The following is a 54,596-nucleotide window of genomic DNA, read 5'->3' as shown; positions in this document are numbered from 1 at the left end:
CACGATCGTCACCGCCCTCGCCATCGGCCTGGTGGTCGGCGAAGCACTCACGCAGGGGCACGGCGACACGTAGACGAGGCGGCGCCATGACCCACCCACTGGCAGCCTTCACCGCGCAGGACTACGCAGCCCGCACGGGCCGGGCCACCCGCAGCACGGCCGACGCCGGTCTCGCCGGTGCGCAGCGCCCCGATGAACCGCGCCTCTGCGCACCTGGCCCTCCCCAACGACGTGCAGTCTTTCACCCCGGTCAGGATGTGGCCTCACCCAAGAACGTCCCCGGCCACCTGTCCCTGGCGCCGCAGCCGTTCACCGTCCTGCCCCCCGGCGAGCGACTGCGGGCCGCAGCGGCGGTACTCAACGCCTGCGAGCGGGTCGCCATCTGCGCGGGTGCGGGTGCGGGTGCGAGTGCGGGTGCGAGTGCGGGAGCGCGCGGCGCCGGCGAGGCGCTGGAGCAGGTGGCCGAGGTGCTCGGTGCGCCGATCGTCAAGGCGGCCCTGGGCAAGGACTGCGTGCCGGACGACAGCCCCTACACCACCGGCGGCATGGGTCTGATCGGCACTCGTGCCTCGCACGAGGCGTTCGAGACCTGCGACGGGTTCCTCATTGTGGCTCCTCCACTCCGTTTCACGAGTTCTGGCCCAAGCCGGACCAGGCCGCGGGGTGCAGATCGACCTCAACGCTGACCGCATCGGCATGCGCTACCCCGTGGAGGTCGGCTTGGTCGGCCACGCCCAAGCCGACCTGGAACGTCTGCTTCCCCTGTTGGAGCGCAAGAGCGACCGCTCGTTCCTGGAGCGCGCCCAGGCCACCTACCGGCGGTGGTGGGAGCTGATCGGTGAGCAGGCCGCCGGCTCGGGCACCCGATGCGGCCCCAGGCGGTGACCTGGGAACTGTCCAAGGCACTGCCCGACGGCGCGGACTCGACCAACCACGCTCGACATCCCGTACACCCCGCACACCAGCTCCGACCAGCGCGGATGGGGTTATCGGCAAGTGCAGGGCCAGGTGTCAGGCTCGCGTCTGACTTGTTGTCTCTGCCATGGGTCGGGGAAACTTCGGCATGCTCAAGAGCCGCTGGGATGTTCCTCAACCGCCACTCGCGGCACTCCTGGGCACCTCCAAGGCGCTGATCGGGGCGTCCGTCGCCCGCGAGGCCACCTGAGTCCTCCAGGCCCTTGACCGCACCATCCCCACTGGCGCCATCACCGTGACCACGGCCGACCAACTCGCCGCCATCGCCGGCCACGCGCTGAGCCGATGAACCCGTACCCGGAACCGAGGAGTTATTTTCAACAGTTCCCTGGCCCGTCAGGCGGATGCCTGTCCGCTGATTTCCGCCAGCAGCTCCAGCGACCTCAGCCAGGCCTTCCTGTCGATGACCGAGGATACGATGATCAGCTCGTCCGCCTGGGTGAGCTCGGTGAAGCGGCCCAGGTAATCCTTGACCTCGGCGGGGTTGCCGACGGCGGTGTACTGGAGCATTTGCAGAACCTGCTGTCCGGCGGTGGTCTCGAGGATCATGTCCGCCTCCTCCGGCGTGAACGTCCGGCCGCCTCGGCCGAGCATCTGGGTCACGCGGTGGCGCTTCGTGGCGTGGAAATGCTCCTGGGCGTCTTCCGTCGTGTCCGCCGCGATGACGTTGACGCCGGCGATGACGTACGGCTTGTCCAGTTGCGCCGACGGCTGGAATTCGCGTCGGTAGAGGGCGACAGCGTCCCGCAGCGCGTTCGGGGCGAAGTGGGAGGCGAAGGAGTACGGAAGCCCGAGCGCGGCGGCGAGCTTCGCGCCGAACAGGGACGAACCGAGAATGTACAGCGGCACGTTGGTGCCCTTGCCCGGTGTGGCGTCGACACCTGGGATGCGGGACTCGCCTGCCAAGTAGCCCTGCAGCTCCAGCACGTCCTGCGGGAAGGTGTCCGCCGACCCGGGGTCGCGGCGCAGCGCACGCATCGTCTGCTGGTCGCTGCCCGGTGCCCGGCCCAGGCCCAGGTCGATGCGGCCGGGATGCAGCGTCGCCAGGGTTCCGAACTGTTCGGCGATCGGCAGCGGTGCGTGATTGGGCAGCATGATGCCGCCGGCGCCGAGGCGGATGGTCCGCGTATGCGCGGCGATGTGCGCGATGAGCACGCTGGTCGCCGAGGACGCGATGGTCGGCATGTTGTGGTGTTCCGCATACCAGATCCGCCGGTAGCCCCACTCCTCGGCGTGCTGGGCCATGGTCACGCTGGCCTGGAAGCTGTCGGCGGCGGTTTCGCCCTCGCCGATCTGCGCCAGGTCGAGGATGGAGAGTGGGACGGTCACGGGTAGCAGACCTCTCGGAGAGACAGACACCGGTACGTGGAGCGGGCACGCCGAATGCCGACCGTGCCCGTATCCGGGAACACTGACGAAGCCCGGGATATTTCGGCGCCACTGTCCACCGGCCCGTGGGAGGCATCGAGCGGCAAGTCGGTCGCTACCGCGGGGACGGTGGCGGGAAGGGGACGGTCACATCCGGGCTGCGCTCGAAGGGGACGGACAGGATGACGACGTCCTCGCCCTGGGCGGCGTCCTCCGCGGTCGCCGCGCGCGCCCCGAATTCCAGCGCGGCGGCGTCGCCGGTCTCAGGGCCCCGGGAGTTCGCCCCATGCACGTCGTGTCCACCGGCGCCGAATGCGCGCGCCGGCGTCGCCCCGATCACCCTGCGCCGATGATGCCAAGTTGCATGTTTTGTCCTTCCGCGGTTCACCGGTCTCCAGCGGAGGCGGTGCGGCGAGGCGTGCGTGGGGGCAGGGCCGCGAGCGCACTCCGCAGGTCCTCGAGGTGGGCGGCAGTCCGTTGCCGGAGGAAGCGGACGGCGCTCTACTCCATCGTGGGGAGCGCATCGCCCTCGTACCAGGGGCACCGGCACCCGGTCGAGGTCATCTCCCCCTGCGTGTGGCTGTACTTCCGCTTCCCGCTCAGCTTCCGCGAGGCCGAGGAGCTGATGCCTGAGTACGGGGTCGTCGTCTCCTGCGAGACCGTCCGCCGCTGGTGCGCCACGTTCGGGCAGGCCTACGCCGGCGCGCTGCGTCGCCGCCGGCCCCGGCCCGGGGACACGTGGCACCTGGACGAGGTCTTCATCAAGATCAACGGAGAACGGAAGCACCGGTGGCGGGCCGTCGGCGCCGACGGCACCGTCCCGGACATCCTGGTACAGAACCGCCGGGACACCGCCGCGGCCCGACGCTTCTTCCACAGGCTGCTGAAGAAGACCCGTACCGTGCCGCGGGTGATGGTCACCGACCAGCTGCGCTCCTATCGAGCGGCCCACCGAGAGGTCATGTCCTCCATGGAACACCGTTCCCACCAGGGTCTGAACCACCGGGCGGAGAACTCCCCTCAGCCGACGAGGCAGCGGGAACGCGCGATGAAGGGCTTCCGCACAGTCGGCAGAACCCAGAGATCCCTGTCCGCGTTCAGCCAGATCTCACCGCACTTCCGGCCACGCCGCCACCGGATGACCGCCCCCGGCTACCGCACCGAGATGCGTCACCGCTTCGCCATCCGGGACCAGATCACCAGCGCTGCCGGCCGGCCCCACCACGGCCTGAACCCAGGCCCGTACCACGGGCCCCACCATGCCACGGCGCACCGTCAGGCACCTGCAAACCCAACAACGTGACAGCACCTTCAAGGCGCCGGCCGTCTCACCGGACACCCCCCGCCGGCCTGCACCATCCTTGCCCTCGGCGACGGCCCGGCACTGCGCATCCTGCGGGTGCTCGACACCAGCTGCGCCCGAGGACACACCACGATCTTCTCCGTGACGGGCCCGCGCGTGGTCGGGCAGTTCGTCGGCTCCGGCAACCTGAACGAGCTGTTCCCGACCGTCTCCCTGGTGCTGGCCGGCCGTGCAGGCGGTATCCGCCACGGGCTGCTCGCCGGGCTCGAACTGCTCCCGATGCGGCACGAGGCAGTCGGCCCGATCAACGTCCGGCGCCGGGCGTCCTATCTGTTCCTGCGCTACCGACTGCCCGGCCGGCACCCCTCGTCCGGCGATCGGCGCCCGGGACACACCGGGGTTGCACGGTGAACCAAGCCGCGTGCGCCGTGATACTCAACGGCATCAACGGGTAGTCGGCCATCATGCCTGAGCAATTTCAGATCGAGCCGATGGGCGATCACGACTATCTGGTGCGCGCCCGGTACAGCGGCGGCGTGATCGAGTCGCGGTTCCAGGCGAGCCCGGCCGTCGTCGGCGAACTCGATGCGGCAGAGGCCGACGAGCAGCAGGTGATCGAGGAGACCGCCCTCTATCTTGCCGAGCGGCAGCCGGTCATGGACCTGCCTCCGCTGGTCGACCTCGACGATGTCGCCGCCGCCTACGGTGATCACTACATCAAGGAAATGAGCCAGCGCCTGACGGGCTCATGAGGCGCCGGCCATCATCCTGATCCCGCCGGATCGGGCACCGCGTCCGGCACGGTCGCGGATCCCACCGGCACACGACGCTGAAGAAAGCGATCGACACCTCCACAACGGGGACTCACTTCTTCGGGAGGCTTCCTGTACAGCAAAGCCACCATCGCCGGTCACCCCGTCCACCCCACCATGCTGGTCGGCTTCCCGGTCGCTTGTTACACCGGAACCCTTGTGGGCTTCGCCGTGTATGCGGCCACCGGGCACCAGTTCCGGCTCAACCCGGCGATCGCGCTGAACGTCGTGGGCGTCGGCAGCGCGCTGCTCGCGGCGCTTCCCGGCTTCGTCGACTGAGCCTTCGGTATTCCGCGCGGCTCAGCTGCCAAGACCGTCGGTCTGGCCCACGCCGGCCTCAATGTCACCGCGCTCGTGCTGTTCGCCGTCAGCCTGGGGATGTACGTCACCCACTGGAATGGCCCGGCCACCGGGGCCCCCTCGATCTCGCGCTCACCTCGGCCGGTGTCGCCTGCACCGTCGCCGCCGGCTTCCTCGGCTGGGTGCTGGTGCCGGACTACCACGTCGGCATCCGTCTCACCCCGACGCAGGAACGCGACGAACTCGCGGTGCAGAACGTGCATCGCATCGGTGCCCACGGGAGCCATGCGGCCTGAGCTCCGGCCCGGCTCCCGCAGCCGTGGAGGTGGAACGAAAAATGCCACCGGATACGACTTCCCGGGGCAGGGCTCCGTAGGTGGTGCTGGGCCCCGATCTTGTGATCCTCGGCGTCGACGACACGTACTGCCATGCCACCCGACGTCCTCGGGAGGACCTGTGGTCGGGCAGTGCCTTCCCACGCCCGGAATCAGAAACAGGCAATGTCAGGGTGGCGTGCCGGCCTGCGGGGGCTGCCGCTCCAGTGGCAGCCCGGTGATCACGGTGCTCCGGTGCAGCACGTCGTGCAGCATGCCGGGGGGCGGAGTCCGGGGGGACATGTCGCGCCGGCTGGGGTGGTATCCGCCGACCAGGTGCACCTGCCGATCACCGGCTGCGTCGGTGAGGAGGGTTTCGGCACCGTGCCCGAAGGCCGGGCGGGGCACCGGTGGAGATCCGCCCGGTGCGGTTTCCGTCGTGCGCGGTCGGGGCCCGACCGACGATCATCGGCGGTGCGTCCGCCGGGCTGAAACCGGGCACGGGACGCGCACAGTACTTCCCGTCCCGAAACGCCCTGCGCTTGACCCTGGTGACCTCCTCCTGCCAGGCCAACAGGCGCGGGCACGCCCGGCAGGGGGGCCATCACCGTGTCCAGTTCGCCCGGGGAACTCACCCGGGGAGCCGTTTGCGCGGGAAAATCGGGTGACTCGGGCAGGGACGTCTGCTGGGCACATCGTGTTCCTCGTCAATACGCCGTACGGAACGCCGCCGCTCTGTACCGGGGCGCCGGTTGCGCCGGCTGACCCGGCAGGATCCCGACGGGTCAGCATGAGCTGTCCTCGATAAAATGGGCGAGTCGGGATCATCCGCTTCACAGCAGGACACGGGGCTGCCCGCTCCGCCCAGGGCCGGGGCGGCCGACCGATCCGGAAGGGCAACCACGATGGCCAAACAGATCACCTATTGCAGGGTTTACGAGGAGACGGCGCCGAAGGACGGCAAGCGCGTGCTGGTCGACCGGGTCTGGCCACGGGGCATGCGCAAAGAGGACGCGCATCTGGACGAGTGGCTGCGTGATGTCGCCCCCTCCAGCGAACTGCGCAAGTGGTACGGCCACGAGCCCAGCCGCTTCACCGAGTTCCGACGCCGCTACTTGGCAGAGCTGCGCGACGCCGGGCACCGCGAGGCGGCCGGGCAGCTGCGTGACCTGGCGGCGCACGACAAGCTCACGCTGCTGACCGCTACCAAGGATGTCGACCACAGCCAGGCCGCAGTCCTCGCGGAGTGGCTGGCCAAGAGCCGGTGACCAGCACGTGAGACGCCGGTGGCGGTCACCGCCGTTCACGCTGACTCGCCCTTGTCCAGGTCGTGATCGGGTACGGGTCGGCCGTCTCCGCCGCACTGTGCCGGGCATCGTGCGCTGCTCACTTCGGCGGCAGAGACTGAAGAGGGATGGCAATGCGAACGAACATCATCCGGCACGAGAGCATGATGGTGAGCTACGACGTGATCAACGGCTGGAGTGTTGTCGAGGTCGACGGTGAGGTGGACGTCCGCACCGCCCCCATGATCCGGGAAGGAGTGCTCAAGCTCCTCGATGAGGGACACCGCCACTTCGTCCTGGACCTGGGCTTTGTCACCTTCATGGATTCGATGGGGCTGGGCATGATCGTGGCGATCACCAAACGCATCCGTGAACACGAGGGTTCGTTGCGTATCGCGTCCGTCTCCGGCCGGATGCTGAGAATCTTCGATCTGAGCGGCATGCGCGAGAGCTACGAGATCTACCCCTCAGCAGCGGAAGCGACGCAATTCGCTCCGACGCCCGGCAGCCTCGCGCACTGGCCGCATCCCTTCTCCGGCTGAGGAAAGCCGCTTCGCCGAGCTGGGTGTCCAAAGTCCGGCATCCTGTGACGGGTTCACGGATGCGTATGGGGTGCAGTCTCCTGCATGGCGTGCAGGGCGAGGGTGGAGTGGGCGTAGGCACCGCCGGCGCGCATCTCGACCGCGACCCAGATCGCTTCCATGATCTCCTGTGGGCTGGCGCCCTTGCGCTGAGCGAGACGGGTGTGCCCCTGGATGCAGTACGGACACTGGGTCACGTGGGCAACTGCGACGGCGATCAACTGCTTGGTCTTCTCCGGCAGCGCGCCTTCCACGAAGACGGCGCGGCTGAAGTTGTCGAACGCCTCGTTGATGGCCGGAGCGAGTGCGGCGCGGCGCTGGCCGATCTCAGGGGTGGCCGGATGGTAGACGGCTTCACTCATGGTGTTGTCTCCGCTTGTTCGGGTCAGGGTCTCGGGCGGGCGCGTCCCGTCGGTCGGGCGAGCGGGCAGAGTTGCTGTGCGTGCTGCCGAGGGGCAACTGCGCTGCCTGGTCCGGCTGTAGAGCGAGGTCACCGCCGTCCTCCTGCACGACGATGTGCATCGGCTGTTCGAGCAGTGCCTTGAGGTCGGTGAGAAAGACGGCGCCGATGGGCCCGTCGAGGGCCCGGTGGTCGATGGACAGGGTCAGGGCCATCACCGTGTCGACGGTGAGTTCGCCGTCGCGGACGACTGGTTCATCCTCTCGGCGGCTGTGCGGGGCAGCCCCGCGCCAGGTCGGGTGGTGGAGGTGCTCACGGGGGCTGGCTGACGCCCAGGACGGACAGGGCTTCGCGGACCATCTGGTGGGTGAAGCCCACTCGTTGTCGTACCAGCTCATGATCTTGACGAGGGTGCCGTCCACCACCCGGGTCATCGCGGCGTCGATGACCGAGGCTCTGGGGTCGCCGATGATGTCGGTGGAGACCAGCGGCTGCTCGGAGACGGCCAGTACATCGCGGTGGCGGTCGGTGTCGGCCTCCTGACGGAAGATGTCGTTGACCTCCTCGGCGGTGGTGGACCGGGTGGTGACGGCCACGATGTCCGGGATCGGGCCGACCGGCACCGGAACCCGGATCGCCACCCCGTCGAAGCGCCCGGCCAGTGCGGGAGGCGCCCGCGGGGCGGCCTGTGCCGCCCCGGTGGATGCGGGAACCATGTTGACGCCGGCGGCGCGGCCGCGCCTCACGTCCCGGCTGGGACCGTCGACCAGCTGCTGGGTGGAGGTGTAGGCGTGGACGGTGGACATGATCGCCCGTTCGATCCCGATCCGGTGGTCCAGTACCTCGACCACCGGGGTGATGCAGTTGGTGGTGCAGCTCGCGCAGGAGACGACCTGCAGGCCGTCCGGGGTCTGGTTCACGCCGTGCACCACGGTGGCCACCGTCTCGGTCCGGGCCGGCGCGGACAGGATGACGAAACGCGCCCCGCCTGAAGGTGGCGCCGCAGCTCCTCCTCGCGGCGGAAGGCTCCGGTGCACTCCAGGACCAGGTCGATGCCCAGTTCCTTCCACGGCAGCCGGGCCGGATCGCGTTTGGCGTACACCGGCACCGGGTGTCCGTCGGTGTCCAGACCGCCGTCGGTCGCCGTGACCGTGTTGCCGTAGCGGCCGTAGACGCTGTCGTGTGCCAGCAGATAGGCGAGGTTGTCCACCTCGATGAGGTCGTTGACGGCCGCCACTTCCAAGCCGTCCACATAGTGGAGGATCTTCAGCGTGGCACGGCCGATACGGCCGAGCCCGTTGATGGCGACCTTCGGCATCCCAGACGTCCTTCCGGTGTTCGCTGGTGCTCTCTGCCCGTCGTATCACCGCTTGAGTGCCCCGGCTGGCGGGCCTACGCCATCCGCGTGCGGGTATCCGCACGACTCGTCCTTCGTACGGCATGGGGAAACCGTGCTTGACCGGATCGGCAGCCCCAGCACCGGTGAAGGGAGGCCAGGTCATGGGGGGAGCAGGCGCCTCGGCGGGCATCCGACCTCCCGGACGGGCCACGGTCGCCGCGTGGACGCTGCGCAAGGAGCGCTGGTGGGCCTTTCCGTCGGTCACCTTCACCGTCCTGGCCCTCTTCGTGGCCTACGCGACCCATGCGGCGCCGGCGAACCGCGACTACTACGCCGCCCCCTATCTGTCACCGTTCTACTCACCGTGCCTGTCCACCCACTGTGGGGCAGTGCCCGTTTCCACCTCCGTGCGCCGGCCCGTACTTTGACGGCATGAGCCGCACGCCGCAGCCGCTCGCGGACATCGAGGGCGCCCGCGTCCTCGTCCTGCTGGGCGACTCCGTCACCACCGGCCACACCTCATCCGCAGTCGCCGTCAAACGCGACTCCCCGGCCGGCCGGTACCTTGCCGAACACGGCGTCGCGCCGAAGGAGCTCAACTCCAACGGTTTCAGGCGCGGCAACCACGAGGTGATGATTCGCGGCACATTCGCCGACATCCGGCTGCGCAACCTGCTCGCGCCCGGCACCGAGGGCGGCGTCACCCGCCACCTGCCCGACGGAGAGCAGACCACCATCTTCGACGCCCCGTGCGCTACGCCGACGAGCAGGTCCGACTGCTGGTGATCGCGGGGAAGGAATACGGCTCTGACCCCTCGCGCGACTGGGCTGCCAAGGGCACCGCCCTGCTGGGCGTGAAGGCAGTGCTCGCCGAGTCCTACGAGCGCATCCACCGCTCCGACCTCATCGGCCTGGGCGTCCTGCCCCTGCAGTCCGCCCCGGAGACAGCCGCGAATCTCTCGGCCTGACCGGCGAGGAGACCTACACCATCCGCGGCCTGGCAGGCAGCGAGGCCGATGGCCTGCCGCGCGAGGTCACCGTCACCGCCGACGGCCCCGTCGGCACCCATCCGGTTCACCGCGCGGGTACGCCTCGACACCCCCACCGAAGCCGACTACTACGGCCACGGCGACATCCCGCCCTACGCCCTGCGCACCCTGCTGCCCTCCTGACCGCCTCCCGTCAGTCCAGTGCCCCGCCGAGCCGGCACGCCAGGAGGCAGGGTTCAGGTCTCTCAGCGTGCCGGGCCGTCCGAGGGCGTGCGCAGGGCGAGCACGGCGACATCGTCGTCGAACACCTGCCGGCTCCGGCTGATCAGAGCGTCGCACAATTCCTCCAGCGGGGCCGTGGCCAGGCGGGCGGCCTGCTCGGCCAGGTCGTCCAGTCCGATGTCGATGTCCTGGTCGTGGCGCTCGACCAGCCCGTCGGTGAACAGCAGCAGGGTGCTGCAGGGCGGAAGGGGGTGTTTGTGGCTGAACCGGGGGACGGACGCCTCGATGCCCACCGGAATCCCGTGACGGGCGGGTGCCAGGTAGCGTGTGCCGCCGTCCGCGCCGACCAGCAGCGGCGGCAGATGCCCGGCATTGCTCCAGCCGAACGTGTACTGCCCTCCCTCTCCACCACTGCGCTCGATGCGACCGAACACCAGGGTGGCCGTGGGCAGGTCGGCGAACATCGTCAGTGCGCGGTCCAGCCGGGACACGACCTGGTCGGGCGGCCCGCACCGGTCGAGGGCGATCGCCCGCAGCATGTTACGGATCTGCCCCATCAGCGGAGCGGCCTCCACGTTGTGGCCGGTCACGTCGCCCACCACCACACAGGTGGCGCCATCGGGCAGAACCATGGCGTCGTACCAGTCCCCACCCAGCCTGGGCAGCTCGGAGGCGGGCTCATAACGGGCGGCGGCCTGAAGTGGCGCCAGGTCGGGAAGGACCGGCAGCATACGGCGCTGGAAGTGCTCGGCGGCGCGTTTGAGGTGCTCGTACAGGCGGGCGTTTTCCAGGCTGACGCCCGCGGCACTGGCCAACGCCGTCAGCAGGCCCTCGTCGTCGTCATCGAAAGGCGTACCGTCCATCTTGTCGGCGATGTAGAGGTCACCGTAGACCGTGTCGCGCACCATGAGCGGAACGCCCAGCAGCGTCCGCATGACCGGGTGCCCGGGCGGAAAACCGGCCGAACGAGGGTGCGTGGACACATCCGCCACCCGCAACGACTCCCGGTCGTCCACCATGGTGTGCAGCAGGCCATGCCCCTGCGGCAGGCCCATGACAGCGCACGCCTTCGGATCATCGATGCCCACGGTGATCAGGTCGATGACCTTGCCGCTCTCGTCGAGCACACCCAGTGCCCCGTAGCGCGCGGCAACGAGGTCGGTGGCCGCTTCCACGATGCGGTGCAGCACGGTGCGCGTCTCCATGTCGGTGCTGACCGCCCCGACCGCGTCCAGCAGATGCCGCAGCCGGTGCCGGTCCAGAGCACGCTGCGGCGGCCGCGCGACCGCGCCGCCCCTGGCCCGGCCCCGCCCCCATCGCTGCGATGGATTGTGCGCCATGGTGCTTCCTCCCGGCGCCGTTGGACGCCGTCATCATGCCGCCCTGGCTTGTCACACTACGCGCCCACCTGACCGGAAGCAGGCCGCAGCGGTGCGTCAGCTACTCACGACCGAGAAGGCCGCCGCGTCCGGCGCCCCCGCCCCGCCATGCCGACCACCCGTGGAGCAGGGGCAGGGCACGATGACGACGGGGCAGTGCGCGTGGCGGGCCATCCACGCCGGTACGGACCCGACGAGGTGGTGCAGCCGGTGCTCTGGAGCGTCGAGCACCAGTGCGTCGGACACTGTCACGTTGACTGACCGGGTGGGGTGATCTTCTGGTTGATCGGGCTGGGAGGGGTCGTCCGTGGGCAGCGCGCCGTCGTACGGGGGGCATCGGTACCCGGTCGAGGTGATCTCGCACTGCGTGTGGCTGTACTTCCGCTTCCCGCTCGGCTTCCGTGAGGCGGAGGAGCTGATGCCCGAGCGCGGTGTGGTCGTTTCCTATGGGACGGTGCGGCGCTGGTGCGCCACGTTCGGCCAGGCTTACGCGAACGGACTGTGCCGCCGCCGGCCCCGGCCCGGGACAAATGGCACCTGGACGAGGTCTTCGTCAGGCTCAACAGGGAGCTGAAGTACCTGTGTCGGGCCGTCGACCAGGACGGCAACGTTCTCGACATTCTCGTGCAGAACCGGCGGGACACCGCCGCGGCCCGGCGGTTCTTCCGCGAACTGCTCAAGAAGACCTGCTCGGTGCCGCGGGTGGTTGTCACGGACAGGCTGCGCTCCTACGGCGCGGCCCACCGTGAGGTCATGCCCTCTGTCGAGCACCGGCAGTCGAAGCACCTCAATAACCGGGCGGAGAACTCTCGCCGGCCCACTCGCCGGCGTGAACGCGCGATGAAGGGCTTCCGCTCGGTCGGCGGGGCGTGGCGGTTCCTGTCCGCGTTCAGCGGTATCGCACCCCCACTTCCGGCCCCGCCGCCACCTGATGAGCGCGCACGGTTACCGAGCCGAGAGGGCCATCCGCTTCGCGATCCGGGGCCAGATCACCGGCGCCGACCGGCCCACCACGGCCTGAACACAGGACCGGACCGCAAGCCCACCACGCCCCCGGCACACCGTCAGACACCGACCCACCCGACAACGTGACAGCACCTTCAGCCGAGGAGCCCGCGGGGCACTCAAGATCACCTCCAGCTCCTCGGCCGTGAAGACCGCGTCGCACGCCGCACCGGACCTGCCATCGCGGTCACCCACCAGGAACCGCAAAGACTCCCTGCGCCTGCCCGGGGCGGCACCGAAAGTCACCGCCCGCCCGCTCCCGGGCCGGGTGGGCGGTGACTTTCGGTGCGGTGCGGGCGCCTCGGGCCGTGCTCGAGGAACACCGGTGCGTACCGCCTCGGGCCGAGCGCGGTGCCGGGGTGGAGGAAGTCCGCAACCTGCTCGGCGAACGTCACAGCGGTGCAGGCGGGGTTCTCGCAACGGAAGCGGCGGACGCACAACTCGATCACGACGCCGAGACCGCCGACCGCGGCGTCGTGCAGCTGCCGCACATACCGGCCATGCACCCGCCCAGAGCTCCGACCACATCTGCAGGTCGCGGTCGCTGTCCGCACCCGCGTCCCCAACACGATCCCGCCCGGCCGCCGGTCAACCTCCTCGATCTGCAACGCGGACAGATACGGGAACAGCCCCAGGAGCACATCACGAGAGCACGCGATGCATGATTGCGAACAGGCGGAGCAACGTGCCCGGCCGTCCGGATCACAAGATCGTCGCCAGAACCCGGATCTTCACGTGGATCGCGTCGATGAAGACCACTGGATAGACGGCGTCGAGCGGCCGGTTCTGCCACTCGGCCATGCCCTCGAGGACCTTGTCGGTGATCGTGGAGATCGTCTGGCGGGATATGTCGGCGCCATAGGCCTCCGCAAGGTGAGCCTGGACCTCACCGGTCGTCAGGCCCTTCGCAGCGAGCGAGATGACCATCTCGTCCACGCCGGTCAGGCGCTTCTGCCGCTTCTTGACGATCCTCGGCTCGAAGCTGCCTTCCCGGTCGCGGGGAACGGCTATCTCGACCGGGCCGATGTCGGTGAGCACGCTCTTGGCACGGGTGCCGTTGCATGAGTTGCCGCCGTTCTTCCCGGCCGGATCGTGCTTGTCATAGCCGGGATGGTCGGTGATCTCGCCCTCGGGAGCGGACTCCAGGAGCCGCTTGGTCAGCTGCTGGAGCAGTCCTCCCTCGCCGGTCAGCTGAAGGCCCTCGGCCCGAGCCCGGCCCACCAGCCCGTCAATCAACTGGCCGTCCACAGACTTTGCCGGCGCCGCCTCAGACGGCTCGACGGGCTCGGCCTCGGTCATGTTGTTGCTGGTCATCGATGCATCTTCCATGATCGGGAGTTACACCGAACGTTTTGCAGTCCCTCACCGGAGCTGCGCGAGACCTCGGCATTCACCAGTCCACGCTGGTGATCCAGATTAACCACATCGAAAGGGATCTCGGACAACCCTTGCTCGAACGAGCTGAACGCGGCATGGTCATGAAACTGACCCGATTCGGGAAGCGCGTCATCACGGCGGCTCGGAAGATCCCGGCTGGAGGGGCGCAAGGCCACGAGATGATCGCGTCATGACTGAGATCGTTCTGATGTCCGACCCGAAGGTCACAGCCGTGCCTGTTCAGGAATGCGGTGAACGGCTCGTGGATCTGCGACGAGATGGTCACCTGCTGGTCGACAAGCGGAAGTGGCAGGACTCCGCCGGCGCCTTCGCCTACCTGCGGGAAGGAGTGCTCGACCGTCTCCTCAAAGCACAGGCACAGCTACCTCAAGGGATGCGGCTGCTGTTCGTCGAGGGGTATCGTCCACCGTCCCTTCAGCGCCACTACTTCGACAAATACGCAGCCCAACTGCGTGCTGAACATCCGGAGTGGGCCGCTGAGCAGGTTCGCTCGGCAGCCAGCCGCTACGTGTCCCCTCCCGAGATCGCACCGCACAGCGCCGGGGCAGCTGTTGACCTGACGCTTGCCGATGACGACGGGTGCGAACTCGACATGGGTACGCGTATGAACGCGACTCCGGAGGAGAGTGCGGGCGCCTGTTACACGAAGGCCGACAACATCAGCGACAAGGCTCGTTCCCACCGGGGCATCCTGAGTACCGCCCTCACCGCTGCCGGCCTGGTCAACTACCCCACAGAGTGGTGGCACTGGTCATACGGAGACCGCTACTGGGCCTTGGAAACAGGAGCGGCAGTCGCCCACTACGGACCCAAGGAACTCGACCAACCGCAGACTTCGCACCCGCAGAGTTAGTTCGGCACCGGGTGTCGGTCGGCACCCGAGGGAATGGCATGTTTCCTGAGACGAACACGGCATGACATGGCGTGAGACAGCCTGAAGAGCCGCAGGTCAGAGCGATGCTCTATGACATGGATCGCGAGATCCTACACGTCCCCTGACCACCCTGGACGCCGCCGTGCGGCCCGTTCCACCCGGCCCCGGGTAACTACCCCGGCCCGGCCGGGAACGCCGCACAGCGACCCCCGCAGCCGATCATGAACGGAGACCCCCGATGGGCATCGTCGGTGACGGCCTTGAGCGGGCCGTGCAGCAGGCGTTCGCCCGCCCCCTCCCCAAGTCGGCCGGCGCGCAGATGCGCTACCTGGTCAAGCAGCTCAACGGCACCCGCGCGGTGGCCTTCTGGTCGATCCTCCGCCGCCTGGGCCCCGGGCCGGCGTGACGGGCACGCGGCGGGTCAGCCGGCCCGCCGCGTGCGGCGGCGGACAGGCGGTCGGCGTGACCCGCTACTCGTCCTCGGACAGCGTGATGGCGCCCACGGGGCAGGCGCGGGCGGCTTCCCGGACCAGCGGGTCGCCGGCGCCGTCCTCCCGGCCGGGCAGCAGGGCGCTGAAGCCGTCGTCGTCCTGGGTGAACACTCCCGGCGCGGTCAGGGCGCACTGTCCGGCGCCGATACAGCGGTCCTTGTCGATCTCGATGTGCATGACGGCAGCCTCTTACCAGCTGACGGGGAGTTCCAGCATCCCCTGGATGGTGTTGCCGGGTTTGAAGGGGATCTCCTCCGGCGGGGCGGCGAGCCGGAGCCCGGGCAGTCGTTCGAGGAGCGTGCGCAGGGCGATCTCCAGCTCGGTGCGGGCGAGGTTCTGGCCGAGGCACTGGTGGATGCCGAAGCCGAAGGCGACGTGGTGACGGGTCGAGCGGTGGAAGTCGAGCGTGTCGGGCGCCGGATAGACGTCCTCGTCGCGGTTGATGACGGAGGTGGAGAAGACCACGCCGTCCCCGGCCCTGATCGTGGTCCCGGCGATCTCGATGTCCTCGGTGGCCAGCCGCAGCAGCCCGTCCGCGATGGACAGCATCCGCATGAGTTCCTCGATCGCGTCCGGCAGCAGCGAGGGGGCGGCGCGCAGTTCGGCCAGCCGGTCGGGGTGCAGCAAGAGCGTGTAGGTGCCGAGGGAGATCATGTTGGCCGTGGTCTCGTGGCCCGCGACCAGGAGGATCATCGCCAGCGCGGTCAGCTCCTCGCGGTCCAGCTCGCCCTCGCGCAGCCGCTGCTGGACGAGTTCGTCCAGCAGGCCCTCGCCGGGCTGCCGCTGCTTGTGGTCGATCAGTTTCTCCAGGTACGCCGCCAGCCGGTCCCGGGCGTCCTGCGTCTCCTCGGCCGTCGGTCCCCGCAGCAGCCGCCTCGACTGCTCCTCGAAGAACTCGTGGTCGGCGTAGGGCACGCCGAGCAGGGTGCAGATCACCATGGACGGGACCGGCAGCGCGAAGGCGCGCACCAGGTCGACGGGCGGCCCCTGCGCGATCATCGCGTCCAGCAGTTCGTCGACGATCTCCTGGATGCGCGGCCTCAGCTCGGTGGCGCGCTTGAGGGTGAAGCTCGGGATCATCATCCGCCGCTGGGTGCGGTGCTTGGGGTCGTCGACGCCCAGGAGTGCCGGCCTGCGGTCGCGGACCGCGGCGAAGCGGGGCGTGGTGACGGGGAAGCCCGAGCGGGTGCGGTCCGTGGACAGCCGGGGGTCCACCAGCAGGTCGCGGGCGACGGCGTGGCCGGTCACGAGCCAGGCCGGGCGGCCGTCGTAGAGCTGGATGCGGGCCAGTGGCCGGGCGGCGCGCAGCGGGTCGTACCCGGTGGGCGGGTGATAGGGGCAGGTCCGGTCCTGGGGGAAGGAGACGGGCTCGGACAGTTCGGTCAGGTCTGTCATGGAAGGCCTCGCAGACGAAGGGTGCGTCGTGCCGATCTTCTTTAGATGCCCGGGGGCACCTAGGGCACGACATGAAGTTCGGCCAGATCGGGGACCTGCTGGATCTGGCTGGGAACCACCCATTCCGTATCGTAATTCGGTTGCCGCCCGAACGGCGCGGGATACAGGATCCGGCCGTGTCCACGACCGATGTGTTCTCGTCGCTGCCGTCCGCCGCCGACCTCTCCGCACGGTCCCAGCAGCAGCCCGGCCGTCCCCGGAGGCCCGGTCCGCCGCGGTCGTGAGCGCCGCGCTCGTCGCGGGCCTGCTCGCGGGCTACGGCATCGCCGTGCCCGTCGGCGCCGTCGCGGTCCACCTCGTCACCCTGACCGCCCGAACGTCCCTGCGGACCGGTGACCATCCCCTCATAGCCAGAGGCCGTGACTGCATTCGAGAACACCTCGGTGCTTGCTTCGGGACCATGGTCGTGCTCTGCACGACGAGGGGGCCCGGGCGCTGCCGAAGTCCAAGGTCGATCTGTACGCGGCGATCCGCCGGGATGCCAGGACAGGCCTGTCGACGTGCGCGCTCATGCGGAAGTACGGCGTCGGCTACGAGACCGTGCAGAGAGCTCTCGCATCGGCGTTGCCGGGACCGCGGAAGAAGATGAGGCCGCGGGCGGCGCGCCTGGACCCCTACGAGCCGGTGATCGACACCATCCTGAAGGCGGACCTGACCGCGCCACGGAAGCAGCCGCACACGGTCAAGCTGATCTACGAGCGGCTGCTGGACGAGCACGACGCGGTCGACATCTCCTACCCGATGGTCGGCGCCCACGTCGCCGCCCGCCGTGAGGAGATCCGCCTGCAAGCGGGCAGAGGCGTGGTCGACGCGTTCGTCCCGCAGACCCACCGGCCCGGAGCCGAGGCCGAGGTCGACTTCGGAGACGTCACCGTCAAGCTCGCCGGCGAGCTGGTGACCTGCTCTTTGTTCGCATTCCGGCTGGCGTGCTATCGCAGCCGGCCTGCGCAAGCACTCCCGCGATGCCACCCGGCCGAGCTGCACCCGCTTGCGTGCCCGGAGTGCCGTGAGCACCCGCTCCCACACGCCGTCCTTCTGGCCGGCGCCACCAGGAGTGATGAACCGTCTGCCACGGCGGTCAGCCATGCGGCAAGAGTCTCCGGGTGGTGTGGCCTTCCGATGTCGGGACGGGCTACGTGCGGCGCGGTGCGTCAGGAGGTGGCACCGGTCAGGGCGAGGAATTCGCTGCGGGAGCGGGCGTCGGACCGGAGCAGGCCGAGCAGGGTGGACGTCATGGTGGTGGAGCCGGTGGCCTGGACGCCGCGCAGGGTCATGCAGGCGTGCTCGGCCTCGATCACCACGCCGACCCCCTTGGGTTCCAGGTGGGTCTGCAGCCAGTCGGCGACCTGCTTGGTCAGGCGTTCTTGGACCTGCGGGCGGCAGGCGAAGTACTCGACGACACGGGCCAGCTTGGACAACCCCAGGATGCGGGCCCCGGGCAGGTTGAACCGCCCCGGGACACTGTGCCTGTATTGATCACGAGCGTTGTTGACACTGGCCGGGTTTGATCATGGCGAAGACCTCCGGTGTGGTGGAGATGTCGAGTCTTCACCGCACGGAGGTCGGGCCTTTCCAAGGCCGGCTCGCCACCACCGACCGCATCACCATCGAGGCACTGTCCTGGCCCGGTCAGGACCCGCTTCACCCCCCACCCAGTACCGGCACGCGCTCAGGCCTCTGTCCGCCGCCCAGCCCTCCCCGGGAGAACGCCCATGAACCCCACCTACGACTTCGCCGGCCGGGTCGCCTTCGTCACCGGAGCCTCCTCCGGCATGGGCCTGGCCACCGCCCGCGCCTTCGCCGCCTCCGGCGCCGCTGTCGCCCTCACCGACATCGACGAAGCCGCCCTGACGTCCGCCGCCGAGCAGCTCACTGGTGAAGGCCACCACGTCATCGCCATCATCTGCGATGTCACCGACGAGGACCAGGTCGCCGCCGCGGTCGACCGCACAGTGGACACTTTCGGCCGCCTCGACATGGCCTACAACAACGCCGGCATCCAGATCCCGCCCGCGGACGCCGCCGACGAACCCGCCGAGGTCTTCGACCGTGTCCACGCCGTCAACCTGCGGGGCATCTGGGCCGGCATGAAACACGAACTGCGTCACATGCGCACCCAAGGCAGCGGCGCCATCGTCAACTGCTCCTCCCTGGGCGGCCTCGTTGGTATCCCCGGCCGCGCCTCCTACCACGCCTCCAAACACGGTGTGATCGGCCTGACCGGCAGTGCCGCCCTCGAGTACGCCCCGCGCGGCATCCGCATCAACGCCATCTGCCCCGGCACCATCGACACCCCCATGGTCAGCGACATGATCGCCAAGGGAGAACTCGACCGCGCCGAAGCCGAAGCAGGCCAGCCCATCAACCGCCTCGGCACCGCCGACGAAATCGCTCAGGCCGTGCTGTGGCTGTGCAGCCCCGGCGCCAGCTTCGTCATCGGCGTCGCCCTCCCCGTCGACGGCGGCTACGTCGCCCAGTGACCACCCCACGTCCAGGCTGTCGGCATCGGTGAGGGTGTCGGCCAGTTTGGCGAGCACTCGGGCGTCCTCGGGCCGGCTGGACGAGTCTTTCCGAACACGTTCAGTGATCGTAGGCGGTCAGTGAGCGGCTGACCGCCTGCCCGGTCTGGAAGTTGTGCCAGACCACGGTGGCCGGCACAAGGACGCGCTGCACGACGCGCACGGCCACGCCCTCGCAGGTGCGACCGCCGTGTTGTTCCAGGTCGAGCTGGCCCTTGAGAGTGTCGTTCACCGACTCGATCAACTGGCGGACCTTCTTGAGCATCGGCTCTCCGGGGCGGGCGGCCTCGCGTTTCATCGACGGCCACAGGAGCGTGATGCCCTGCTCGGACGGAGACCGCTCAAAGGCCCTGGACGCGAAACCCTTGTCCGTGTTCAGCAGCAGGCCGGGCCGTTCCCGCACGAGCTGGGTGTCGACCTCCAGCATCGCCGCCAGGACCTCACGCTCATCGAGCTTCGGGCCGGCCAGGGCCCACAGGATCGGCATGCCCGAGGGGGCGCACGCCAGGAACAGCCGCAGCCCCCAGTAGAACCGTGAATGTGACGAGCAGTAGCCGCAGCCGGCCCACCCCGCCACTTCGCACCGCTTCACCGTGGGCCGTGACATCCCGCAGGGCACTGGCGTGGAGTCGCAGATCCACACGGTGTCGTGCCAGAAGTCGGTGTCCTTGGCGAGGACCCGGATCAGGCGTTTGACCTGCGGCAGCGCGGCCCGTAGGAGCTCGTTGTAGCCGGCGTCCTGTGGGACGTACGGGCACATGACGCGGTAGTGGGCGCGTACGGGCCGCGGCCGGCGGGCCTCGCTGTGAAAGCCGGGCAGGGCCTGTATGACGGCCAGGCACAGCAACTCGGAGTGACTCAGCCTCGGTGGCCTGCCCGGCAGCCGGGCGATCCCGGCCCAGTCATCGTCGATCTTCACCTACAGTGCGGTCACGAGGGTGGTCAAGTTCGTCGTCACAAACGGATCTTGAGCACCCTCGCTTCATGCACGCAGGCATTCGGAAAGACTCGTCCAGCCGAAGCACGGGCCCGAGCCGAGGCCCCGCTGCCCGGGAACTCCTGTGCCATGGACCCCGCGTGCCTCCGCGACTTCGGGGTAGTCGGATCATGTCCGGTACTTGACTGCAACTTTTAAACGCAAGCCCGCTTGACGGGCGGTGAAATCTCGCAGTAGCAGAGGTATTGACTTCGATATTTGAAGACGTGATCTCTGCAGCGTTGCTTTTACCTTCAGGTTTCACCTGGAAGGGCTGACCCCACCCCGGCAGCGTTGCCGGTGGCCCGAGGAGTTACACGTGACCAACACAGAGCAGGCCCCCAGGCCAGGAGCCGGTACGGCTCATCCCGAACATCTCGGGCACGTCATCTTCATCGCGGCGTCGGCCGCCATGGGCGGTTTCCTCTTCGGTTACGACAGCTCCGTGGTCAACGGCGTCGTCGAGGCCATCCGGAGCCGCTATGGCATCGGATCTGCGGAGCTGGCCCAGGTCATCGCCATCGCCCTGATCGGCTGCGCCGTCGGCGCCGCGACCGCGGGCCGCATGGCCGACCGCATCGGCCGCATCCGGTGCATGCAGATCGCCGCGACCCTGTTCGCCGTCAGCGCCATCGGCTCCGCCCTGCCCTTCGCCCTGTGGGACCTCGCCTTCTGGCGCATCGTCGGCGGCTTCGCCATCGGCATGGCCTCGGTCATCGGGCCGGCCTACATCGCCGAGGTCGCCCCGCCCGCCTACCGCGGCCGCCTCGGCTCCTTCCAGCAGGCCGCGATCGTCATCGGCATCGCCACCTCCCAGCTGGTCAACTGGGGTCTGCTCCACGCCGCCGGCGGCGACCAGCGCGGCGAACTGCTGGGCCTGGAGGCCTGGCAGGTCATGCTCGGGGTCATGGTCGTCCCCGCCATGCTCTACGGACTGCTCTCCTTCGTCATTCCCGAGTCCCCGCGCTTCCTGCTCTCCGTCGGCCGCCGCGAGCGCGCCCGCGAGATTCTCGCCGAGGTCGAGGGCAAGGACATCGACCTCGACGCCCGCGTGGCCGAGATCGAGCACGCCATGAAGCGCGAGCACAAGTCCACCTTCAAGGACCTGCTCGGCAGCAGCTTCCTCTTCAAGCGGATCGTCTGGATCGGCATCGGCCTGTCCGCATTCCAGCAGTTCGTCGGCATCAACGTCGCGTTCTACTACTCCGCGACGCTGTGGCAGTCGGTCGGCATCAACCCGACGGACTCGTTCCTCTACTCCTTCACCACGTCGATCATCAACATCGTCGGCACCGTGATCGCGATGATCTTCGTGGACCGCATCGGCCGCAAGCCGCTCGCGCTCATCGGCTCCTCCGGCATGGTCGTCGGCCTGGCCCTGGAGGCCTGGGCGTTCTCGCACCCGTTGGTCGACGGCAAGCTGCCGGCCACCCAGGGCCTGGTTGCCCTGGTCGCCGCCCACCTCTTCGTCCTCTTCTTCGCCCTGTCCTGGGGTGTGGTCGTCTGGGTGCTGCTCGGCGAGATGTTCCCGAACAAGATCCGCGCCGCCGCCCTGGGCGTGGCCGCCTCCGCCCAGTGGATCGCCAACTGGGCCATCACCGCGAGCTTCCCGTCGCTGGCCGACTGGAACCTCTCCGGCACCTACCTGATCTACACGTTCTTCGCGGCGCTCTCCATCCCGTTCGTCCTGAAGTTCGTCAAGGAGACGAAGGGCAAGGCCCTGGAGGAGATGGGGTAACTCCCGGCACAGTCCCGAGGAGAAGGGCCCAAGTCCCCGCCGCCCCTCTCCTCGTCCCGTCCGCCGCCCCGCTCGGTCACTGCCCGAGCGGGGCGGCGGTTTTCGTACGCCACCGCATCCCGTACGGCACCGGATGAGAACACCGCCGCCGATCCCCAGGGCTCGCAGAGCGGCTTCCTCGATGATCCGCAGCCGGAGCTGGATCTGCTCCCGGTGCTCCTCGGCCGTCCGCGGGTGCTTGGTGCCGAAGGCGATCAGATCGAGATGGGCACGCAGCAGGGCGATCTCACGCAGGAAGCCCGGCACCTGGTCCGCCTCGACCTCCAGATTTCTGTCGGCCGGCACGGGGAGGAAGCAGGCACCCAGCGAACGCACCAGCACCGATCCCACACCGTCGTACGCCAGGACTCGAACCCGGCGGACTGATGGAAGTCCTCCGGCACGTCGAGTATCCGCATGTCGCCGTCCGGTTCCCGAGCGGACACTTCCGCCAACAGGCTCATGGGAACAGGGGATCAGTACCGGGGCCGGGCGGGCCGGGCGTTTTCGCTGACGGAGTTCCACCCGCGGTGGAGGGGGAGCGGTCGAGACGCGTCAGACGCCCAGGGGCTCGGGCTGCTCGACGGGCTCCGCGGCGGCCGCCGCTGCTGGCAGGCCTCGTCCTCGAAGCGGATCCAGCCGCCGGCGGCCGCCCTTGTCCTTTTACCTCCGGCCAGGTGCTCTCCTTTCAGGCGGTGATCGCTGCCTCGTCGCGCTCGGCCGCCCGGCGGGCGGGCATCTGCGGGGTGAAGCCGAGTCGACGCATCAGCCGGGTCGCCCCGGAGATGCTGTAGGAGATGGGGAAGGTGCGGCCGATCAGCGTGGCGACCCGGGCGCCGGTCCACACCTGATCCTCCACCCAGCCGTGCGCGGCCGGCCCCTGGTCAGCCTGCTGCGGGAACGCAACGCGTATCTGGAACAGGCCCGTACGCTGACCGCCGCGGCGGCCCGGCCGGCGGAACGGAACCGGATCGCGGGAGAGACGCACGATCTCCTGGGCCACCGGCTGAGCCTGATCTCGGTGCACGCCGGGGCGTTTGAACTCGCTGCCGCGCGGCAGGCACCCGCCCTCGTCGGACACGTCGAGCTGCTGCGCACTGATCGTTGAGCTGGTTTTCCGCAGCACCGCACAAGCGGACGGGAGTGGTACAAGCTGGACCGGGGCGGCATGGGTGCGTCCTCACCTCCTACGACTGACTTCGTAGCACCGCCGGTCAGGGATCGGGGCCCACAGAACGCTGACGCGTCGGCGGGCGACGGCCGCGACGGCAGGCACGCCTGCGGACACGCCTGCGGGCGTACCCGTGCTGTCGGTCCGGGACCGGCGGGCGGCCGCGGTGGTGGTCGCCGGCTGCGCGGCGGCCGGTGCCGCGCAGCGGACCGCGCACGACTGGGCCGCCGTGCGGGGGCCGAGAGCCGGGTTCTGGGATCTGGTGCCGACGCTGTGCTTCGGCGCGGGCGCGGGCCTGGTGGTGGGACTGCCGGTGTACGCCGCGGCGGTTAGGGCTCGGTGGCGGGCCCGGACTCCGGGGCCCGCCGTACGAGACGGTCCTGACCGCTTCTACCCGCGTCTCCCGCACCACGGCATGCAAGCCGGTCCGTATCGGCTCCGTTGGCCCGGGACAGGGCCAGCGCTGCCAGAGCCTCGGGAGCACCCGACTGGCCCCGGATGCCGGGGAAGGCGTTGATGTCCACGATCAGTGGGGCGCCGTGGCCGCGGTCGATGATGTCCACGCCGTAGACGTCGAGGGAGAACACCTCTCCGACGCGGTGCACCAGGGCCGGCCATCCGGGCGGCAGGTCGTCGAGGCGGAGCGCTCGTGTGGGGCCGCGTCCCTCGGGGGAGAGTTCGGAGCGACGCAGGCCGGCGAAGAGCCGGTCGCCGATCGCCCAGAGCTTGTAGTCCCAGCCGTCGTTGGGGGCGAAATCCTGGACCACGACCGGCTCGTCCGGATGGGCGGCGGCCAAGTCCCGCAGGTGCGAAGGGCTGTCGACGCGGGCCACCACATCGTGCCGCCGGCTGTGGCGGCTCTTGACCACCGCGGGTCCGGACAGGGCCGGCCCGGACGCCAGCCGGGCGAGGGTGGTGAAGGTGCGCGTGGCCGCGAAGGGGAGGTCAGCACTCAGGGCCAGTGCGGCCATGGACGTACGGTCCTGGCACAGCGCGGTCGCAGTGGCCGAGTTGATCACGCAGGCGCGACGTTGCTCCAGGACCCGGGCGAGTGCGAGGGCATGTGGCGTACGTGCCTTCAGTAGGTAGACGTCAGCGAGCGGTTCGGAAACGGGCAGCGGCGTACGCGGATCCAGCACATCCACGTGGTGGTCGGGCGCGAGCAGGGCCGTAGTGAGGCTCAGTAGCGGGTGACCGGGCTCAGACGTGATCAGGCCGATTCTCATGCCGTCTTGCCTGCCGTCACGGGGACCGGAACGGTGCCGAGCGGCGGCTGCGCAGCCGCGGTCGCCTCGCCAGCGCCGGCCGCCAGAGCGAGGACGGCTCTTGCCAGGCGTACCGGCGCGTCGGGGACCTGACGGAAGCTGGGAAAGTCGTTCACGTCGACGACCACAGGGCCGTTCGGCCCCAGGACCACGTCCACACCGTACAGATCGAGGCCGTAGACCACGCCGACCTGACCAGCAATCGCGGCGATCTCGGCCGACAGCGGAACGCGGCGCTCCCGTACAGCGTGGTCAGGGTGGAGCGGGGAACGGCGCTCGGTGGCGTACAGCTCGTCGCCGATGCTGTACACCTTGATGTCAACGCCGGAGTTGGGCACGTACGGTTGGGCAATGAGCATGCCCTCCCCCGCCAGGTCGGGGAGCATCTCGGCGAGCCGGCGCGGGGAGGACACCAGGTGCACGGCCCGGCCCGAGCTGCCGTCAGCGGGCTTGACCACGATCGGATACTCCGACTCGGGTATCTCCACGAGCAGTTCGGGCAGCGCGGCCGCGTAGGTCGCAGGCAGGGGCAGCCCGCGACGGAGGCCGATGGCGGCGGCCAGCGCCTTGTCCCTTACGCCTCGTATCGCCCGGGCGTTATTGATCGTCGTCAGGCCGGCCGAGGCCGCCGCTTCGAGAAGGGTGAGGCCCGGGCCGCCGGAGACCGTCTTGAGCACCCATGCGTCATGGACGCTCGTCTGTACGGCCTCTGTCAGGCGCAACAGGGAGCCGCCGGGGCGCAACACGTCCACTTGGTGTCCCCAGGAGGCGAGTTGGCGGATCACTTCGACGGGCATACCGTCGTGGCGATACTGCTCCTCCACCAAAAAACAGAGTTTCATCGTTCTTCCCCGTCACCGCCGGGCGCCCGTCTTGCGGCCTGTCGTCCGGCATACCGTAATGCCTTGTGGCGTTACAGGATGTCATGACCGGGCGGCCGGAAAGTCGTCTGCTGTCACGGGGCCGGCGGGCCGCGCCGCGGCCGCTCGGCCAGTCGCGCCAGGGACAGGGGGCGGGCAGCGCGCCGGCTCCGAGCCCCGGCCCGCCCGCATCCGCCATCGCACTGCCCCCGGAGACGTCGAGCGGGTCAATTCGAACGCGTGTGCAGTCACTGCCCGTTGCGAGGGCGCTGCACCACGTCCAGGACCGGACGCGACATCAACGAGCTCGTCGTGGCTGATCCTGGTGGAGCGGCGGTTCGCCGAGCTGACGCAGAAGAAGCTCAGGCGCGGTGTCCACCGCTGCGTCCAGGCCCCCGAACTGCGACATGCGCGGCCGGCTCACCGACTTCAACGGGCATCCCAGACCCTTCGCCTGGACGAAGACCGCCGACTAGGCCGTGTCTCCCAACTTCGGCGGGCATGAGGGACTTCGCCAGTGCTCGTAGACTCATGGCATGGCATTCATGAGCACCCCGCACTGCTGCTTCCTCTGATCGGAAGACGTTGAGGGCGATGCCGGACGGCGTCGCCCTCCCTGGTGTGCCTGCTGCGTGAACCACATTCCCGACGCTGCCCGTTCCTTCCTGAGGCAGTGACGCTCTGAGCGCGCGTGCAGGCACGGCCTTCTTCCCTTCACCCTTGCCAGGAGTGCCTCGTGCCCGTGTCGCTTCCCCCTGCCCTCGCGCTGTCCCTCGACCTGCTGCGCTGCCCAACCTGCCGCACGCACCGCCTGCACCCCGACCGCAGCGCACTGCGCTGCCCGGCGGGTCACACCTTCGACATCGCCCGCCACGGCTACGCCGGCCTGTTGACGGGCACCCGTGCCACCAGCGGCGACGACGCGGCCATGGCCCAGGCCCGAGACCGCTTCCTGTCCACCGGCACCTACGCGCCCATCGGCGAAGCCGTCGCCCGCCTGGCGGCCGACGCCGCACCTGAGCAGGCCACGGTGGTGGACGTCGGATGCGGCACGGGCTACTACCTGGCCGGCGTGCTCGACCAGATGCCCGGCGCCCGTGGCCTGGGGCTGGACACGTCGGTGCGCGCGCTGCGCTCGGCGGCTCGTGCCCATGCACGAGCCGCCGCGGCGGCCTGGGACGTCTTCCGCCCCTTTCCACTGGCCGGCGGCGTAGCCGATGTCGTGTTGGACGTGTTCGCCCCGCGCAACCCGACGGAGTTCCACCGAGTGCTCCGCCCGACCGGCCGGCTGGTCGTGGTCCGTCCTACCGGACAGCACCTGGCCGAGCTGCGTGACCGGATGCACGCGATGGTCACAATCGATCCGGCCAAGGAACAACGCCTGCACCGGGCGCTGGATCCCTTCTTCGAAGCCGTCCTCACCGAACAGGTCCAGTACACCGTGCCTTTGACCCAGCAGGAGGCTCTCGACCTGGTGGGGATGACGCCGAGTGCACGCCACGTGAGCCGTGCAGACCTGGCTGATGACGGCCTCCTGCCCGACCGGGTCACCGTCTCCGTGCTGGCCACCGCCTACCGGCCTCGGTGACCACGAGCGGGCGCATGCGCCCGCTGACCGAAGCGCAGTGGGCGCGCCCGGCGTCCTGCCTTCCCCGCAACACGGGGAAGGCAGGACGTCCGTTCGCCGACCACCGTCGCATCATCGAGGGGATCATCTACCGGTATCGCACCGGGATCCCGTGGACAGAGCCGCCGCGCGAGACGTTCGGGCCCTGGCAGACGGTGTGGAAACGGCACCGCAGATGGGCGGCTGACGGCACCTGGGACACGGTTCTGGCGCAGCTGACCGCTCAGGCGGACTCGATCGGCGGGACCGGCTGGACTGTCTCGGTCGACTCGACGATCAACCGGGCCCATCAGCACGCTACGAACACGGCCCGGCCGGAGAAGGACGCCGGCGCTGCCACCTGCCGCAGCGAGAGTGAAGCTACCGCGACCGAGGGTGAGCCGGTGGGCCATGGGATAGGCCGATCCCGCGGGGGCCTGACAACCAAGATCCATCACGCCGTGGACGGCAACGGCCGCCGGCCGTCGTAGTCACTCCGGGCCAGGTCCATGACGGACAGGTCCTGCGCCTCGTGCTGGGCGACATCCGGGTTCCGCGATACGCGACTCGGCCGGGGCAGGCCGCGCACCACCCCGGACGCGCTGCTCGCAGACAAGGCGTACTCCTCCAAGCAGATCCGCGCAGACCTCGTGGCCCGGGGCATCCGCACGGTGATCCCCGAACGCGCCGACCAGCAGGCCAACCGCAAGAAAAAGGGCCGTAGCGGCGGACGCCCCCGCACTCTGGATACGGAGTGTGCCGGGGTGAGGGTGCTGCCCGACCGGCGCTGACAGGGCCATCGTGGGAAAGGGGCCACGGTGGGCGAAACCGTACGGTTCGAGGAGCCGGGACCTCCGTGCGCAGTCGGCGTGAGATCGTCCACGGCTCTGCCGCTGCGGGCCGGGGCGGAGGGTGCACGGGTGGTGACGATATGCTCATGCGGTGGGCCGGAATCCCGTCGCGTCGTCGTCCGGGCTGCCGGAAGAGCGGAGAAGGAACCGGTCCGGTCGAGTGTGGGGCCAGGGGGAGGCGATGGGATGCGGCAGGCCGGTGTGCTCGATGTCGGGTGCCACAGTGCTCTACTGACGGTGGTGCGCCGGCGCCCGGGGGCGGTGCTGGAGCCGGTGTTCTCCCGCAAGGTGCGGTTGAGACTGCACGAGACCCTCGACCGCAAGGGGCGGCTGGACAAGGCCGGCATGCGGAGCGTCGAGCGGGCGGTGGCCGAGGCCGTCGCCGCCGACCCGCGTCCGCGCGGACCGGAAGTGTTCGCGTTCGCGACCTCCGTCATCCGGGACGCGCCCAACCGCGACGAGATCATCGCGCGGGTGGCACGCACCACCGGCACCCGCCTGCGCGTGCTGAGCGGGGTTGAGGAGGCGCGGCTGGCCTACGTGGCCGCCCGCCAGTGGGCAGGCCCGGCGGCCGGGCGGCTGCTGGTCCTTGACATCGGCGGCGGCACCGTGGAGATCGCCTCCGGCACCGGAGACCAGCCCCACACCGTCCACTCGCTGCCCCTGGGTGCTCGCAGGATCACCCGGGACTGGCTTCCCGGCGGCACCGCGCCGTCCCAACGCCGCCTGGCCGAGATCCGGCGGCACCTTCACCGGTCCCTGGAAGCCGTGCCCGGTCTGCCGCAGGCCGAACCGGACGGGCGGGTGCTGGCCTGTTCCAAGACCTTCGAACAGCTCGCCCGGCTCGCCGCCGCCCAGGGCAAGACACCGCGAGCCGGACGGCGGCTGGCGCTACCCCACCTGCGCACGTCGGTCTCCCTGCTGGCCGACGCGGGGCTGTCCCGCCGTGCCAAGCTGCCGGGCATCTCCCGGCACCGCGCCGAACAGTCCCTGGCCGGAGCCCTGATCGCACAGGCCCTCATGGAAGCCTGCGGGGCCAAGAACGTCGAGATCTGCCCGTGGTCCACCCGGGAAGGGCTATTGCTCGAACACCTCGGCCCACCACACGACACAGCCGACCGTTCCCGCCTGGTCGGCTGAGTCCAAGGGACGTCGAAAGCGTCGACATCCGCACCATGATGGTGGCCGCCGTGAACGGGCATGAGTCAAAGGGGATCCAGTTCCTCGCTCGCGAGCCCCCGACGACCTGAGCGCGGCTCAGATCCACCGGTGTTGACGATGTCTCCGATGAGGGCGGCGACGGCGGAGGGCATTACTTGTCGGTGTGCGGTTGCTTGAGGATGTGGCGGGGTGGGCTGGGCTTGGTTTCCGCCTCTGGTTCGGGCCTCGGTGGGCATGGCGGTAGTGCCGGTGATCTCGTTCCAGGTTCCGAAGCGATGGCGCATCTCGGCACGGTAGCCGGTGGCGGTCATCCGGTGGCGGCGTGACCGGAAGTGCGGTGAGATCTGGCTGAACGCGGACAGGGATCTCTGGGTTCTGCCGACTGTGCGGAAGCCCTTCATCGCGCGTTCGCGCTGCCTCGTCGGCTGATGGGAGCTCTCCGCCCAGTGGTTCGGGAGCCTTGTGACAGCGGTGCTCGACCGAGGGCATCACCGCGCGGTGGGAACGGAGCTCGTCCGTGACGATCACCCGCGGCACGGCCCCGATTCCGTTGTGGAGCCGACGGGAGTAGCGCCGGGCCGCGGCCTGGTGGCGCCGGTTCCGGACCAGGACGTCCAGCACGGTGCCGTCCTGGCCGGCCGCGCGCCGGAGTTCCTTCCGCTCGCCGTTGATCGTGCTGAAGACCTCGCCCAGGTGCCACCTGCCGCCGGGGCGGGGACGCCGGCGGCGCAGCGCGCCTACGTGGGACTGCCCGGACTTCAGGCACCACCGACGGATCGTCTCGTAGGACACGATGACACCGCGCTCGGGCAGCGGCCCACCGGCCTCGCGGAAGCTGAGCGGGAACCGGAAGTACCGCCCCACGCAGGGGGAGATGATCTCCACCGGGTACCGGTGCCCCTGGTACGACGGCGGCACGGACGACACGAGTGAACCCCCTCTCCGGCACGATCAACTCCAAGATCATCCCAGGCCGGTCAGTCAACGTGACAGTGCCCACTGATGCCCGCAACAGGGTTTGCGTGTAGGGGAGTTGCCTTGTGTTGGGTACGGTGGGCCTCTGGTGAGGCAAAGTGAGGGGAGCGAGTTGGGATGAGCGAGCGTTCGACAGGTGGAATGGTGCCGATCAACTCTTCGGTGGCGCATCCTGCGCGGGTGTACAACGCTTGGCTGGGCGGCAAGGACCACTACCCCGCTGACCAGGAGGCGGCCGAACTGGCCGCTGCGGCCAACCCGCAGGTCGTTCCGGCAGTCCGGGCCAACCGGGCCTTCCTGGGACGGGCGGTGCGGCACTTGGCCGGGAAAGCAAGGGTACGGCAGTTCCTCGACATCGGCACCGGGATTCCGGCGGCGGACAACACGCACGAGGTGGCGCAGCGGGTCGATCCCGGCGCCCGGGTGGTCTACGTCGACAACGACCCCATTGTCCTGGCTCATGCCCGCGCGCTGCTGGTCAGCACCGAGGAAGGAACGACTGACTATCTGGAGGCAGACCTGCGTGACGTGGACGGCATCCTGACGGCCGCTCGGGAGACGCTGGATCTGTCGCAACCCGTGGGCTTGATGCTCGTGGCGGTTCTGCAGTACATTCCGGGCGCCGACGACCCCCATGGGATCGCCCGACGGATCCTCGACGAGCTCGCCCCCGGCAGTCACATCGTCCTCTCCCACCCGGCTGCGGACATCGGAGCCGAAGAGGTCGCTGAGTCGATGCGCAGGTACAACGATCGGGCCGCCGAGCACGCGGGAGCCACGCCCCGTACACACGCCGAGGTCACCCAGTTCTTCGACGGTGCGGATCTCCTGGACCCCGGCGTCGTCCAACTGCCCGAGTGGCATCCCGACTCTGCGGGTAGCCTGTCTCCTGGCGCGCTGCCGATGTGGTGCGGGGTCGGCCGCAAGCTTTGACGGACGCGGACCCGTGCGCGGCGCAAGCCGCGCAGGTCCTTTCCTGACGTTGCGCTTGCCGATAACCTCATCCGCTCTGGTCGGAGCTGGTGTGCGGGGTGTACGGGATGTCGAGCGCGGTCGGTCGAGTCTGCGGTGTCGCGCGGCTGTCGATCAACGCGGCATGATGACCAACCGTGCTGCTGCGCCTGGCCTTGCGCTTGCCGAATACCTCATCCGTGCTGGTCAGGCCGCATGCTGGTACGCGTGGAGGGTAACGCCAAGTCGCGCCCGCCGTCGGCCGTCGCATGTCCAGACGGGCGATCCGGTCCGGCTCCTCGATCGGAGCGGGCAGCGGGTGGAGGGGGCGGGCGTTCGCCAGGCCCCGGGGCGGCCTGTGCTCGTTGCAGAACGTCTCGAACTCACGCAGGGCGTACCGGAGCTGGCGTTGGTTCCAGATCAATGTGCGGTCCAGCAGCTCTCGCCGGCAGGTCTGCACCCACCGCTCCATGACCGAGTTCATTCTCGGTATCCGGACGCCGCTGAGCACCACCTCGATACCTGCGTCCTGGAGGACCGCGTCGAACAGCCGCGGGAACTCCCCGTCCCGATCCCTGATCAGACAGCGCGCCCAACAGCCGGCGTCCTCGAAATCCATGACAAGATTTTTCGCCGCCTGGACCTGGACCACCCAGGAGGCGGTCGGATGCGCGGTCACGCCCAGGAGCCGGATCCGGCGGTCCGCGTGCCCGATCGCGGCGAACACCTACAAGCGGGCCCCGGACAGGGTGACGGTTTCGAAGAAGTCGCACGCCAGGAGCGCGTCGGCCTGGGAGCGCAGGAAGCCCGCCCAGGTGCTCGAGGCCCGCTCGGGCGCCGGCTCGTCGCCGGCCTCCGTCAAGACTTCCCGGACCGTGGATGCCGCCACCTTCGCCCCGAGCACGAGCAGTTCACCGTGCGGGCGCCGGTGGCCCCAACTTGGCCTTTCCCTGGCCGGGCGCGGTACGAGTGCTCGGATCGAGCGCACGGTGCGGGGCCGGCCTCCGCGCTTCGGCCTGGACCGGGCGGCGTGCCGGCCGGCGAGGAGATCGCGGTGCCGGCGCAGCACCGTGTCCGGCCGCACCGGCAGCCGCAGCCGGCGCAGCACTTCCCTCGGCAGACCGTGGAGCAGCGACGCCGGGGACGCCCGGTCGCTCGCGTGCATCCGGACCCGCTGCCCGTCCAGCTGCCGCTCCAAGACGGCGATCCGGTGGCGCGGGGCCAGGATCTCGATGTCCTCCTCACGGCCGCTCGGTGGCAGCAGCCGCAGCATCGCGAACGCGTTCGTCACGCCCAGGTACGCCGGTCTCAGCAGCACGACCGATCACCATGCCGCGCCCACCGCCGCCGCGCGATAGCGGCGGCTCGATCGGCCGCGGCCGGCACCCCGAAACCCGCCCCCACCCTGTATGGATGAGGTATTCGGCAAGGGCAACGTCCATGCTCTCCTGGGCCCGGTCGGCCGCAAGAACGGCCGGTAACCGGCCGAATACGCCGGCCACCGCACCCCCCGACGGCCTGTAGCGGCTGCTGAACGGGACCACCTGGGATGCCGACGACGTCCGCGACGACCTGCAGACATACGTTGTCGAGAAGCTCGGCGAGAACGACGGGGGTGCTCATCCTCGGCGACACCGGCTTCGTCAAGAAAGGCACCACCTCCGCGAGCGTGTAGTGCCGGTATTCCGGCACCGCCGGCCGCACCGAGAATCCCCCAGAGGGAGTGCCCTCAGCCAGATCGGCGTCTTCGCCGCCTACGCCACCACCTGCGGCCGGGCCCTGGTGGACCGCGAGCTGTATCTGCCCAAGTCCTGGACGGACGACCGCCGGCGCTGCCGCGCCGCGAAGATCCCCGATGAGTGGGCCTTCGCCACCAAGGGAGAACTGGCCAAGGCGATGGTCGTGCGCGCACTTGCCTCTTTCGGTTCTGCGCCTGCGACCTGTGCTGGAAGTGGCTGACCTGCGGCGACGTCGTACCGAGCAGGCGCCGAGGTCGGCACTGCCGGGGCGTGGACCCGCGTGTTGTTCGGAGGCGCGTCCTAACCACACCCCTAGGTCCCCCGTGAGCCGGGAAGAGCACCCGGCGTAGCGCCCAGTCGACCTGATGGCCATGGGCTGGGCGCTGCCGCACCCGGGTGGCCCGGAGGAGGGACAGGGGTGCGCGGCTGCCTGGCAACCTAGCTGTGCGCTGACCTGCCGGGCACCGTAGCGGGGCCCTCCTGCCGATCACCGCCCTTGTTCCACGTACTCCTTGAAGTGCTCGAGATCGCTGCGGACGAGGCGTTCTATCGCGTTCGCCTGGGCGAAGCCCTTCGGCCCGCCGAAGGTGTCCCTGATGGTGCCGGGCTCGTACTCGAGCCGTGCCTGGACCCGGGTGCGGTTTTCGTCGATCGACTGCAGAGAGAAGGAACCCGTCAGGTCGGGAGCACCGGTGGTGTGCCACTCCATCACGTGCTCTCCCTCGCGGTCGGAGACTTCGGCCTCGAGTTCCCGGGACCGGCTGCCGGCCTCGACGCCGAGATGCGCTCGGCCTCCTGCCTCCGTACGGGTGTTTCGTAGTCCGTCCACGAAGCGCGGATAGTCCTCCACCCGGTGGAGGATGTCCCACGCCTTGCCGATCGGAACTCCAACGTCAACGTGTTGTTCGAGGGTGCTCATAGCCCACCTCCACGTCCGGCTCATGTGCGTATGTGGTTCTCTGCTTCCAGTGTGCGCCGTGACCGTCTCGTCGACCGAAACACGAGACGGGGCTGACCGTTATGTGCCAGGCCGACGAGGTCGACTGGCTACAGCACGGATCCAGTGACGTCGAAGGCGACGTCGCCGGGCACATCGGTCACGGTCAGGGCTTGCTGTGCGCTCGGCTGCCGCGGTGGGTGTGCGGATGCCGACCGGCGATGGGCCATGCCTGAGCGGTCAGCTCAGGGTCGGCCTGCCAAACAACTCCGCGTAGGATTCAGGTAGTTGAGAAAGCAGATGATCGACTTGCCTGCCGGAGGCCGCGTCGGCGACGGTGGACAGCACTGCGCTCGCGTCCCACTCCGCAGTCCGCGGTCGGGCGCCGGTCTGCCGGGCTACGCGACTGAGGAACTCCTCCCGGTCAAAGGGATCGGGGCCTCCCGGTTCCAGGTGCAGGGCCTCGTCCAAGGGGGCGGGCAGCTGAGCCGCGAGGTCGGCGGCTTCCTCCGGGGTGACTCTGGAGGCGAGCACCCCCAGCACCGCCGTACTGACGTGCTCGGTCTCCTCCCGGTTGTGGTACTCACCGCGGTCTTGGACCCGGGCCAGGAATTCCTCCAGCCTCACGGCCACCTCCTGCTGTCGGTCCGCACGCCACTGCGACTCCGGACACGTCGCGCCCTGCACGACGCCACCTCGGCGACTCCACAGATGGCGGCACCAGGAGCGCACTACCCGCTCTGAGTGCCCGCAGGCCGCACTGCGAAACGACATCCGCGAGACGCACTACGGCACCCGGGCCGGAGGCCCGTCGGGGGAGGAGGCCCGTCGGGGGAGGAGGCGCGTTTCTTCCGGCCCGGTTTGCTGGTTCGCAACAGGGACATGTTCACGATCCGGAGCGCTCGCAGCTGGTGGCCCCGAAAATCCTCGACGCCCGGACGGCGGGAGTCGCCTGCGCCGCTCCCACGGGCCGCAACGGCACCGCCGTCGCCTTTCCTGCCTCGCTGCCCACGGTGCCGGCCGTCGGCGCGATCGGCCGCACCGAGACCTACCCGCCCCATAGCCCCCAGGCCGCCCAGGCCGGCGGCCGTCCCATCCGGCCCCTACGCCCCGACCTTCACCCCCGCGGGAGGCGGAGTCGACCTGGTCCCACCCGGCGTCGCCGTCGTCATCACCTCGGCCGGTAGTACGTATATCCCGGCCGACGGAACTGCCCTCGCCGCCGCCCACATCACGGGACTCGCCACCCTGCTCCTCGCCCACCCCCCCAGCCACGCGCCCAGCCTCGGACGCGCGACGGTGCCCGCGTCGATCGCCTGATGGACCTGCTGCGCATCAGCTGCCGCCCCTCCCGGTCGCCGACCCCATACGCACCGGCGCAGGATTCCCCGACGCCCCCAGCGCTCTCCACCCTTCCTCGTCGCCCCTCCTGCAGGCCGCACCGGGCGGCCAGGAGAGCCTACGCACCGCAGTGCAAGGCACCGGCCTCTGACCAGCTCCACGTGGGGCCAAGCGAGATTCCCCATGCGGGGCCCCAAGAACGCGAAAACAGCACGTGGGGGTATCGCCGCATCCGCGGTGAACTCGCCCTGCTCGGCATCCAGGTCGCCCCGTCCACCGTCTGGGAGATCCTCAAGGCCGAGAACATCGATCCCGCCCCGGATCGGACCACGACCACCTGGGGGCCTTCCCGCGCTCCCAGGCCGACGTCATCCTGGCCATGGACTTCATCGAGACTGTCACGCTCACCGGGCAGCGCCAGTACGTCCTCGCCGCCATCGAGCACGCCACCCGCCGCGTCCGCATCCTCGGCACCACCGCCCACCCCTCTGCCCCCTGGGTTATCCAAGCGATCAAAAATTTGATCATGGACATGACGAGTGCTGGAGCCGCGATCCGCTACCTGGTCCGCGACCGGGAGGCCAAGTACCCCGCCCTCATCGACGGGATCCTTGCACCGCCGGGATCGAGACCGTGCTCACCGGCGTCCGCATGCCGCGCATGAACTCGATCATGGAACGGTGGGTGCGCACACTCCGCGCCGCACTCCTCGACCGCACTCTCCTCTGGAACGAGCAGCACCTGCGCCGAGCCCTCCACGAGTACGAGCGGCACTACAACGAGCACCGCACCCACCGCTCACTCCACGCCGCCGCACCGCTGCGCCCCCTCCCCGAACCGATCACTGGTCCCCTACAGATCACCCGCCTCGACATCCGTCGCCACGACCGCCTCGGCGGAGTGATCCACGAGTACCGACACACAGCCTGACCAGTGCGGACGGGATATTCGGCACCTATATTCCAGCGGGGTCTGCTGGTTGATCAGCAGGTGCGGGTCGGGGTGTCGGGCCAGCGTCGGCGCCGGTGTTCCAGCCAGGCACCGACGGTTCGCCGTCGCGCCTCGGGTTACAGCAGGCGTGCGAGAGGCAGCGCCGCGATGTCGGGAGCGGGCCGGGAGACATACAGGTCGGTGTGGTAGTAGCCGTCCGCTTCTTTTTCTGCCGTGTGCAGTCCGTTCACAGCCAGGGCGTCGAACGCCGCGTACCGTTCGACGCTGTCGGCGAAGCGCCGCTGCCGGAACGTACGGGTGGGCAGTTTCTCCGTCACCAGGCCCGAGCGGGCGAGCAGATCGGCGATCGGCTGGTAGGGCACGGTGCGCAGCACGAACGCCGCGACCCACGGCGGGGTCGGCATGCAGCCGAGAAGCCTGGTGAAGGTTCGAGTGAAGACGTAGCCGACGCCGCCTGTGACGGTGATGAGGTCCGTGCCCGCCAGTGTGCGGCGCAGGGCGGGGCTCGGTTCGGTGACTTCGAGGTTCTCCGCGAAGGCGTGGTCGAGCAGGCCGACGGCGCGGGCGTATCCGACGGCCCGGGCTGCCGAGTCGATGCCTGTCGCCGTTGCGGCTTCCGGGCGGCGGCGCGCTGCGAAGAAGGTCCGGTCCTCGGCCGCGAGGTGCCGGGCCGGCAGGGTGGAGAGGTGGTGGGAGGTGTACCGGGTGGACAGGTCCGCCAGAGTGACACGGTAGTTGAGGAGAGCTGTGTTGATCCCGTAGGAGCAGCACAGGTCCACCACGTTCAGTGGCGTCCGGTCGGGGTGCAGCCGGCGCAGGGCATGGGTCAGTGCCCGGAAGACGGCCTGGCCATGGTGGGGTATCTGGTACTCGAGGGATCGCAGGGTGGCGAAGTACGGGCGGGGGTCGGGACAGTCGTAGATGTTGTTGAAGTTCGCTTTGCCCCAGTCGGCATTCGCGGTGGTGTTGCTCGCTCCTGCTGCCATGGGCGGTCTCCTGACCTGCGTCGGCCGGTGGGAAGGATCCGATGACCGCAGGGATACGGCCAGCGCCTGTGCGTTCGGCGGGCCGCCCCCACGGCCCCACTCTGCCCTCTCCGGCGCCCGGCGGCAGCCTGGAGGAGCTGACAGGGTGATTACGGTCCGTGACCGGGGCCTTGGCGCAGCCGGGACTGGCCGGGGGCGGGGCAGGAGTGTGTGGCGTCCCGGTTCAGCTGCCGGTCCGCGTCATCGAGGAAGGAGTACCGCTCCGACCCGAGCCTCCTCGCCTTCGGCCGGACCGCAGACCGGTCGGACGAGATGAGAATGAGGCTGAACGGCATTGTCAGGTTGGCTGCGGGCCTGCCAGTACGATGATCTTCGGGTTGGCTTGCCGGGGCCGGGGCCGGGGCCGGGGCCGTGGCCGGCGCCGTCTTCGGAGCCGAGGACCTGGACGTGATCAAGACCGCGCCGCGGGCTTTCTGCACGACCGCCCACTGCGAGAGAGCCGTCGGCAGCCTCCGGCGCGAGGCCCTCGGCCACGTCCTCCTCCCCGGAAGAGACCCATGCGCGCCAGGTCCTTGCGGCCTGCCAGGCCCAACACGACGAGCACCGGCCCCACCGGGCCCGCAGCCAGCCACCACCCAACGCTCGGAAACACCCCGCCGCGGCCCACCACAGCAGCAGCCGCCGACCGTCGTGCACCCGGATCCTCGGCGGCCTCATCAACGAGTACGGATACGCCGCCCGACCCGTGACGATGACTTTTCGAGCGGCACACCCAGTAGCCGATGACGGTAAAAATCCCCGGCGTCCAGCGCGATGGCGTCGGGGCGGTTGTTGTGGCCGGTGGACCCCTGCCCGGCGGGCGCCGATTCGATGCGGCGCATGAGGCTCCTTGGTGACAGGATCGGTGTTATGGACACCGAAACGGACTGGGTGTACCGGGTGTTCGAGCCGCACGGCTCCGAGGGCTGGCGCCCCTACGGCAGTGACCCCGAACGGTGGCAGGGTGTGATCACCGCCTCCGACTCGACCGAGGGCGCCAAGTACGCCATCGGCCGCATCGTCGGCGATCTGATGACCGAGTGGGAGAGGACCGGCCTCCACCACGCGATGCACGTGCGGGTCTTCCTCTGGCACGACGAGGCGGGCGACATGGAGGAGGCGGACTTCATCGTGGAGGTCCGGCCCCGGTCGGACCTCGGCGCAGCGTGACGGATCCGGGCCGAATCCGCGTCGAGCAGGGATGCCGGCCCGGGACCCGGGAATCCTTGGAGATGCAGGCGCGCAGCCGGCTCGGATGGGGCCCATGATCGCGACACGCCGTACCCCTGCCACGGCCGCCCAGACACGCATCGCGCCGCTACGCCCAGCCTAGACGCGCGTGACCTGCAACGACACAGCGTCGCCGCAGCTCAGAGGGGCATTGTCACGTTGACTGACCGGGTGGGATGATCTTCTGGTTGGTTATGCCGGGTAGGGGTCGCCCGTGGACAGCGCGCCGCCGTCGTACCAGGGACACCGGTAACCGGTGGAGATCATCGCGCACTGTGTGTGGCTGTACTACCGCGCTTCCCGCTGTCGTTCCGCCAGGTCGAGGAACTGATGCCCGGGCGCGGCGTGCTCGTCTCCCACGAGACCGTCCGCCGCCGGCGGCCCCGGCCCGGGGGCACGTGGCACCTGGACGAGGTCTTCATCAAGATCACCGGCGAGCCGAAGTACCGGTGGCGGGCCGTGGACTCCGACGGCACCGTCCTGGAGATCCTCGTACAGAACCGGCGGGACACCGCTGCGGCCGGGCGCTTCTTCCGCAGGCTGCTGAAGACGACCCGTACGGCGCCCCGGGTGATCGTCACCGACAAGCTCCGCTCCTACGGCGCCGCCCACCGCGCGGTCACACCCTCCGTCGAGCGCCGCTCGCACCAGGGCCTGAACAACCGGGCCGAGAACTCCCGCCGGCCCACGCGGCAGCGCGAACGCGCCATGAAGGGCTTCCGCGGCGTCGGCGGAGCCCAACGATTCCTGGCCACGTTCCACGGCATCCCACCGCACTTCCGGCCCCGCCGCCACCTGGTGACCGCTTCCCACTACCGCGCCGAGATGATCACGTGCTTCGCGGTCTGGGATCAGGTCACCGGCGTCGCCGGCCTGCCTGCCGCGGCCTGAGCACGGGGCCGGAACCCGGCCCCACCACACCCGACACACCGTCAGCAACTCACACACTCAACAACGTGACAGCGCCCGAGAGAGTCACCGGCACCCTCCGTCGAGAGGTCCTCGACCACGTCCTCATCCTCGGCGAGGCCCACGCGGGTCAGGTCCTGGCCGAATACCAGAAGCACTACAACGCGCACCGCCCCCACCGCAGCCGAAACCAACTACCTCCCGAAGCCCAGGAGCAACCGCCCCCGGTCCCAGCGTTGGCCGCCCGCAGAGTCCTCCGCACCCGCGTCCTCGGCGGTGTGATCAGCGAGTGCCGATACGCCTCTTGACCAGCGGCGATGATGATTCGAGCCCCACACGGTCTCCTGAGGGGACCGCCCCTCGTCGTGGGGGAACTCCAGTAAGCGAGGTAGCCGGTGCTGTCGGTGGTGCTGAGCCGGACGACGCCGGTCAGGTCGCCGTACAGTCGATGCCGAGGCTGCTGCGATGGCCCGTCCTCGGGCTTCGTCCTCACGTTCGTGCGGCGGTCGCTCTATGTGGATCGGTCGCCGACGGTGCAATGGACCCGTAGCCGAGCGCCGTCTCACATGCGTCGCTGCGGCGTCCGATGCACGCTGGTGATGGAGAGGACTTCTTACGTGGGACCCTGCGTACGCGACGGCCTGGTCGCCCCGGCACCGGCCCGAAATGCAGGTGAAGCAGAACCGGCCTCCAGGTGTTGAGTCTCCCTTTGTGCGAGTCGCGCATGGACCTGGGGGCGTGCCAGGACGCGGTCCGGTTCAGGGCCTCCCATCGCAGAGTCGTCCCTCGCCCCAGTGCCTGCTGTGCTTGGCAGGCGGCAGCAGGAAGGAAACGCGATGGAGATCAAGGGATCGATCGCCCTGGTGACGGGGGCCAATCGTGGTATCGGACGCGCGTTCGCCCGGGCGCTGATCGAGCGGGGGGCAGCCAAGGTCTACGCCGGTGTCCGCGATCCGTCGAGCGTGAGCGACGATGACCTTTCTGCGCTGCGCCTGGACGTCACCAAGCCGGAGGACGTCGTTGCGGCGGCCGAGACCGCCGGTGACGTCACCATCGTCGTCAACAACGCGGGCGTTGCCGGTTTTGAGACCGAACTGCTGACGGGTTCCTTCGACGGTGCACGCGAGGCGATGGAGGTCAACTACTTCGGCACGTGGGCTGTGTCCCGTGCCTTCGCCCCGGTCCTGGCGCGCAACGGCGGCGGTGCCCTGGTGAACATGCTGTCGGCTGCCTGCTGGATCCCTCGGCCGGAGTACCCCGGGTACGCGGCGTCCAAGGCAGCCCAGTGGTCGTTGACGGGCACGCTGCGGGAGGGTCTGCGCGAGCAGGGAACGCTCGTGATCGGGGTCCACGCCGGTTTCGTGGAGACGGACCTCAGCAGCTTCACGGACGCGCCGAAGATCAGCGCGGCGGACGTGGCGGAGCAGACGATGGACGCCCTGGCGGACGACCGGGTCGAGGTGCTCGCCGACGAGCGGACCAAGCAGATCAAGCATGCCCTGGCGCAACCACTCCAACAGTGAGAAGAAGCCCGGACGGGACCGTGGCGCCACAGCACAGGAGGAATCATGACCTCTGAACCACCTGGGGGGCACAGCGCCGGCGGCCTGCCCCTGCTCGGGCAGACCCTCGTCGTCATCGGCGGGAGCGCGGGCATCGGGCTGGCGACCGCACGGCTCGCCCGTAACCAGGGCGCCTCCGTGGTCCTCACCGGGCGGGACCCGGAACGGCTGCGCACCGCGGCCAAGGAGGCCGACGCGCTCAACACCGCGGCCTTCGACGCCCACGACGCGGCGCGGCTGGAGCGGTTCTTCCAGCAGCTGCCAGGGCCGATCGACCACGTGATGGTCACCGCGGGCGGCCCGTCGTACGGCCGCCTTCTGGACATGGATGCCGAGCAGGCACGCCGGGCGATCAGCGACCACATGGTGCTCGCACTCGAGGTCGCGCGCCACTCCGCCGGCACCGTACGGCCGGGCGGCACGCTGCTGCTCCTGGGCGGCACGGGAGCCCGCCGGATCCGGGCCGCTCTCGGCGCCGCCCCCGCGGTCACCGCCGCGATGCCCGCGTTCACGGCCAGTCTTGCACTAGAGGTCGCGCCAGTCCGGGTGAACCTGATCGCCGCCGGCTTCGTGGACACGCCGTTGTCGGCCCGCCTGTTCGGCGACGCGCTCGACGCCCGTCGCGAGGAGCTGCGCGCCGGGCTGCCCATCGGCCGTGTAGTCGTACCCGACGACGTGGCGGCGCTCGCTGTGCACATCATGACCAACACCGCACTCACGGGTGCGACCTACGACATCGACGGAGGCCAGCAACTCGTCGGCTGAGCCACACATCGATGGCGATCATTTGCCGAGGGTCGTGGCCGGCCGGGGTCGTGTGTTCCGGCCTTGGTTGCGGTACGAGGCCAGGAACGTGGTCAGCGCCGTGAGTACTTCCTGGGGTGCCTCTTCGGCTACCCAGTGGCCGGTGCCGGGGATGACTACGCCCCGCACGACGTGTGCGACAAGTTTCATCGTGCCGGCGACGTTGTCACCGAGGCTTCCCGCACCGCCGATCGCAAGGACGGGCAAGGTCAGCGGGCGTGTTTTGCGTTGCTGGTCCTGCGCGCTGGTGGTGTCGAGCGCGCGGTACCACCCGAAGCTGCCGCGCAGGGATTCGTGCTGGGCGGCGAGGATGCGGACGTAGTGGTCGACGGCGTAGTCGGGGAGTTTTCGTACGGCCTTGGTGGCGAACTGCCGGCCGAAGTAGATCCCTTCGCTTCCCCGGACGAGCTGTTCGTTCACGTCGGTGAGCCGGTTGAAGGGGATGTGCCACAGCCGGTTGTCGGCCTGCGCGCCCCGGGCCTTCGGTGCCACGCGAGCAAAGTCCCCGGCGTCACCGGGAACACGTTCGCCCACCGCTGCCGGGGTGTCAGCGAGGACAGCGCCGCGAACCACGAGCGGTCCACCGGTTCGTGGCGCCCCGGACGCGCGAGCTGGCTGCGCGGCACCGCGTTCTCGTGCCGCAGGACGAGAAGCTCGGCGTTCTTGGCCGCCTGCCGACGCGGCGGCACTGCCGGGACCGACAGCAGCTTCCGTGTCACCTGATACACCAGCGAGACCATTACCTCAGGCATGCTCCCAGCGAGCCCTCGAGCATCGCCAGACCCCCTGCGAGCGGCAGCGACGCGTTTCTGAACGGCACAGGGGCGGATGTTGTATGGCATGTGCAGGGCAATATGCCGCGCACGCGCGACGGTGGGCAGCCCGGGACGGCTCAGCGCAGCACGTCCGCCCAGTTCGCGGGGACGCGGCCCGCCGGGCCGGGCGCCGGCTGGTCCGCCGGGTGGCTCACCGGCGGCGCGAGTTCGGGGCCGGTCTCGTACAGCTCGTTCGTGCCGTAGTTCCAGAACCAGCCCTCGCCCGGCTCGTAGCTGCGGATCACCGGGTGCCCGGTGGCCCGGTGGTGGGCGGTGGCGTGCTTGCCGGGGGAGTCGTCGCAGCAGCCGATGTGGCCGCACTGCGCGCAGCGCCGCAGATGGAACCACCAGCCGCCTGCGGCGGCGCACTCGACGCAGCCGGTGCCGCTGGGCGGGACGCGGGGGTCGATTCCGGTGTCGCTGGTCATGCCGGCTCCTGGGATGTCGTACCGTCCTCGGACGTGAGCGGCGGCCCGTCGGACGAGGCGGAGGAGAGTGCCGTTCCGTCGGGTTCGACGGCGGCCAGGGGCAGCAGTACCCGGAAACGGGTGTCGCCGGGCACCGACTCCACGCCGATGCTGCCGTGGTGCTTGTTGACGACGATCCGCCGGGAGATGTCCAGCCCCAGACCGGTACCCCGGCCGACCGGCTTGGTGGTGAAGAACGGGTCGAAGATGCGGTCGCGGATCTCCGGCGGCACGCCGGGCCCGGTGTCCCGGAACTCGACGAGAAGCTGGTCGTCGTGGAGCGCGGTGCGCACGGTCAGCGTGCCGTCGCCGCCCGCGCCGTCCATCGCGCAGATCGCGTTGTCGATCAAGTTGGTCCACACCTGGTTCAGTTCCGCCGGGTAGGCGGGGATCCGCGGCAGCGTACGGTCGTACTCCTTGACGATCCTGATCCGCGGCCCGATCTTGCCGGACAGCATCAGCAGCGTGCTGTCGAGGAGTTCGTGCACGTCGGCGACCTGGTAGGGGGCGCGGTCCAGCTGGGAGTACTGCTTGGCGGCGTCCACCAGACGGGAGACCCGGGTGGTGGAGTCCGCGATCTCGTCCATGAGCAGCTCGGTCTCCACCGTGTAGTTGAGCCAGCCCACGGCGCCCGGCAGGATCTCCTGCCCGACGGCCGCCGCGACCTGCTCCAGCCAGTCCACGTCGAGCCCGGCCTGTACGAAAGTCGGCGCGATCTGCCAGCCCTGCTCGATGCCGTGGTCCTCCAGCCAGTCGGTGAGGGCGTCCTCGCGGTCAGCCACCTCCAGCGGGGTGAGCACCGGTGCCTTGGCGACCCGCTCGGCGGTACGTTGCTGGATGTCGATGAGATTCGCCAACTGGTCCCTGGAGAAAGGGCCTTCGGCGATGAGGGCGAGCTTGTGCCGCATCCTGGCCACCCGCTCCCGCAGCGTCGCGGTGGCCCGGACGGCCGCCGCCGCCGGGTTGTTGAGCTCATGGGTGAGCCCGGCGGACAACGACCCGAGCGCCAGCAGCCGCTCCCGCTGCCCTACGGCCGCCTGGGTGCTCTTCGACCCGAAGAACAGCCCTTCCAGCAGATGCACCGCCATCGGGAACCACTCGCGCATGATGTCCGCGAACGTCTCGGCGGGCAGCACGAAGAACCGCGTCGGCTCCGTGACGCGCATCGAGTTGTTGTAGACCTGCCGCAGCCGGTCCCCGAGGTACGCCTGCATGGCGCCCGAATAAACCCCGCGCTGCGAGGACCGGATGACCTCCACGTCGTCGCCACCGACCCGGCGGGAGAGCACCACCGTGCCCTCCAGCATCACGTAGAAGCAGGCGGCCGGCTCGCCCTCGGTGTAGACCGGGCCGGGGTCGAACCGCTCCATCCGCCCCTCGTGGCAGAGCCGGCCCAGCTGTTCGCCCGACAGCTTCTCGAACAGGAACAGCGAGCCGATCTCCTTCGAGCTGCACGGCATCGGCCGGCCGCTCATGACTGCTCCAGGTACCGGTGGACGAGCATCACGGCCATGGCTCCCTCTCCTACGGCGGACGCGACCCGCTTGGCGGACTCCGCGCGCGCGTCACCCGCGACGAACACGCCGGGCACATTGGTCTCCAGGTGGTACGGCGGCCGGTCCAGCTCCCAGCTGGGGGGCGGACGTCCGTCGGGCGTGAGGTCGGGCCCGGCCAGGATGAACCCGCGCCCGTCCCTCAGCACCGTGCCGTCCAGCCAGTCGGTGAGCGGGGCCGCGCCGATGAACACGAACATCCACTGGGTGTCGACCAGCTCGCTCCGCCCGCTCGCCGTGTCGCGCAGGGTCAGCTTCTCCAGGTGGCCGGAGCCGTGCGCGGCCTCCACCACGGTGCCCGTGCGCACCGAGATGTTGGGGGCCTCCTCGATCTGCTGGACCAGGTAGTACGACATCGACGCCGACAGGGAGGAGCCTCGCGCCAGCAGGGTCACCGACTTGGCGTCCCGTGCCAGGTACATCGCCGCCTGCCCCGCCGAGTTGGCGCCGCCCACGATGTAGACGTCCTGGCCCCGGCAGGACGGCGCCTCGGTCAGAGCCGAACCGTAGAACACCCCGCAGCCGGTCAGGTCCCGCGCGCCGGCCGCGGGCAGCTGCCGGTAGGACACCCCGGTCGCCAGGATCACGCTGTGTGCGGCGACCGCCGAGCCGTCCGAGAACCGTACGGTCCGGGCCGCGCCGCCCACCTCCAGGCCCGTCACCTCGCGCGCGGTGAGGATCTCGGCGCCGAACCTCGCCGCCTGCCGGCGGGCCCGGTCGGTCAGCTGGGCGCCGGAGACGCCGTCCGGGAAACCCAGGTAGTTCTCGATCCGGGAGCTCTGCCCGGCCTGCCCGCCGGTCGCCGAGCGCTCCACGAGCACCGTCCGCAGCCCCTCCGAGGCCCCGTACACGGCAGCGCCGAGCCCGGCCGGGCCGCCGCCCACCACGACGAGGTCGTAGAAGTCGGCCGCCGGTGTCGTCGCCAGCCCCACGTGGGCCGCGAGCTCCGGTGCCTCCGGCTCCAGCAGGGGCGTGCCGTCCGGGGTGACCACCAGCGGCAGCCGCTGCCCGTCCTGCCCGGCGGCGGCCAGCAGCCGCCTGCCCTCGGGCTCGTCGGAGGAGTACCAGCGGTAGGGCACCTGGTTGCGGGCCAGGAACTCCCGCACCTGGGACGACCGCGCCGACCAGCGGTGCCCGACCAGCTTGGTGCTGGGCACCGGCCGGTAGTCACTGCGTCGCCAGGCCTGCAGCAGGTCGTCCAGGACCGGATAGAGCTTCTCCTCGGGCGGGTCCCAGGGCTTGAGGAGGTAGTGGTCCAGGTCGACGACGTTGATCGCGTCGATCGCCGCGTTGGTGTCCGCGTACGCGGTCAGCAGGACCCGCCGCGCGCCCGGGTACACGTCCAGGGCCTGTTCGAGGAACTCGATGCCGTTCATCCGCGGCATGCGGTAGTCGGCCAGGATGACGGCGACGAGGTCGCCGCGCAGTTTCAGCTCGCGCAGCGCGTCCAGCGCGGACTCGCCGGACTCCGCGCGCACGATCCGGTACGAGGCGCCGTAGCGCCGCCGTAGATCCCGGGCGACGGCGCGGGAGACCCCCGGGTCGTCGTCCACGGTCATGATGACGGTCCGCGTCGGCTCCACGGCCTGTGCCATGTGTCTGTCACCCCGCGTGGTCGGATAGGCGACCCGGTGCGCCCTTGCGGCACCGCGCCGGCTCCCGCCCATCGTATGTTCGATCGTCCCGATTTGTCCGAGCGTGCGGAGGGCCGTCGTCCCGGCCGCCCGCTTCCGTGATCACCCGGTGGGGAGACTGGACCGAGGACGGCTCACCGCACAGGGAGGCAGACGGTGTGACGCGGCCGATCACGGCAGGGGTGGACGGATCGGAGGAGAGCCTCGCCGCGCCGACGTGGGCAGGACGGGAGGCCGAGCGCCGCGGGCTGCCGCTGCACCTGGCCCACGCCTGGCGCTTCGAGGTGCACGACACCTTCGACGCGGGCGACCGGGGCACCCGGCGGCAGTGGGTGCGCGACGGCCTCGCGGAAGCCGCCCGGACCGTCACCGAACGCCACCCCAACCTGCCGGTGACCACCGACGTGGAGGACGGCGCCGTGCCGGCGCTGCTCGCCGCCGCGGCGGAGCCAAAGACACCGGTGCTCGGCTCGCGCGGCTATGCGCGATACCGGTGATTCAGGCTGTTTTCCAGCTGGTTGAAATGGCTCTGGTTGGCCCGGTCAGCCGGGCCGTCGGGGTGTCTGGCCGTGGTGGGCTGTGGTGCTCGGCTCGTTTGAGGGCCCAGTTGGACATCTTGCGTTTGACCACGCGGGGGTTGGAGCGCAACCGCCTTGCGGGCAGCAGCCGTTCGGTGATCTCACGCAGGCTCTGGGCGATGGACCGGGCCAGTCGCGAGAGGGGAAAGTGCCGCCTGCCCGGTGACGTGGCGGCGGACGACGCGAAGGGTGCGGATGAAGGAGATCCGGTCGGGATGGTGCCAGGCCTTGAGGGCGACCTGGTGCATCAGGTCCCGCAGCGCGTGGTGGACCAGCAGGAACGCGAAGATCTCCTGTTCGACGCCGCGTGGGTGCTGGGAACGCGGCACCAGCCCTGGGACGCCCTGGTGGTTCTTGATCTCGTCCAGGATGTTCTCGATCTCCCACCGCTGGGCATGGAGGGCGGCAAGCTCCTCGGCCGGTGCCTGGTCGGGCTCGAGGAGGATGGTGATCAGCCGGTAGACGGTGCCGTCACCGCCGCGTGGGCCGAGGGTGTACTCGATCACCCGCGCCGGCTCGGGGTCCGCGCGCCGGTAGTGGTCCCGCGCGGCAACGATCTCCGACAGGTAGGAGTCCTCGGCGAGGGCTTCCAGGACCGGCAGCACCCACGACGCTGCGGACCCGCCACAGCAGGTCCGCGCCGCCCGCCTTCGCGGCCTGCCGGACGTCGCCCTGCTCGAGGGCCGCGGCGGGGGCGTCCTCCGGTGGGTGCCGCTGAACACAGGGATTTGCCGACGGCGACGGTGTGGCGGGTGAACGCGGCGCGCAGCAGATCGGCCAAGGCGGCAGACCGGCCAAGGGAGGGGAGGCGGGCGGCGACGGTGTGGCCGTGCTCGCCGGGGCGAGAGTGTCCGAGTTTGGGTGTACGCAAAGTGAGGTTAAGGTCACATAAAGCGCATGTCAGGGAATATCGCCGAAGGAAGGCTAGATCGTGAAGTTCGCAGTCATCGGCGGAACCGGGCTGATCGGGTCACGGGTCGTGGAGAACCTGAACGCGGCCGGGCACCAAGCCGTACCGCACTCCTTGTCCACCGGCGTGGACATCATCACCGGCCAGGGGCTGGAGGCGGCCGTGGCGGGCGCCGACGTCGTCATCAACCTGGCGAATTCCCCGACCTTCGACGGCGCATCGCTCGCCTTCTTCCAGACTTCAATGGACAACCTTCTTGCCGCGAGCGAGAAGGGCGGCGTCGGGCACTTCGTCATCCTCTCGATCGTCGGCGCGGACCAAGTGCCCGATCTGGACTACTACCGGGCGAAGGTGCTTCAGGAAAACATCCTCAAGGCCGGGCCGATCCCGTATTCCATCGTCCGCGCCACGCAGTTCATGGAGTTCATGGACGCGACCCTGGCCATGACCGCCGACGGCGACACCGTCCGCCTGCCACGCACGCCGATCCAGCCGATCGCCGCTGCGGACGTCTCCGGCACTGTCGCCGAAGTCGCCGCAGGCAGCCCTCTGAACGGCGTCCTCAACATCGCAGGTCCCGACGTCTACCCCCTCGACGAACTCGGCCGACTCACCCTGACCGCCAAGAGCGACGGGCGCTCCGTCGTCACCGACGACAGCGCCGGCATGTTCGCCGCCGCCCACGGCGACGTCCTCACCGCCCCGGACGACGCCCGCGTCGCCCCCACCCACTACACCGACTGGCTCTCCTGAACGGTCCCCCTCCAGCCCTCGACTTGCTGCGCCAGTCCAGGGCGATGCGCGCGTCGCTCCCACTCTGACTGACATCGGCGCCGACCTCGGCGACGGTGCCGACGATCTTGTGGCCGGGGACGACGGGGAAGGGCTGCGGGCCCCAGTCGCCGTTGACGATGTGGATGTCGGAGTGGCGGATGCCGGCGTACTGGATCGCGATGAGGACGTCGTTCGGACCGACCTCCCGGCGCTCGATGGTGGTGGGGGCCAGGGGCCAGGGGCCAGGGGCCAGGGGCCGGCCGGCGGCGGGGGCGGCGTAGGCGTGGACGCGCATGCGGAAGTGTTCCTCGTTCAGCGGGGGGCAAGTCGGGACAAGTGTCAGTCGACGGCGGGGGCGGCGGCGTACTCCTCGTCGGTGACGGGAGTCAGCCAGTGCACGACGTCGTGGTCGGCGTCACTCTCGTTGATGGCCAGGTGAACCATCAGCCGGTTCGGCGCGGCACCATGCCAGTGCTCCTCGTCGGCCTCGAACAGGACGCGGTCGCCGGAACGGATGACCTCGATCGGCCCGCCCCGGCGCCGGCACAGGCCGACCCCTTCCGTGACGAAGACGGTCTGGCTCAACGGGTGACGGTGCCAGTGGGTGCGCGCGCCGGGCATGAAGTGCACCAAGGCGGCGCTGACCCTGGACGGCACGGGCGCGGCGGCGACGGCGTCGATGTAGACATCGCCGGCGAACCAGTCGGCGGGACCCTTGACGGTGCCGATCGAGCTCCGGGTGATCTGCACGATCGTTCCTTTGTTCGTGTGAGGTCAGGGCTCGAGGAGGGCCTTGATGGCTCGGCGCTCGTCCATGGCCCGATAGCCCTCGGCCACCTGGTCCAGGGGCAGGGTGAGGTCGAAGACCTTGCCCGGGTCGATCCGGCCGGTCAGGACGCGGTCGAGCAGGTCGGGCAGGTAGCGGCGCACAGGGGCGGGACCGCCGCGCAGGCCGACGTGGGAGAAGAACAGCTCCTGGCCGTCGATCCGCACCTCGTGGGGGACGCCGACGAAGCCGACGTTACCGCCCGGCCGCGCCGAGTGCAGGGCCTGCCGCATGGCCTGGGCGGTACCGACGCATTCCAGCACCGCGTCGGCGCCGATCCCCTCGGTGAGGTCCTTGATCCGCGCGACGCCCTCCTCGCCGCGCTCGGTGACGATGTCGGTGGCACCGAACTCCCGGGCGAGGTTCTGGCGGGACTCGTGTCGGCTCATCGCGATGATCCGCTCCGTTCCCCTCTCCTTCGCCGCGATCACCGCGCACAGCCCGACCGCTCCGTCGCCGACCACCACGGCGGTGGAACCGGGCTCGACCTCGGCGGCGTCGGCGGCCCACCAGCCGGTGCCCATCACGTCGGAGACGGCCAACAGGCCGGGCCAGAACTCCTCGCCGGGCACCTCGTCGGTGGCGACCAGGGTGCCCTGGGCGTTGGGAATGCGCACATACTCGGCCTGGCAGGTGCTCATGAACTCGCGGTTCAGGCAGTTGGACTGGAAGCCGTTACGGCAGTTCGCGCAGGTGTTGTCCGAGGTGGCGAACGAGCCCACGACGAACTGACCGGGCCGGAGGGCGGTGACCTCGCTGCCGACCTCCTCGACGAAGCCGACGTACTCATGACCCATCGGGTGTGCCTCGTCGACCGTGTCCAGGCCGCGATAGGGCCACAGGTCGGAGCCGCACACGCAGGTGACGGCCGTCCGGATGATCGCATCGGTCGACTGGAGGATCCTCGGGTCGTCCAGGGGCTCGAAGCGCACATCGCCGGGGGCGTGGATCACTGCTCCGCGCATGAGGGAAGTCCTTACGTGTGGGAGGGACGCGGCCTGGGGCGGCCGACGGGCCGCCATAGCCGCATGCGGCCGGGGACCGAAGTGCGCGAGGGGGAAACCGCTGTCCTCCGGCGCACGGCCCGGCCGGGCACCCCCCCCGTGCGGGGCGGCTGCGCCGCTCAGGGGATTGCTTCTTCTCCGGGTAACCGGCTTTCCCAGTGCTCAACCAGTCACCAGCGAGAGGTGTACTGCTGGTACATCCCTCCTGCGCCGTTCACGCCGTACGGGCGGCGGTATGGACGACCGTGACGAGGTCCGCGAGTTCCTCACCTCGCGGCGAGCCAGGATCAGCCCGGAGCGGGCCGGGCTGCCGGGCGGGTCCCGGCGCCGCGTGCCGGGGCTGCGCAGGAGCGAGGCCGCCGCGCCGGCCGACATGAGCGTGGAGTACTACGCGAAGCTGGAGCGGTGCAGCCTCGCGGGCGTCTCTCCGGCCGTCCTGGAAACCGTCGCCCGCGCGCTTCAGCTGGACGACGCCGAACGCGCCCACCTCCTGCACCTGGCCCGGGCCGCCGACGGCTCTGACGCCCTCACCCGCCCCCGGCGCCGCACCACTACCCGGCAGTGGACCCCGCACCGCAGCCTGCAGTGGATCCTCGACGCGATTCTGGACCAGGATGTCGAGCACGTCGGCGTCGACGGCCCGCCGCAGGTACTTCGGTTCGCCGGTGACCGTGAGGAAGACCTCGTCCAGGTGCCATGTGTCCCCGGACCGGGGCCGTCGGCGGCACAGCGCGACGGCGTAGGCCTGCCCGAACTTCGCGCACCAGCGGCGGACGGTCTCGTGGGAGACGATCACGCCGCGGGCGAGCATCGGCTCCTCGACCTCGCGGAACGACAGCGGGAAGCGCGGTAGTACAGCCACACGCAGTGCGCGATGATCTCCACCGGGTATCGGTGCCCCTGGTACGACGGCGGCGCGGACGACACGAGCGAACCCCCTCCCGGCACGACCAACTCCAGGATCATCCCAGGCCGGTCAGCCAACGTGACAACGCCGTCGAAGACCTTCTTCCCGGCCCGAGGTCAGTCCGTGTCGGTGATGCGTGCTCTTGCCGACGTCCAGACCGAGGAAGGCGCCCGTCCCGCCGATGTCGATCACTGTGCCCTCCTGAGCTCTCTCAATCGTGGCGATGATCATGATGTGATCAACAACGGTAGCCTGTGCATCTGTGATCGACACTCAGCTTTCTCGCCTGCAGCCCTTGCCGGACGAACTCGCCACCGTTCTGTTCGGTACCCGCGCCGCGACTTTCCACCATCCGTGGATGCGGCTGTTCAGCTCTGTACCGTTCTCCTACCAGGAGGGGCTCACCGACGAGGCGCGTATCCAGCAGTCGTATGAGCGTTTGCGTCTGGTCAATAACGCCATCGACGATCCGCTGGCCTTCGCCGGCGACCCTGCCGCGCTGAGCGCGATGCACGAGTGGGCCGGTGTCGTCGACGCCGGCATGGCGACCTGCGCGAGCATCCACTACAACCTTTTCCTCGGCAGCCTCCTCGAACACGACCACGACGATCGGGATCTGACCGAGTACGTGCAGATGGCTCGCGTCGGAACGTTTCTGTGCACCGAGCTTGCGCATGGCAATGACGCCGCCCAGATGGAAACCACCTGCACCTTCGACCGGGACACAGGCGGCTTCGTCCTCAACACCCCTCGCCCCGATGCCTGCAAGTGGATGCCCAACACCAGCCCCGTGGGAGGGCCCAAGGACGCCGTGGTCGCCGCCCGCCTCCTCGTCGACGACCGCGACCTGGGCGTCTTTTTGTTCCTGACCCCGCTACACGATGCCCACGGCACACCGACGCCCGGCATCGAGATACACCGCTTGCCCCAGACCGCCAGCAGCCCCGTCGACCACTGCTCCACCAGCTTCCACCACCTCCAACTGCCCTACACCGCACTCCTTCAGGGCGATCACGGACGTCTCACCCGTGACGGTCACTTCACCAGCAGCCTCGGCAGCCCCCGCAAACGTTTTCTACGCTCCATCGGCCGCGTCACCATGGGCAAGCTCTGCATGAGTGCCTACAGCTTGGGCACCACCCGCCACGCTTTGACCGTCGCCATCCGCCACGCACACAACCGTCGTACCTCCGGCATGACCAGCGGACACAAGGTTCCACTGTTCGCGCACCGCAGCCACCACGCACCCCTCTTGGAAGCCACCGCCACCGCCTACGCCGCCACCCTCCTGCAACGCAGCGTCACCCAGCAGTGGACCGACGCGGCAGACAGCGACCTGGAACAGTGCGAACGGCTCATCGCCGTCACCAAGGGGTGGATCACCTGGCAGGCTCGCGCCATCATGACCGAGTGCCGTGAACGCTGTGGTGCCCAGGGCCTGATCCTGGCCAACGGCATCGCCGGCCAACTCGCCGCGAACGAAGGCACCATCACCGCCGAAGGCGACAACAAAGTCATCTGGGTCAAGGCCGCCGGTGAAATGCTCCTCGGCGGCTCCACGCCCCAGCCGGTCAGCGACATTCCGCCCGAGCAGCGCTCATTGAATGATCCGCAGTACCCGCAGGACCTCCTGGCGGACATCGAGCGAATATGGCACGAGCGGGCCCGCGCCCGCCTCCGCACCGGCCGCGCCCCCTCACCCCTGGCGCGGTGGAACACAACCGTCACCCCTGCGCTCCAACTCGTGGACGCGCACGCCCATCGCCTGGCCGGCCAGGCACTGTCCCACTCGGCCGACCAGGCCGGTACCGCGCAGACCCGGCAACTGCTCACCGACCTGCACCGGCTGTTCGCCTTTCGCCAAATCACCGCACACAGCGGCGACCTGCTGGCCCAGGGACGGATCACCGCCGACCAGGTACAACAGCTGCCCGACGCCATTGACAACGTAATCGCAGCCCTGGAACCCCACGCACTGACGCTGATCGAAGGGTTCGACGTGCCGGAGGAGCTGCTGGACAACCACCCCATGCTGCACGCCGACAGTCCAACTGCCCTCGTGCCGGCATAGTCACGGCGCCGCCGTGAACGGTGGGACCGGCACGCCTCGCCGGGGCTCTGCCCTCCCACCACCTGCCAGGCGGCTTGTACGAGACCGTGCTCGAAAGGGCGCGACATGCGTTTCCTGCAGACGCAGCGCCCTTTCGAGCCCCGCGGTGTAAAGGCCCTGAGCTGGACATCAGGGGTACAAAGCCAGGTGGGAGGTGTAGGTGAACCTGTCGCCGCCGCTCAGGACGTACACGACGCGGCTACAGAAGTCGTGGTAGTCAGCTCGCAGGGCCTCATCGAGGATGAGGGTCATGACCGGTCCGGCGGCCGGCGCGCGCTGGAGGGCTTCCAACAGACGCTGCGGGGCCTTGAGATTCATCACCTCCAGCGCGCGCCGGAAGTCGTCGACGAGATCCGGTCCCTGGTCCGCCAACTCGGTGAGAGCCTCCGCCAACGGCCCGCCGGTCGTCTTCTCCACTTGGACCAGCATGCTGTGACAGGCCTGCAAGGTGTGCAGCTGGTCGAGCGGCAGATCCATGGTGTACAGGCTCGGCAGCTCCCTGCTGTTGAGGTCGTGAAGGACGTAGCCCGCGGCCGAGTGCTGCCGGCAGTCGCCCGCCGCGGTGATCTGCCACTGCAGGGGAATGGGAAGGCGCTGCTGAATCTGGTCCCACCTGTCATAGGCGGTGCTGATGAGCTTGGCCTGGGTGCTGTCGAGATCGGACAGATAGAAGTAGTACAGGGAGTACAGCAGGGGCTGCTCGATTGCGATGAACTTGCTGATGAACACCGGATCGTCAGGCACCAGGATCTGCATCGCGGTTCTTTCTGCTCATCGGCGGTGCGGGGGTCAGGCGCCGGGTTCGTACAGGACGGTGAGGATGCTGGCTCCGCGGGCGCGGGCGGCCAGGAGCCGGGCCCGGCCTTGGCCGCGTGACGCAGTGAGTGAGAGGTGTCGTCCGGGACCTGGACGCGATGATCGCGTTTGTCTGGAAGATCTCCGTGCACCCGGCTGTCTCAGCAGGCGCCTGCGCGATGCTCGTGCAGACCTACGGTGCGTGGGCGGCCCTGGGGTTCCTCCTGGTCGTCATCGTCGGCCGGCCTCGTGTCGAGTTGCGGGACCATACACGCAACCAGGTAATCGCCGGAACGATCGTAACCGCGGCAGTGTTCCAGTTGGCACGCCACCCCGCCGCCCGCTTTCCGCAGGTCGGGGACGGGACAGTTCATTCGGCGCTCTTTGGGTGGAATGGGGAGAAGTGCGCTGCAGGGTGAGGTTTTTCCATCATCGGTTTGAGCCGGCCAGATGCAGGGTGAGGACGGCTTGGACGACGCTGGTGATCCGGGTGGTCGAGCACCGGAGTTTACGGAGGAGCCGCCAGGACTTGAGGGTGGCGACGGTCTGCTCGACGAGGGCCCGGATCTTTGCGTGGGACCGGTTGACGGCCTGTTGGCCCGGGGGAAGGTTGTTCCGACGGCCGCGGTACGGAGTGCGGACCGCGCCGCCGGCACCCTGGTAGCCCTTGTCCGCCCAGCAGGTGATGCCTGCCTCGGCGAGAGCGTCGACGATGCCGTGCTCGCGTGCCGCCCGGATGTCGTGGACGGCTCCGGGCGGGGCCGGTGATGCCCAGAGGAAACGGCCTTTCGGGTCGGCGATGATCTGCACGTTCATGCCGTGCTTCTTGTGTTTGACAGAGGAGAAGGGCCGGTCGGCGGCGGCCCGGTCGATGGGCAGAAGCGTCCCGTCCAGGATCAGATACGCCGTCATCGACGCGGCCCGTACGGCTTCGGCGAGTGTGGGCGCGAGGGCGGGCCAGGAGCTCGACGGCCTCGGTGATGTAACGGTAGGCAATGGTGCCGGTGCCGGTGCCGGTGCCGGTGCCGCCATGACGTGCGGACCGACCACACCTCGGGTCCGCACCGCGCCACTCGATCAGGCCTGACGTCGCCTGTCTGAAACAGTGCGTCGGCCCCCGCA

Annotated in this window: 52 protein-coding genes and 18 pseudogenes (1 of these 70 cut by a window edge); 37 read left to right on the top strand and 33 right to left on the bottom strand. The window is 69.5% G+C overall.

What is annotated here, in order from left to right; all coding sequences use genetic code 11:
- The 4 genes and pseudogenes from ACFP2V_RS27475 to ACFP2V_RS38730 form a co-directional block, all read left to right on the top strand.
- A protein-coding gene (locus ACFP2V_RS27475; protein ID WP_381217887.1) for a threonine/serine exporter family protein crosses the window boundary here: on the top strand, positions 1–73 show its final stretch. Its footprint begins 1,163 nt before the window's first position; the window shows 73 of its 1,236 coding nt (coding positions 1,164–1,236); its start codon lies beyond the left edge, outside the window; the stop codon is at positions 71–73.
- A gap of 184 nt (positions 74–257) precedes the next feature.
- Positions 258–686 carry a hypothetical protein gene (locus ACFP2V_RS27470; protein ID WP_381217885.1) on the top strand — a complete coding sequence of 143 codons (429 nt, stop codon included), beginning with the start codon at positions 258–260 and terminating at the stop codon, positions 684–686.
- Between the two features lie 10 nt (positions 687–696).
- A complete protein-coding gene (locus tag ACFP2V_RS27465; RefSeq protein WP_381217883.1) occupies positions 697–885 on the top strand; it encodes a hypothetical protein in 189 nt (62 codons plus the stop codon).
- Positions 886–1,063: 178 nt separating this feature from the next.
- A pseudogene (locus ACFP2V_RS38730) lies at positions 1,064–1,264 on the top strand (ISAzo13 family transposase); the annotation flags it as partial.
- A gap of 47 nt (positions 1,265–1,311) precedes the next feature.
- On the opposite strand, the gene ACFP2V_RS27455 reads toward ACFP2V_RS38730, so the two are convergent.
- Both ACFP2V_RS27455 and ACFP2V_RS27450 read right to left on the bottom strand, forming a co-directional pair.
- Positions 1,312–2,304, bottom strand: coding sequence for an LLM class flavin-dependent oxidoreductase (locus tag ACFP2V_RS27455; protein ID WP_381217878.1), 993 nt, complete (start codon positions 2,302–2,304; stop codon positions 1,312–1,314).
- A gap of 154 nt (positions 2,305–2,458) precedes the next feature.
- A complete protein-coding gene (locus tag ACFP2V_RS27450; protein WP_381217876.1) occupies positions 2,459–2,635 on the bottom strand; it encodes an NAD(P)-binding domain-containing protein in 177 nt (58 codons plus the stop codon).
- 219 nt (positions 2,636–2,854) lie between these two features.
- On the opposite strand from ACFP2V_RS27450, the pseudogene ACFP2V_RS27445 reads away from it, so the two are divergent.
- From ACFP2V_RS27445 to ACFP2V_RS27430, 4 genes and pseudogenes are all read left to right on the top strand, one after another.
- Positions 2,855–3,562, top strand: a pseudogene (locus tag ACFP2V_RS27445) (IS6 family transposase); the annotation flags it as partial.
- A gap of 225 nt (positions 3,563–3,787) precedes the next feature.
- A complete protein-coding gene (locus ACFP2V_RS27440) occupies positions 3,788–4,057 on the top strand; it encodes a hypothetical protein (protein WP_381217872.1) in 270 nt (89 codons plus the stop codon).
- Positions 4,058–4,110: 53 nt separating this feature from the next.
- Positions 4,111–4,398: a hypothetical protein gene (locus ACFP2V_RS27435; RefSeq protein ID WP_381217870.1), complete on the top strand. Its 288-nt coding sequence runs from the start codon at positions 4,111–4,113 to the stop codon at positions 4,396–4,398.
- 132 nt (positions 4,399–4,530) lie between these two features.
- Complete coding sequence (locus tag ACFP2V_RS27430; protein WP_381217909.1) at positions 4,531–4,737, top strand: DUF2231 domain-containing protein; 207 nt, start codon at positions 4,531–4,533, stop codon at positions 4,735–4,737.
- A 524-nt stretch (positions 4,738–5,261) separates the two neighbouring features.
- On the opposite strand, the gene ACFP2V_RS27425 is transcribed toward ACFP2V_RS27430, so the two are convergent.
- Positions 5,262–5,480 carry a uracil-DNA glycosylase family protein gene (locus tag ACFP2V_RS27425; protein ID WP_381217868.1) on the bottom strand — a complete coding sequence of 73 codons (219 nt, stop codon included), beginning with the start codon at positions 5,478–5,480 and terminating at the stop codon, positions 5,262–5,264.
- 497 nt (positions 5,481–5,977) lie between these two features.
- Between ACFP2V_RS27425 and ACFP2V_RS27420 the strand changes: the two genes are divergently transcribed.
- The gene (locus ACFP2V_RS27420; protein WP_381217866.1) at positions 5,978–6,340 is read left to right on the top strand and encodes a DUF488 domain-containing protein; all 363 of its coding nucleotides are present in this window, start codon (positions 5,978–5,980) and stop codon (positions 6,338–6,340) included.
- Positions 6,341–6,492: 152 nt separating this feature from the next.
- Positions 6,493–6,900 carry an STAS domain-containing protein gene (locus ACFP2V_RS27415; RefSeq protein WP_381217864.1) on the top strand — a complete coding sequence of 136 codons (408 nt, stop codon included), beginning with the start codon at positions 6,493–6,495 and terminating at the stop codon, positions 6,898–6,900.
- 53 nt (positions 6,901–6,953) lie between these two features.
- On the opposite strand, the gene ACFP2V_RS27410 is transcribed toward ACFP2V_RS27415, so the two are convergent.
- Genes ACFP2V_RS27410 through ACFP2V_RS27400 form a run of 3 tightly spaced genes read right to left on the bottom strand, consistent with a single transcriptional unit; the run spans position 6,954 to position 8,657 of the window.
- Positions 6,954–7,301: a carboxymuconolactone decarboxylase family protein gene (locus tag ACFP2V_RS27410; RefSeq protein ID WP_381217862.1), complete on the bottom strand. Its 348-nt coding sequence runs from the start codon at positions 7,299–7,301 to the stop codon at positions 6,954–6,956.
- Positions 7,294–8,259, bottom strand: a complete 966-nt coding sequence (locus ACFP2V_RS27405; RefSeq protein WP_381217860.1) for a 2-oxo acid dehydrogenase subunit E2 — start codon at positions 8,257–8,259, stop codon at positions 7,294–7,296. The genes ACFP2V_RS27410 and ACFP2V_RS27405 overlap by 8 nt, the downstream gene beginning before the upstream one ends.
- Positions 8,256–8,657, bottom strand: a complete 402-nt coding sequence (locus ACFP2V_RS27400) for a glyceraldehyde 3-phosphate dehydrogenase NAD-binding domain-containing protein (protein WP_381217858.1) — start codon at positions 8,655–8,657, stop codon at positions 8,256–8,258. Before ACFP2V_RS27400 ends, ACFP2V_RS27405 begins: the two co-directional genes overlap by 4 nt.
- 182 nt (positions 8,658–8,839) lie before the next feature.
- Here ACFP2V_RS27400 and ACFP2V_RS27395 point away from each other — a divergent pair, with 182 nt between their 5' ends.
- Both ACFP2V_RS27395 and acnA read left to right on the top strand, forming a co-directional pair.
- Entirely contained in the window at positions 8,840–9,106 is a 267-nt protein-coding gene (locus ACFP2V_RS27395) for a hypothetical protein (protein WP_381217856.1), read from the top strand.
- Positions 9,096–9,850: pseudogene (gene acnA / locus ACFP2V_RS27390) on the top strand (aconitate hydratase); the annotation flags it as partial. The gene ACFP2V_RS27395 and the pseudogene acnA, both read left to right, overlap by 11 nt.
- Before the next feature lie 62 nt (positions 9,851–9,912).
- Here acnA and ACFP2V_RS27385 read toward each other — a convergent pair.
- Positions 9,913–11,229 (bottom strand): PP2C family protein-serine/threonine phosphatase, encoded by a 1,317-nt coding sequence (locus tag ACFP2V_RS27385; protein ID WP_381217854.1) that lies wholly within the window; start codon positions 11,227–11,229, stop codon positions 9,913–9,915.
- A gap of 346 nt (positions 11,230–11,575) precedes the next feature.
- Between ACFP2V_RS27385 and ACFP2V_RS27380 the strand changes: the two are divergent.
- Positions 11,576–12,289 (top strand): annotated as a pseudogene (locus ACFP2V_RS27380) (IS6 family transposase).
- A gap of 226 nt (positions 12,290–12,515) precedes the next feature.
- Here ACFP2V_RS27380 and ACFP2V_RS27375 read toward each other — a convergent pair.
- A complete protein-coding gene (locus ACFP2V_RS27375) occupies positions 12,516–12,827 on the bottom strand; it encodes a transposase family protein (RefSeq protein WP_381217907.1) in 312 nt (103 codons plus the stop codon).
- 169 nt (positions 12,828–12,996) lie between these two features.
- Positions 12,997–13,587, bottom strand: a pseudogene (locus tag ACFP2V_RS27370) (transposase); the annotation flags it as partial.
- A 38-nt stretch (positions 13,588–13,625) separates the two neighbouring features.
- Here ACFP2V_RS27370 and ACFP2V_RS27365 point away from each other — a divergent pair.
- The 3 genes and pseudogenes from ACFP2V_RS27365 to ACFP2V_RS27355 form a co-directional block, all read left to right on the top strand.
- On the top strand, positions 13,626–13,844 hold the full coding sequence (locus ACFP2V_RS27365; RefSeq protein WP_381217852.1) for a LysR family transcriptional regulator: 219 nt from the start codon (positions 13,626–13,628) through the stop codon (positions 13,842–13,844).
- The gene (locus ACFP2V_RS27360) at positions 13,841–14,524 is read left to right on the top strand and encodes a M15 family metallopeptidase (protein WP_381217850.1); all 684 of its coding nucleotides are present in this window, start codon (positions 13,841–13,843) and stop codon (positions 14,522–14,524) included. Before ACFP2V_RS27365 ends, ACFP2V_RS27360 begins: the two co-directional genes overlap by 4 nt.
- Positions 14,525–14,783: 259 nt before the next feature.
- Positions 14,784–14,909 (top strand): annotated as a pseudogene (locus tag ACFP2V_RS27355) (telomere-protecting terminal protein Tpg); the annotation flags it as partial.
- Between the two features lie 106 nt (positions 14,910–15,015).
- Here ACFP2V_RS27355 and ACFP2V_RS27350 read toward each other — a convergent pair.
- Together ACFP2V_RS27350 and ACFP2V_RS27345 are read right to left on the bottom strand one after the other, a co-directional pair.
- On the bottom strand, positions 15,016–15,213 hold the full coding sequence (locus ACFP2V_RS27350) for a ferredoxin (protein WP_055571498.1): 198 nt from the start codon (positions 15,211–15,213) through the stop codon (positions 15,016–15,018).
- Positions 15,214–15,225: 12 nt separating this feature from the next.
- Entirely contained in the window at positions 15,226–16,431 is a 1,206-nt protein-coding gene (locus ACFP2V_RS27345) for a cytochrome P450 (RefSeq protein WP_381217847.1), read from the bottom strand.
- Between the two features lie 280 nt (positions 16,432–16,711).
- Here ACFP2V_RS27345 and ACFP2V_RS27340 point away from each other — a divergent pair.
- Positions 16,712–16,825: pseudogene (locus ACFP2V_RS27340) on the top strand (lysine transporter LysE); the annotation flags it as partial.
- Between the two features lie 817 nt (positions 16,826–17,642).
- On the opposite strand, the pseudogene folE reads toward ACFP2V_RS27340, so the two are convergent.
- Positions 17,643–17,933, bottom strand: a pseudogene (gene folE, locus ACFP2V_RS27335) (GTP cyclohydrolase I); the annotation flags it as partial.
- A 270-nt stretch (positions 17,934–18,203) separates the two neighbouring features.
- On the opposite strand from folE, the gene ACFP2V_RS27330 reads away from it, so the two are divergent.
- The gene (locus ACFP2V_RS27330; RefSeq protein WP_381217845.1) at positions 18,204–18,971 is read left to right on the top strand and encodes an SDR family NAD(P)-dependent oxidoreductase; all 768 of its coding nucleotides are present in this window, start codon (positions 18,204–18,206) and stop codon (positions 18,969–18,971) included.
- 100 nt (positions 18,972–19,071) lie between these two features.
- Here the strand turns inward: ACFP2V_RS27330 and ACFP2V_RS27325 are convergent, their stop codons facing one another.
- Positions 19,072–19,929: an IS982 family transposase gene (locus ACFP2V_RS27325; protein ID WP_381217843.1), complete on the bottom strand. Its 858-nt coding sequence runs from the start codon at positions 19,927–19,929 to the stop codon at positions 19,072–19,074.
- Between the two features lie 376 nt (positions 19,930–20,305).
- Here ACFP2V_RS27325 and ACFP2V_RS27320 point away from each other — a divergent pair, with 376 nt between their 5' ends.
- Positions 20,306–21,724 (top strand): sugar porter family MFS transporter, encoded by a 1,419-nt coding sequence (locus ACFP2V_RS27320; protein WP_381217841.1) that lies wholly within the window; start codon positions 20,306–20,308, stop codon positions 21,722–21,724.
- Between the two features lie 213 nt (positions 21,725–21,937).
- Positions 21,938–22,150, top strand: a complete 213-nt coding sequence (locus ACFP2V_RS27315) for a hypothetical protein (protein WP_381217839.1) — start codon at positions 21,938–21,940, stop codon at positions 22,148–22,150.
- A 202-nt stretch (positions 22,151–22,352) separates the two neighbouring features.
- Here ACFP2V_RS27315 and ACFP2V_RS38725 read toward each other — a convergent pair.
- Positions 22,353–22,649 (bottom strand): annotated as a pseudogene (locus ACFP2V_RS38725) (helix-turn-helix domain-containing protein); the annotation flags it as partial.
- On the opposite strand from ACFP2V_RS38725, the gene ACFP2V_RS27305 reads away from it, so the two are divergent.
- Positions 22,629–22,871 (top strand): histidine kinase, encoded by a 243-nt coding sequence (locus ACFP2V_RS27305; RefSeq protein WP_381217834.1) that lies wholly within the window; start codon positions 22,629–22,631, stop codon positions 22,869–22,871. The pseudogene ACFP2V_RS38725 and the gene ACFP2V_RS27305 sit on opposite strands and share 21 nt — an antisense overlap.
- A 392-nt stretch (positions 22,872–23,263) precedes the next feature.
- Here the strand turns inward: ACFP2V_RS27305 and ACFP2V_RS27300 are convergent, their stop codons facing one another.
- Entirely contained in the window at positions 23,264–24,160 is an 897-nt protein-coding gene (locus ACFP2V_RS27300; RefSeq protein ID WP_381217832.1) for an ATP-grasp domain-containing protein, read from the bottom strand.
- Entirely contained in the window at positions 24,157–25,041 is an 885-nt protein-coding gene (locus ACFP2V_RS27295) for an ATP-grasp domain-containing protein (RefSeq protein ID WP_381217830.1), read from the bottom strand. Before ACFP2V_RS27295 ends, ACFP2V_RS27300 begins: the two co-directional genes overlap by 4 nt.
- A 754-nt stretch (positions 25,042–25,795) precedes the next feature.
- Here ACFP2V_RS27295 and ACFP2V_RS27290 point away from each other — a divergent pair.
- The 3 genes and pseudogenes from ACFP2V_RS27290 (at position 25,796) to ACFP2V_RS27280 (ending at position 28,656) form a co-directional block, all read left to right on the top strand.
- Positions 25,796–26,647 carry a putative RNA methyltransferase gene (locus ACFP2V_RS27290; RefSeq protein ID WP_381217828.1) on the top strand — a complete coding sequence of 284 codons (852 nt, stop codon included), beginning with the start codon at positions 25,796–25,798 and terminating at the stop codon, positions 26,645–26,647.
- Positions 26,644–27,420, top strand: a pseudogene (locus ACFP2V_RS27285) (IS5 family transposase); the annotation flags it as partial. The gene ACFP2V_RS27290 and the pseudogene ACFP2V_RS27285, both read left to right, overlap by 4 nt.
- A 282-nt stretch (positions 27,421–27,702) precedes the next feature.
- On the top strand, positions 27,703–28,656 hold the full coding sequence (locus ACFP2V_RS27280; RefSeq protein WP_381217826.1) for a Ppx/GppA phosphatase family protein: 954 nt from the start codon (positions 27,703–27,705) through the stop codon (positions 28,654–28,656).
- 242 nt (positions 28,657–28,898) lie between these two features.
- Here the strand turns inward: ACFP2V_RS27280 and ACFP2V_RS27275 are convergent.
- Positions 28,899–29,604 (bottom strand): annotated as a pseudogene (locus tag ACFP2V_RS27275) (IS6 family transposase); the annotation flags it as partial.
- Between the two features lie 165 nt (positions 29,605–29,769).
- Between ACFP2V_RS27275 and ACFP2V_RS27270 the strand changes: the two are divergent.
- On the top strand, positions 29,770–30,585 hold the full coding sequence (locus ACFP2V_RS27270; RefSeq protein ID WP_381217824.1) for an SAM-dependent methyltransferase: 816 nt from the start codon (positions 29,770–29,772) through the stop codon (positions 30,583–30,585).
- Positions 30,586–30,810: 225 nt separating this feature from the next.
- On the opposite strand, the pseudogene ACFP2V_RS27265 reads toward ACFP2V_RS27270, so the two are convergent.
- Positions 30,811–31,921, bottom strand: a pseudogene (locus tag ACFP2V_RS27265) (transposase family protein).
- A 91-nt stretch (positions 31,922–32,012) separates the two neighbouring features.
- Here ACFP2V_RS27265 and ACFP2V_RS27260 point away from each other — a divergent pair.
- A pseudogene (locus ACFP2V_RS27260) lies at positions 32,013–32,517 on the top strand (IS701 family transposase); the annotation flags it as partial.
- A 312-nt stretch (positions 32,518–32,829) separates the two neighbouring features.
- Here ACFP2V_RS27260 and ACFP2V_RS27255 read toward each other — a convergent pair.
- Together ACFP2V_RS27255 and ACFP2V_RS27250 are read right to left on the bottom strand one after the other, a co-directional pair.
- Positions 32,830–33,261, bottom strand: coding sequence for an SRPBCC family protein (locus tag ACFP2V_RS27255; protein ID WP_381217822.1), 432 nt, complete (start codon positions 33,259–33,261; stop codon positions 32,830–32,832).
- Between the two features lie 258 nt (positions 33,262–33,519).
- Positions 33,520–33,906, bottom strand: a complete 387-nt coding sequence (locus ACFP2V_RS27250; RefSeq protein WP_381217820.1) for a DUF2267 domain-containing protein — start codon at positions 33,904–33,906, stop codon at positions 33,520–33,522.
- 1,093 nt (positions 33,907–34,999) lie between these two features.
- Here ACFP2V_RS27250 and ACFP2V_RS27245 point away from each other — a divergent pair.
- Both ACFP2V_RS27245 and ACFP2V_RS27240 read left to right on the top strand, forming a co-directional pair.
- Positions 35,000–35,284, top strand: coding sequence for a hypothetical protein (locus ACFP2V_RS27245; protein ID WP_381217818.1), 285 nt, complete (start codon positions 35,000–35,002; stop codon positions 35,282–35,284).
- On the top strand, positions 35,281–35,550 hold the full coding sequence (locus ACFP2V_RS27240; RefSeq protein WP_381217816.1) for an integrase core domain-containing protein: 270 nt from the start codon (positions 35,281–35,283) through the stop codon (positions 35,548–35,550). Before ACFP2V_RS27245 ends, ACFP2V_RS27240 begins: the two co-directional genes overlap by 4 nt.
- 137 nt (positions 35,551–35,687) lie before the next feature.
- Here ACFP2V_RS27240 and ACFP2V_RS27235 read toward each other — a convergent pair whose 3' ends face one another.
- Positions 35,688–36,557, bottom strand: a complete 870-nt coding sequence (locus tag ACFP2V_RS27235; protein WP_381217814.1) for a hypothetical protein — start codon at positions 36,555–36,557, stop codon at positions 35,688–35,690.
- 716 nt (positions 36,558–37,273) lie between these two features.
- Positions 37,274–37,438, bottom strand: coding sequence for a hypothetical protein (locus tag ACFP2V_RS27230; RefSeq protein WP_381217812.1), 165 nt, complete (start codon positions 37,436–37,438; stop codon positions 37,274–37,276).
- Positions 37,439–37,466: 28 nt separating this feature from the next.
- Between ACFP2V_RS27230 and ACFP2V_RS27225 the strand changes: the two genes are divergently transcribed.
- The 5 genes and pseudogenes from ACFP2V_RS27225 to ACFP2V_RS27205 all read left to right on the top strand — a co-directional run bounded on the left by ACFP2V_RS27225 (position 37,467) and on the right by ACFP2V_RS27205 (position 41,062).
- Entirely contained in the window at positions 37,467–37,766 is a 300-nt protein-coding gene (locus ACFP2V_RS27225; protein ID WP_381217810.1) for a hypothetical protein, read from the top strand.
- Between the two features lie 316 nt (positions 37,767–38,082).
- A pseudogene (locus tag ACFP2V_RS27220) lies at positions 38,083–38,717 on the top strand (IS6 family transposase).
- A gap of 65 nt (positions 38,718–38,782) precedes the next feature.
- Complete coding sequence (locus ACFP2V_RS27215) at positions 38,783–39,043, top strand: integrase core domain-containing protein (RefSeq protein WP_381217808.1); 261 nt, start codon at positions 38,783–38,785, stop codon at positions 39,041–39,043.
- 528 nt (positions 39,044–39,571) lie between these two features.
- Positions 39,572–40,258 carry an SDR family oxidoreductase gene (locus tag ACFP2V_RS27210; RefSeq protein ID WP_381217806.1) on the top strand — a complete coding sequence of 229 codons (687 nt, stop codon included), beginning with the start codon at positions 39,572–39,574 and terminating at the stop codon, positions 40,256–40,258.
- 45 nt (positions 40,259–40,303) lie between these two features.
- Positions 40,304–41,062 (top strand): SDR family oxidoreductase, encoded by a 759-nt coding sequence (locus tag ACFP2V_RS27205; RefSeq protein WP_381217804.1) that lies wholly within the window; start codon positions 40,304–40,306, stop codon positions 41,060–41,062.
- Between the two features lie 18 nt (positions 41,063–41,080).
- Here ACFP2V_RS27205 and ACFP2V_RS27200 read toward each other — a convergent pair whose 3' ends face one another.
- The 4 genes from ACFP2V_RS27200 to ACFP2V_RS27185 all read right to left on the bottom strand — a co-directional run bounded on the left by ACFP2V_RS27200 (position 41,081) and on the right by ACFP2V_RS27185 (position 45,531).
- Positions 41,081–41,593: an alpha/beta fold hydrolase gene (locus tag ACFP2V_RS27200; protein ID WP_381217802.1), complete on the bottom strand. Its 513-nt coding sequence runs from the start codon at positions 41,591–41,593 to the stop codon at positions 41,081–41,083.
- 400 nt (positions 41,594–41,993) lie between these two features.
- On the bottom strand, positions 41,994–42,344 hold the full coding sequence (locus tag ACFP2V_RS27195; protein WP_381217800.1) for a UBP-type zinc finger domain-containing protein: 351 nt from the start codon (positions 42,342–42,344) through the stop codon (positions 41,994–41,996).
- Complete coding sequence (locus ACFP2V_RS27190; protein ID WP_381217798.1) at positions 42,341–43,858, bottom strand: ATP-binding protein; 1,518 nt, start codon at positions 43,856–43,858, stop codon at positions 42,341–42,343. Before ACFP2V_RS27190 ends, ACFP2V_RS27195 begins: the two co-directional genes overlap by 4 nt.
- Positions 43,855–45,531 carry an NAD(P)/FAD-dependent oxidoreductase gene (locus ACFP2V_RS27185; RefSeq protein ID WP_381217796.1) on the bottom strand — a complete coding sequence of 559 codons (1,677 nt, stop codon included), beginning with the start codon at positions 45,529–45,531 and terminating at the stop codon, positions 43,855–43,857. Before ACFP2V_RS27185 ends, ACFP2V_RS27190 begins: the two co-directional genes overlap by 4 nt.
- Before the next feature lie 197 nt (positions 45,532–45,728).
- Here ACFP2V_RS27185 and ACFP2V_RS27180 point away from each other — a divergent pair.
- A pseudogene (locus tag ACFP2V_RS27180) lies at positions 45,729–46,055 on the top strand (universal stress protein); the annotation flags it as partial.
- A gap of 194 nt (positions 46,056–46,249) precedes the next feature.
- Here the strand turns inward: ACFP2V_RS27180 and ACFP2V_RS27175 are convergent.
- Complete coding sequence (locus ACFP2V_RS27175) at positions 46,250–46,753, bottom strand: hypothetical protein (RefSeq protein WP_381217794.1); 504 nt, start codon at positions 46,751–46,753, stop codon at positions 46,250–46,252.
- A gap of 326 nt (positions 46,754–47,079) precedes the next feature.
- Between ACFP2V_RS27175 and ACFP2V_RS27170 the strand changes: the two genes are divergently transcribed.
- The gene (locus tag ACFP2V_RS27170; protein ID WP_381217792.1) at positions 47,080–47,811 is read left to right on the top strand and encodes an SDR family oxidoreductase; all 732 of its coding nucleotides are present in this window, start codon (positions 47,080–47,082) and stop codon (positions 47,809–47,811) included.
- On the opposite strand, the gene ACFP2V_RS27165 is transcribed toward ACFP2V_RS27170, so the two are convergent.
- The 3 genes from ACFP2V_RS27165 to ACFP2V_RS27155 are packed head-to-tail and all read right to left on the bottom strand — an operon-like array spanning position 47,753 to position 49,623.
- A complete protein-coding gene (locus ACFP2V_RS27165; protein WP_381217790.1) occupies positions 47,753–48,127 on the bottom strand; it encodes an alcohol dehydrogenase catalytic domain-containing protein in 375 nt (124 codons plus the stop codon). The genes ACFP2V_RS27170 and ACFP2V_RS27165 overlap by 59 nt on opposite strands.
- A 44-nt stretch (positions 48,128–48,171) precedes the next feature.
- Entirely contained in the window at positions 48,172–48,582 is a 411-nt protein-coding gene (locus tag ACFP2V_RS27160) for a (R)-mandelonitrile lyase (RefSeq protein ID WP_381217788.1), read from the bottom strand.
- Positions 48,583–48,606: 24 nt separating this feature from the next.
- Positions 48,607–49,623 carry a zinc-dependent alcohol dehydrogenase family protein gene (locus tag ACFP2V_RS27155; RefSeq protein ID WP_381217786.1) on the bottom strand — a complete coding sequence of 339 codons (1,017 nt, stop codon included), beginning with the start codon at positions 49,621–49,623 and terminating at the stop codon, positions 48,607–48,609.
- Between the two features lie 274 nt (positions 49,624–49,897).
- On the opposite strand from ACFP2V_RS27155, the pseudogene ACFP2V_RS27150 reads away from it, so the two are divergent.
- Positions 49,898–50,266 (top strand): annotated as a pseudogene (locus tag ACFP2V_RS27150) (helix-turn-helix domain-containing protein); the annotation flags it as partial.
- Here ACFP2V_RS27150 and ACFP2V_RS27145 read toward each other — a convergent pair.
- Positions 50,261–50,589 (bottom strand): annotated as a pseudogene (locus ACFP2V_RS27145) (IS6 family transposase); the annotation flags it as partial. The pseudogenes ACFP2V_RS27150 and ACFP2V_RS27145 overlap by 6 nt on opposite strands.
- Positions 50,590–50,831: 242 nt before the next feature.
- Between ACFP2V_RS27145 and ACFP2V_RS27140 the strand changes: the two are divergent.
- The gene (locus ACFP2V_RS27140) at positions 50,832–52,640 is read left to right on the top strand and encodes an acyl-CoA dehydrogenase family protein (protein WP_381217785.1); all 1,809 of its coding nucleotides are present in this window, start codon (positions 50,832–50,834) and stop codon (positions 52,638–52,640) included.
- A 168-nt stretch (positions 52,641–52,808) separates the two neighbouring features.
- Here the strand turns inward: ACFP2V_RS27140 and ACFP2V_RS27135 are convergent, their stop codons facing one another.
- Positions 52,809–53,435: a hypothetical protein gene (locus ACFP2V_RS27135; RefSeq protein WP_381217784.1), complete on the bottom strand. Its 627-nt coding sequence runs from the start codon at positions 53,433–53,435 to the stop codon at positions 52,809–52,811.
- Positions 53,436–53,903: 468 nt separating this feature from the next.
- A pseudogene (locus ACFP2V_RS27130) lies at positions 53,904–54,596 on the bottom strand (transposase family protein); the annotation flags it as partial.

The sequence above is a fragment of the Streptomyces incanus genome (assembly GCF_042656345.1).
In the GTDB taxonomy this organism is placed as follows: domain Bacteria; phylum Actinomycetota; class Actinomycetes; order Streptomycetales; family Streptomycetaceae; genus Streptomyces; species Streptomyces incanus.
Note: the sequence above shows the minus strand (reverse complement) of the source record. Positions and strands in the feature narration are given on the sequence as shown.

Bases quoted from the DNA above. Each gene is read 5' to 3' on its own strand.
- ACFP2V_RS27465 (WP_381217883.1), top strand. From the start codon at position 697: ATGCGCTACCCCGTGGAGGTCGGCTTGGTCGGCCACGCCCAAGCCGAC.
- ACFP2V_RS27435 (WP_381217870.1), top strand. From the start codon at position 4,111: ATGCCTGAGCAATTTCAGATCGAGCCGATGGGCGATCACGACTATCTG.
- ACFP2V_RS27420 (WP_381217866.1), top strand. From the start codon at position 5,978: ATGGCCAAACAGATCACCTATTGCAGGGTTTACGAGGAGACGGCGCCG.
- ACFP2V_RS27415 (WP_381217864.1), top strand. From the start codon at position 6,493: ATGCGAACGAACATCATCCGGCACGAGAGCATGATGGTGAGCTACGAC.
- ACFP2V_RS27410 (WP_381217862.1), bottom strand. From the start codon at position 7,301: ATGAGTGAAGCCGTCTACCATCCGGCCACCCCTGAGATCGGCCAGCGC.
- ACFP2V_RS27400 (WP_381217858.1), bottom strand. From the start codon at position 8,657: ATGCCGAAGGTCGCCATCAACGGGCTCGGCCGTATCGGCCGTGCCACG.
- ACFP2V_RS27395 (WP_381217856.1), top strand. From the start codon at position 8,840: ATGGGGGGAGCAGGCGCCTCGGCGGGCATCCGACCTCCCGGACGGGCC.
- ACFP2V_RS27385 (WP_381217854.1), bottom strand. From the start codon at position 11,229: ATGGCGCACAATCCATCGCAGCGATGGGGGCGGGGCCGGGCCAGGGGC.
- ACFP2V_RS27360 (WP_381217850.1), top strand. From the start codon at position 13,841: ATGACTGAGATCGTTCTGATGTCCGACCCGAAGGTCACAGCCGTGCCT.
- ACFP2V_RS27350 (WP_055571498.1), bottom strand. From the start codon at position 15,213: ATGCACATCGAGATCGACAAGGACCGCTGTATCGGCGCCGGACAGTGC.
- ACFP2V_RS27345 (WP_381217847.1), bottom strand. From the start codon at position 16,431: ATGACAGACCTGACCGAACTGTCCGAGCCCGTCTCCTTCCCCCAGGAC.
- ACFP2V_RS27330 (WP_381217845.1), top strand. From the start codon at position 18,204: ATGAACCCCACCTACGACTTCGCCGGCCGGGTCGCCTTCGTCACCGGA.
- ACFP2V_RS27300 (WP_381217832.1), bottom strand. From the start codon at position 24,160: ATGAGAATCGGCCTGATCACGTCTGAGCCCGGTCACCCGCTACTGAGC.
- ACFP2V_RS27295 (WP_381217830.1), bottom strand. From the start codon at position 25,041: ATGAAACTCTGTTTTTTGGTGGAGGAGCAGTATCGCCACGACGGTATG.
- ACFP2V_RS27280 (WP_381217826.1), top strand. From the start codon at position 27,703: ATGCGGCAGGCCGGTGTGCTCGATGTCGGGTGCCACAGTGCTCTACTG.
- ACFP2V_RS27270 (WP_381217824.1), top strand. From the start codon at position 29,770: ATGAGCGAGCGTTCGACAGGTGGAATGGTGCCGATCAACTCTTCGGTG.
- ACFP2V_RS27255 (WP_381217822.1), bottom strand. From the start codon at position 33,261: ATGAGCACCCTCGAACAACACGTTGACGTTGGAGTTCCGATCGGCAAG.
- ACFP2V_RS27245 (WP_381217818.1), top strand. From the start codon at position 35,000: ATGGACTTCATCGAGACTGTCACGCTCACCGGGCAGCGCCAGTACGTC.
- ACFP2V_RS27240 (WP_381217816.1), top strand. From the start codon at position 35,281: ATGAACTCGATCATGGAACGGTGGGTGCGCACACTCCGCGCCGCACTC.
- ACFP2V_RS27235 (WP_381217814.1), bottom strand. From the start codon at position 36,557: ATGGCAGCAGGAGCGAGCAACACCACCGCGAATGCCGACTGGGGCAAA.
- ACFP2V_RS27230 (WP_381217812.1), bottom strand. From the start codon at position 37,438: ATGCGCCGCATCGAATCGGCGCCCGCCGGGCAGGGGTCCACCGGCCAC.
- ACFP2V_RS27225 (WP_381217810.1), top strand. From the start codon at position 37,467: ATGGACACCGAAACGGACTGGGTGTACCGGGTGTTCGAGCCGCACGGC.
- ACFP2V_RS27210 (WP_381217806.1), top strand. From the start codon at position 39,572: ATGGAGATCAAGGGATCGATCGCCCTGGTGACGGGGGCCAATCGTGGT.
- ACFP2V_RS27205 (WP_381217804.1), top strand. From the start codon at position 40,304: ATGACCTCTGAACCACCTGGGGGGCACAGCGCCGGCGGCCTGCCCCTG.
- ACFP2V_RS27195 (WP_381217800.1), bottom strand. From the start codon at position 42,344: ATGACCAGCGACACCGGAATCGACCCCCGCGTCCCGCCCAGCGGCACC.
- ACFP2V_RS27190 (WP_381217798.1), bottom strand. From the start codon at position 43,858: ATGAGCGGCCGGCCGATGCCGTGCAGCTCGAAGGAGATCGGCTCGCTG.
- ACFP2V_RS27185 (WP_381217796.1), bottom strand. From the start codon at position 45,531: ATGGCACAGGCCGTGGAGCCGACGCGGACCGTCATCATGACCGTGGAC.
- ACFP2V_RS27165 (WP_381217790.1), bottom strand. From the start codon at position 48,127: ATGCGCGTCCACGCCTACGCCGCCCCCGCCGCCGGCCGGCCCCTGGCC.
- ACFP2V_RS27155 (WP_381217786.1), bottom strand. From the start codon at position 49,623: ATGCGCGGAGCAGTGATCCACGCCCCCGGCGATGTGCGCTTCGAGCCC.
- ACFP2V_RS27135 (WP_381217784.1), bottom strand. From the start codon at position 53,435: ATGCAGATCCTGGTGCCTGACGATCCGGTGTTCATCAGCAAGTTCATC.